This window comes from Actinoplanes sp. NPDC049802 (genome assembly GCF_040656595.1).
Lineage (GTDB): Bacteria > Actinomycetota > Actinomycetes > Mycobacteriales > Micromonosporaceae > Actinoplanes.
Genome location: NZ_JBFAMR010000007.1, coordinates 134317 through 190528, shown reverse-complemented (window position 1 = coordinate 190528; position 56212 = coordinate 134317). Strand labels below are relative to the sequence as shown.

Annotated in this window: 54 protein-coding genes and 2 riboswitches (2 of these 56 running past the window's edge); of the genes, 24 read left to right on the top strand and 30 right to left on the bottom strand. The window is 70.8% G+C overall.

Annotation, left to right across the window (positions count from 1 at the left end):
- The 3 genes from AB0I88_RS07815 to AB0I88_RS07805 all read right to left on the bottom strand — a co-directional run.
- Positions 1 to 217, bottom strand: the 5' end (the start) of a protein-coding gene (locus tag AB0I88_RS07815) for a cyclase family protein (protein ID WP_361019888.1). Its footprint begins 692 nt before the window's first position; 217 of the gene's 909 nt are visible here — the first part of the coding sequence; its start codon is at positions 215 to 217; its stop codon lies off the left edge, out of view.
- 8 nt (positions 218 to 225) lie between these two features.
- The gene (locus AB0I88_RS07810) at positions 226 to 813 is read right to left on the bottom strand and encodes a TMEM165/GDT1 family protein (RefSeq protein WP_361019954.1); all 588 of its coding nucleotides are present in this window, start codon (positions 811 to 813) and stop codon (positions 226 to 228) included.
- A gap of 244 nt (positions 814 to 1057) precedes the next feature.
- Entirely contained in the window at positions 1058 to 2635 is a 1578-nt protein-coding gene (locus AB0I88_RS07805; RefSeq protein WP_361019885.1) for an alpha/beta hydrolase, read from the bottom strand.
- A gap of 211 nt (positions 2636 to 2846) precedes the next feature.
- Here AB0I88_RS07805 and AB0I88_RS07800 point away from each other — a divergent pair, with 211 nt between their 5' ends.
- The gene (locus tag AB0I88_RS07800; RefSeq protein ID WP_361019882.1) at positions 2847 to 3347 is read left to right on the top strand and encodes a hypothetical protein; all 501 of its coding nucleotides are present in this window, start codon (positions 2847 to 2849) and stop codon (positions 3345 to 3347) included.
- Here AB0I88_RS07800 and AB0I88_RS07795 read toward each other — a convergent pair.
- Complete coding sequence (locus AB0I88_RS07795) at positions 3319 to 4896, bottom strand: APC family permease (protein ID WP_361019952.1); 1578 nt, start codon at positions 4894 to 4896, stop codon at positions 3319 to 3321. The genes AB0I88_RS07800 and AB0I88_RS07795 overlap by 29 nt on opposite strands.
- A gap of 145 nt (positions 4897 to 5041) precedes the next feature.
- Between AB0I88_RS07795 and AB0I88_RS07790 the strand changes: the two genes are divergently transcribed.
- The 11 genes from AB0I88_RS07790 to AB0I88_RS07740 all read left to right on the top strand — a co-directional run bounded on the left by AB0I88_RS07790 (position 5042) and on the right by AB0I88_RS07740 (position 17227).
- Complete coding sequence (locus AB0I88_RS07790; RefSeq protein WP_361019879.1) at positions 5042 to 7294, top strand: EAL domain-containing protein; 2253 nt, start codon at positions 5042 to 5044, stop codon at positions 7292 to 7294.
- Positions 7295 to 7466: 172 nt separating this feature from the next.
- Entirely contained in the window at positions 7467 to 8528 is a 1062-nt protein-coding gene (locus AB0I88_RS07785; protein ID WP_361019876.1) for a glycosyltransferase, read from the top strand.
- A 4-nt stretch (positions 8529 to 8532) separates the two neighbouring features.
- Positions 8533 to 8982, top strand: coding sequence for a GNAT family N-acetyltransferase (locus tag AB0I88_RS07780; protein WP_361019873.1), 450 nt, complete (start codon positions 8533 to 8535; stop codon positions 8980 to 8982).
- Positions 8979 to 9995 (top strand): pseudaminic acid synthase, encoded by a 1017-nt coding sequence (gene pseI / locus AB0I88_RS07775; RefSeq protein ID WP_361019871.1) that lies wholly within the window; start codon positions 8979 to 8981, stop codon positions 9993 to 9995. Before AB0I88_RS07780 ends, pseI begins: the two co-directional genes overlap by 4 nt.
- Before the next feature lies 1 nt (position 9996).
- Complete coding sequence (locus AB0I88_RS07770; protein WP_361019868.1) at positions 9997 to 11553, top strand: hypothetical protein; 1557 nt, start codon at positions 9997 to 9999, stop codon at positions 11551 to 11553.
- Positions 11550 to 12503, top strand: coding sequence for a hypothetical protein (locus AB0I88_RS07765; protein ID WP_361019865.1), 954 nt, complete (start codon positions 11550 to 11552; stop codon positions 12501 to 12503). The genes AB0I88_RS07770 and AB0I88_RS07765 overlap by 4 nt, the downstream gene beginning before the upstream one ends.
- Positions 12500 to 13486, top strand: coding sequence for a hypothetical protein (locus AB0I88_RS07760; protein WP_361019862.1), 987 nt, complete (start codon positions 12500 to 12502; stop codon positions 13484 to 13486). Before AB0I88_RS07765 ends, AB0I88_RS07760 begins: the two co-directional genes overlap by 4 nt.
- A gap of 78 nt (positions 13487 to 13564) precedes the next feature.
- A complete protein-coding gene (locus tag AB0I88_RS07755) occupies positions 13565 to 15145 on the top strand; it encodes a sulfatase (RefSeq protein WP_361019859.1) in 1581 nt (526 codons plus the stop codon).
- Between the two features lie 145 nt (positions 15146 to 15290).
- Positions 15291 to 16370: a hypothetical protein gene (locus AB0I88_RS07750; RefSeq protein ID WP_361019856.1), complete on the top strand. Its 1080-nt coding sequence runs from the start codon at positions 15291 to 15293 to the stop codon at positions 16368 to 16370.
- A gap of 156 nt (positions 16371 to 16526) precedes the next feature.
- Complete coding sequence (locus AB0I88_RS07745; RefSeq protein WP_361019852.1) at positions 16527 to 16871, top strand: CrcB family protein; 345 nt, start codon at positions 16527 to 16529, stop codon at positions 16869 to 16871.
- Positions 16868 to 17227, top strand: coding sequence for a CrcB family protein (locus AB0I88_RS07740; protein ID WP_361019849.1), 360 nt, complete (start codon positions 16868 to 16870; stop codon positions 17225 to 17227). The genes AB0I88_RS07745 and AB0I88_RS07740 overlap by 4 nt, the downstream gene beginning before the upstream one ends.
- Here the strand turns inward: AB0I88_RS07740 and AB0I88_RS07735 are convergent.
- From AB0I88_RS07735 to AB0I88_RS07695, 9 genes are all read right to left on the bottom strand, one after another.
- Positions 17220 to 19418 carry an MMPL family transporter gene (locus tag AB0I88_RS07735; protein WP_361019846.1) on the bottom strand — a complete coding sequence of 733 codons (2199 nt, stop codon included), beginning with the start codon at positions 19416 to 19418 and terminating at the stop codon, positions 17220 to 17222. The two genes, AB0I88_RS07740 and AB0I88_RS07735, sit on opposite strands and share 8 nt — an antisense overlap.
- Before the next feature lie 71 nt (positions 19419 to 19489).
- Positions 19490 to 20134, bottom strand: a complete 645-nt coding sequence (locus AB0I88_RS07730) for a response regulator transcription factor (RefSeq protein ID WP_361019844.1) — start codon at positions 20132 to 20134, stop codon at positions 19490 to 19492.
- A gap of 12 nt (positions 20135 to 20146) precedes the next feature.
- Positions 20147 to 21451 (bottom strand): sensor histidine kinase, encoded by a 1305-nt coding sequence (locus tag AB0I88_RS07725; protein ID WP_361019842.1) that lies wholly within the window; start codon positions 21449 to 21451, stop codon positions 20147 to 20149.
- A gap of 76 nt (positions 21452 to 21527) precedes the next feature.
- The gene (locus AB0I88_RS07720) at positions 21528 to 23090 is read right to left on the bottom strand and encodes a M1 family metallopeptidase (protein WP_361019839.1); all 1563 of its coding nucleotides are present in this window, start codon (positions 23088 to 23090) and stop codon (positions 21528 to 21530) included.
- Between the two features lie 42 nt (positions 23091 to 23132).
- Positions 23133 to 24314 carry an acyl-CoA reductase gene (locus AB0I88_RS07715; RefSeq protein ID WP_361019836.1) on the bottom strand — a complete coding sequence of 394 codons (1182 nt, stop codon included), beginning with the start codon at positions 24312 to 24314 and terminating at the stop codon, positions 23133 to 23135.
- Positions 24311 to 25348, bottom strand: a complete 1038-nt coding sequence (locus tag AB0I88_RS07710) for an acyl-protein synthetase (RefSeq protein WP_361019833.1) — start codon at positions 25346 to 25348, stop codon at positions 24311 to 24313. The genes AB0I88_RS07715 and AB0I88_RS07710 overlap by 4 nt, the downstream gene beginning before the upstream one ends.
- Positions 25345 to 26565, bottom strand: a complete 1221-nt coding sequence (locus AB0I88_RS07705; RefSeq protein ID WP_361019830.1) for an AMP-binding protein — start codon at positions 26563 to 26565, stop codon at positions 25345 to 25347. The genes AB0I88_RS07710 and AB0I88_RS07705 overlap by 4 nt, the downstream gene beginning before the upstream one ends.
- Positions 26562 to 27293: an SDR family NAD(P)-dependent oxidoreductase gene (locus AB0I88_RS07700; protein ID WP_361019827.1), complete on the bottom strand. Its 732-nt coding sequence runs from the start codon at positions 27291 to 27293 to the stop codon at positions 26562 to 26564. The genes AB0I88_RS07705 and AB0I88_RS07700 overlap by 4 nt, the downstream gene beginning before the upstream one ends.
- On the bottom strand, positions 27290 to 27532 hold the full coding sequence (locus tag AB0I88_RS07695; RefSeq protein WP_360985289.1) for an acyl carrier protein: 243 nt from the start codon (positions 27530 to 27532) through the stop codon (positions 27290 to 27292). Before AB0I88_RS07695 ends, AB0I88_RS07700 begins: the two co-directional genes overlap by 4 nt.
- A gap of 187 nt (positions 27533 to 27719) precedes the next feature.
- On the opposite strand from AB0I88_RS07695, the gene pseB reads away from it, so the two are divergent.
- Genes pseB through AB0I88_RS07665 form a run of 6 tightly spaced genes read left to right on the top strand, consistent with a single transcriptional unit; the run spans position 27720 to position 33859 of the window.
- Complete coding sequence (pseB, locus tag AB0I88_RS07690) at positions 27720 to 28700, top strand: UDP-N-acetylglucosamine 4,6-dehydratase (inverting) (RefSeq protein ID WP_361019825.1); 981 nt, start codon at positions 27720 to 27722, stop codon at positions 28698 to 28700.
- Complete coding sequence (locus AB0I88_RS07685; protein WP_361019822.1) at positions 28700 to 29824, top strand: DegT/DnrJ/EryC1/StrS family aminotransferase; 1125 nt, start codon at positions 28700 to 28702, stop codon at positions 29822 to 29824. Before pseB ends, AB0I88_RS07685 begins: the two co-directional genes overlap by 1 nt.
- Before the next feature lie 3 nt (positions 29825 to 29827).
- Complete coding sequence (locus AB0I88_RS07680; RefSeq protein WP_361019819.1) at positions 29828 to 30637, top strand: hypothetical protein; 810 nt, start codon at positions 29828 to 29830, stop codon at positions 30635 to 30637.
- Between the two features lie 5 nt (positions 30638 to 30642).
- Positions 30643 to 32133, top strand: coding sequence for a hypothetical protein (locus tag AB0I88_RS07675; protein ID WP_361019950.1), 1491 nt, complete (start codon positions 30643 to 30645; stop codon positions 32131 to 32133).
- Positions 32130 to 32855, top strand: a complete 726-nt coding sequence (locus AB0I88_RS07670) for a glycosyltransferase family protein (RefSeq protein WP_361019816.1) — start codon at positions 32130 to 32132, stop codon at positions 32853 to 32855. The genes AB0I88_RS07675 and AB0I88_RS07670 overlap by 4 nt, the downstream gene beginning before the upstream one ends.
- Positions 32855 to 33859: a spore coat protein gene (locus tag AB0I88_RS07665; RefSeq protein WP_361019813.1), complete on the top strand. Its 1005-nt coding sequence runs from the start codon at positions 32855 to 32857 to the stop codon at positions 33857 to 33859. Before AB0I88_RS07670 ends, AB0I88_RS07665 begins: the two co-directional genes overlap by 1 nt.
- Here the strand turns inward: AB0I88_RS07665 and AB0I88_RS07660 are convergent.
- Positions 33837 to 34850 (bottom strand): NADPH:quinone reductase, encoded by a 1014-nt coding sequence (locus tag AB0I88_RS07660; protein ID WP_361019810.1) that lies wholly within the window; start codon positions 34848 to 34850, stop codon positions 33837 to 33839. The genes AB0I88_RS07665 and AB0I88_RS07660 overlap by 23 nt on opposite strands.
- An 85-nt stretch (positions 34851 to 34935) precedes the next feature.
- On the opposite strand from AB0I88_RS07660, the gene AB0I88_RS07655 reads away from it, so the two are divergent.
- Positions 34936 to 35421 carry a response regulator transcription factor gene (locus AB0I88_RS07655; protein WP_361019807.1) on the top strand — a complete coding sequence of 162 codons (486 nt, stop codon included), beginning with the start codon at positions 34936 to 34938 and terminating at the stop codon, positions 35419 to 35421.
- Here AB0I88_RS07655 and AB0I88_RS07650 read toward each other — a convergent pair.
- From AB0I88_RS07650 to AB0I88_RS07635, 4 genes are all read right to left on the bottom strand, one after another.
- On the bottom strand, positions 35418 to 36440 hold the full coding sequence (locus tag AB0I88_RS07650) for a S66 peptidase family protein (protein ID WP_361019804.1): 1023 nt from the start codon (positions 36438 to 36440) through the stop codon (positions 35418 to 35420). The two genes, AB0I88_RS07655 and AB0I88_RS07650, sit on opposite strands and share 4 nt — an antisense overlap.
- A 40-nt stretch (positions 36441 to 36480) precedes the next feature.
- Complete coding sequence (locus tag AB0I88_RS07645; protein ID WP_361019801.1) at positions 36481 to 37203, bottom strand: zf-HC2 domain-containing protein; 723 nt, start codon at positions 37201 to 37203, stop codon at positions 36481 to 36483.
- Between the two features lie 64 nt (positions 37204 to 37267).
- Positions 37268 to 37789, bottom strand: coding sequence for a sigma-70 family RNA polymerase sigma factor (locus AB0I88_RS07640; RefSeq protein ID WP_043522849.1), 522 nt, complete (start codon positions 37787 to 37789; stop codon positions 37268 to 37270).
- A gap of 147 nt (positions 37790 to 37936) precedes the next feature.
- Positions 37937 to 39025 (bottom strand): neprosin family prolyl endopeptidase, encoded by a 1089-nt coding sequence (locus AB0I88_RS07635; RefSeq protein WP_361019797.1) that lies wholly within the window; start codon positions 39023 to 39025, stop codon positions 37937 to 37939.
- Between the two features lie 333 nt (positions 39026 to 39358).
- On the opposite strand from AB0I88_RS07635, the gene AB0I88_RS07630 reads away from it, so the two are divergent.
- The gene (locus tag AB0I88_RS07630) at positions 39359 to 39835 is read left to right on the top strand and encodes a cysteine dioxygenase family protein (RefSeq protein WP_361019794.1); all 477 of its coding nucleotides are present in this window, start codon (positions 39359 to 39361) and stop codon (positions 39833 to 39835) included.
- A 6-nt stretch (positions 39836 to 39841) separates the two neighbouring features.
- On the opposite strand, the gene AB0I88_RS07625 is transcribed toward AB0I88_RS07630, so the two are convergent.
- From AB0I88_RS07625 to AB0I88_RS07605, 5 genes are all read right to left on the bottom strand, one after another.
- A complete protein-coding gene (locus AB0I88_RS07625; RefSeq protein WP_361019791.1) occupies positions 39842 to 40402 on the bottom strand; it encodes a hypothetical protein in 561 nt (186 codons plus the stop codon).
- A gap of 26 nt (positions 40403 to 40428) precedes the next feature.
- Positions 40429 to 41526 (bottom strand): AAA family ATPase, encoded by a 1098-nt coding sequence (locus AB0I88_RS07620; protein WP_361019788.1) that lies wholly within the window; start codon positions 41524 to 41526, stop codon positions 40429 to 40431.
- The gene (pnuC, locus tag AB0I88_RS07615; RefSeq protein WP_361019785.1) at positions 41523 to 42149 is read right to left on the bottom strand and encodes a nicotinamide riboside transporter PnuC; all 627 of its coding nucleotides are present in this window, start codon (positions 42147 to 42149) and stop codon (positions 41523 to 41525) included. Before pnuC ends, AB0I88_RS07620 begins: the two co-directional genes overlap by 4 nt.
- A gap of 41 nt (positions 42150 to 42190) precedes the next feature.
- Positions 42191 to 42553 carry an Atu4866 domain-containing protein gene (locus tag AB0I88_RS07610; RefSeq protein ID WP_361019782.1) on the bottom strand — a complete coding sequence of 121 codons (363 nt, stop codon included), beginning with the start codon at positions 42551 to 42553 and terminating at the stop codon, positions 42191 to 42193.
- Positions 42554 to 42671: 118 nt separating this feature from the next.
- Positions 42672 to 43271 (bottom strand): TetR/AcrR family transcriptional regulator, encoded by a 600-nt coding sequence (locus AB0I88_RS07605; protein WP_361019779.1) that lies wholly within the window; start codon positions 43269 to 43271, stop codon positions 42672 to 42674.
- Between the two features lie 187 nt (positions 43272 to 43458).
- On the opposite strand from AB0I88_RS07605, the gene AB0I88_RS07600 reads away from it, so the two are divergent.
- Entirely contained in the window at positions 43459 to 44358 is a 900-nt protein-coding gene (locus AB0I88_RS07600; RefSeq protein WP_361019776.1) for an ABC transporter permease, read from the top strand.
- Positions 44351 to 45121: an ABC transporter ATP-binding protein gene (locus tag AB0I88_RS07595; RefSeq protein ID WP_361019773.1), complete on the top strand. Its 771-nt coding sequence runs from the start codon at positions 44351 to 44353 to the stop codon at positions 45119 to 45121. The genes AB0I88_RS07600 and AB0I88_RS07595 overlap by 8 nt, the downstream gene beginning before the upstream one ends.
- Before the next feature lie 21 nt (positions 45122 to 45142).
- On the opposite strand, the gene AB0I88_RS07590 is transcribed toward AB0I88_RS07595, so the two are convergent.
- Complete coding sequence (locus tag AB0I88_RS07590; protein WP_361019770.1) at positions 45143 to 46174, bottom strand: hypothetical protein; 1032 nt, start codon at positions 46172 to 46174, stop codon at positions 45143 to 45145.
- A riboswitch (cyclic di-AMP (ydaO/yuaA leader) is annotated at positions 46173 to 46310 on the bottom strand. It overlaps the preceding gene by 2 nt.
- A 207-nt stretch (positions 46311 to 46517) precedes the next feature.
- Positions 46518 to 46650: riboswitch (cyclic di-AMP (ydaO/yuaA leader) on the top strand.
- Between the two features lie 4 nt (positions 46651 to 46654).
- On the opposite strand from AB0I88_RS07590, the gene AB0I88_RS07585 reads away from it, so the two are divergent.
- The gene (locus tag AB0I88_RS07585) at positions 46655 to 47671 is read left to right on the top strand and encodes a hypothetical protein (RefSeq protein ID WP_361019768.1); all 1017 of its coding nucleotides are present in this window, start codon (positions 46655 to 46657) and stop codon (positions 47669 to 47671) included.
- 55 nt (positions 47672 to 47726) lie between these two features.
- Here the strand turns inward: AB0I88_RS07585 and AB0I88_RS07580 are convergent, their stop codons facing one another.
- The 5 genes from AB0I88_RS07580 to AB0I88_RS07560 all read right to left on the bottom strand — a co-directional run bounded on the left by AB0I88_RS07580 (position 47727) and on the right by AB0I88_RS07560 (position 55032).
- A complete protein-coding gene (locus AB0I88_RS07580) occupies positions 47727 to 50090 on the bottom strand; it encodes a glycoside hydrolase family 65 protein (protein ID WP_361019765.1) in 2364 nt (787 codons plus the stop codon).
- 34 nt (positions 50091 to 50124) lie between these two features.
- Positions 50125 to 50865, bottom strand: coding sequence for a beta-phosphoglucomutase family hydrolase (locus tag AB0I88_RS07575; protein WP_361019762.1), 741 nt, complete (start codon positions 50863 to 50865; stop codon positions 50125 to 50127).
- 91 nt (positions 50866 to 50956) lie between these two features.
- On the bottom strand, positions 50957 to 51439 hold the full coding sequence (locus AB0I88_RS07570; protein ID WP_361019759.1) for an ATP-binding protein: 483 nt from the start codon (positions 51437 to 51439) through the stop codon (positions 50957 to 50959).
- Between the two features lie 81 nt (positions 51440 to 51520).
- Positions 51521 to 52801 (bottom strand): ABC transporter ATP-binding protein, encoded by a 1281-nt coding sequence (locus tag AB0I88_RS07565; protein WP_361019756.1) that lies wholly within the window; start codon positions 52799 to 52801, stop codon positions 51521 to 51523.
- Between the two features lie 371 nt (positions 52802 to 53172).
- Complete coding sequence (locus AB0I88_RS07560) at positions 53173 to 55032, bottom strand: DUF5941 domain-containing protein (RefSeq protein WP_361019753.1); 1860 nt, start codon at positions 55030 to 55032, stop codon at positions 53173 to 53175.
- Positions 55033 to 55279: 247 nt separating this feature from the next.
- Here AB0I88_RS07560 and AB0I88_RS07555 point away from each other — a divergent pair, with 247 nt between their 5' ends.
- The gene (locus tag AB0I88_RS07555; protein WP_361019749.1) at positions 55280 to 55477 is read left to right on the top strand and encodes a PspC domain-containing protein; all 198 of its coding nucleotides are present in this window, start codon (positions 55280 to 55282) and stop codon (positions 55475 to 55477) included.
- A gap of 319 nt (positions 55478 to 55796) precedes the next feature.
- Here the strand turns inward: AB0I88_RS07555 and AB0I88_RS07550 are convergent, their stop codons facing one another.
- Positions 55797 to 56212, bottom strand: partial view of a DUF4230 domain-containing protein gene (locus tag AB0I88_RS07550; protein WP_361019746.1) — the 3' portion only. The gene runs 307 nt beyond the window's last position; only the last 416 of its 723 coding nucleotides appear in the window; its start codon lies off the right edge, out of view; it ends in the stop codon at positions 55797 to 55799.

Below are 56212 nucleotides of genomic sequence, written 5' to 3'. Positions count from 1 at the left end.
GCCGGCCGGCCGGCGGATGCGGTTCCGAGATGATCCGGATGTCGCGGACCTCGGCCCGCTCCACCCGCTGCGGGGCGAGCGCGGCCACCAGCAGCGCGGTGACCTCCTCCTCGGTGACGTCGGCATGCGGAATGTCCAGACGGAACCCGCGCGCCCGCAACTCGCCCCCGCCCTCGAGGGCGACCTCGGCGTCGAACTCGGCCCGGTAATCCAGCACGGCTCCCCCTATCGCAACTCGATCACGCCTTCGGTGATCAACCAGATGCCGAAGATAGCGAAGAGTGCGGCGGCTCCATACTTGATGACCTTTTCGGGTAGATGCCGCCCGAGGTAACGGCCGACCAGAATGGCCAGGGCGTCGGCCGCGACCATGCCGATCGTGGAGCCGATCCAGGTGCCGGCCCAGCCGTGCTGGGTGGCCAGCGTGATGGTCGCCAGCATGGTCTTGTCTCCCAGCTCGGCCAGGAAGAACGCGCCGCCGACGGCCAGGATCGCCGATCCGGTGGAGCGTTCGGCCTTGCTCTTCTCCTCGTCGGTGAGCGAGTCGCCGCGCAGGGTCCAGGCGCCGAAGGCGAGGAACGCGAGACCGGCGACCAGCGAGATCCAGCCGGTCGGGAGGGCGGCGCCGAGCCCGTAGCCGATGCCGACCGAGACGAGGTGCACCACGGCGGTCGCCACGGTGATGCCGATCAGCACCGGAACGGTCTTGTAGCGGGTGGCGAACGTCATCGCCATGAGCTGTGACTTGTCGCCGAGCTCGGCGACGAAGATGACCGCGAAGCTGATGCCCAGCGCGGCGAGGAAGGCTTCCAACTTCTCACTCCCGGTTGACACGACCGGGTTCTGGGCGCAGGGCGACCTCGACCCGGCCGTAATGAAAACGGCCTGGTCGAAGGTCTCGCTCGCCTCGTCGGAGGCCGCGCGGCCGGAGCCGGGGTGAACCGGGCTCAGTATGTCGACCGCGACATTGGGAGCTACTCCCCTTCGCGCGGTCGAGCATAGCCCATGTGCTGGTCAGCGGCCCGGTGTGAAACAACACTGGGCCGCTGACCAGGGCTCAGCGCCCGGCGATGATCCGCTGCAACCGCAGGCGCTCGTTCACCGTGCCGGCGCTCTTGCCGGCGGCCGCCAGCGGGGTCGGCTTCGCGATCGGCTCGCACTGCTTGTCGGCGCGGTTCGCCTTGACCCGGCCGGGCAGCGCGCCGGTGGCCAGGTAGTCGGCGATGGTGTTGTCCACGCAGGCGTTGCCGAACAGCGACCCGGCGTGGGTGGTGCCCTCGACACCCTCGATCAGGACCGACCGGGGGAAGAGGTCGCGGGCGCGCAGTGCCCCGGAGAACGGCGTGGCCGCGTCCAGGCTCTCGCTGATCAACAGAACCGGGGGAGCCTTGGCGCCGTCCACCTCGGCCGGGCGGCCGGAGTCACCGGCCCAGTGCCGGCAGGGCGCGTTGTACCAGGCGTTGCCCCAGGTCTCGAACGGCGCCTTCTTGTACGTCTTCCAGTTGTCCCGGGCCCACTTCTTCCAGCCCGACGGCCAGGGTGCGTCGGTGCACTGCACGGCCAGGTAGACGGCGTACCCGTTGTCGGCCGCGGTGGTCTGCGGGTGCTCCTCGTCGTAGAGCCGCTTCAGCCCGGCCGGGTCCTTCTTGGTGACCCAGTCGGAGAAGGCGCGGGCGACGTCCTGCCAGCCGAAGACGTAGTAGCCGGCCTGGAGGAAGACGTCGGTCAGCTCGGCCGGGCCGATCACGCCGGCCGGTTCGGCCGTCAGCGCGGCGAGCTGCTGGTAGTAGAGCTTCTCCACGGCGGCGGCGGTCCGGCCCAGGTGGTAGACCGAGTCGTACTTGGCGAGCCAGGCGAAGTACACCTTGATCGCTTTGTCGAAGGCGATGTCCTGGTCGAGGTTGGACCGGTACCAGACCCGGGTGGGGTCGACCACGCCGTCCAGGACCATCCGGTGCACCCGCTCCGGGTTCTTGGTGGCGTAGATCTGGCCCAGGTAGCTGCCGTACGAGAAGCCGTAGAAGCTGATCTTCTCGACCGCGAGGGCCTGGCGGATGCTGTCGATGTCGCGGACGGTGTCCTCGGTCGACATGTGGTCCAGCAGGGCGCCCCCGGCCTTGGCGCAGGCGGCGGCGTAGCCGGTGGTACGGGCGTGCCAGGCCTTCTCCACCTCCGCAGTGGTGGGCACGTAGGCCGGCCGGTTGTAGCCGGAGTACTTGCTGTCGCACGTCAGGGCCGGTTTGCTGGCGCCCACACCGCGCGGGTCGAAGCCGATCCAGTCGTACCGCGTGCCGACCTGTCTCGGCACGTGCTGGCCGAGGGCCGCCATGCCCCGGCCGGCGCCGCCCGGGCCGCCCGGGTTGACCAGGATGACCCCCTGGCGCTGTTGTTCGGGCGCGGTGGCCCTGATCCGTGAGACGGCGATCTGGATCTTCGTGCCGTCCGGTTTCGCGTAGTCCAGCGGCACGGAGAGATATCCGCATTCGGCGCCTTGCGCCTTCAGCGTCGCCTCGGTGCAGGCGCTCCATGTGATCGGCGCCGGCGCGACGCGTGCCGTCTCGGCCCGTACCGCTGTGACCGTGGCGCCGACCGCACCGAGCGCGACCACGGTGGCGGTCGCCCAGAATCTTCTCATACCAGCCCCTTGTGTCCGATTCACCCCAATGCTGCTGGGCGGTCGGCCGCCTATCACCCGTCCACGCCGAAGCGCCACCTCATAAGGTGCTTTTTGTGGTGAAGGGGGCGATCCATTCCGCCGGATATGCCGTCGTAGATGTGCAAACAACTCGGACGCGCCACCCCGGAATCCCTCCCGAAGGCCGCCCAGTTTGCGACTATTGCGAACCATGGACGAGTTCTGGCTCCACCCACGGTTGGGGACGGCGACTCGGGACGGACAGGCGCCGCGGTTCTATCTGCTGGCGCTGCAGCATGCCGTACAGACCCTGGACGCGGACCCGCGCTGGCAGCACTGGTGGCACCGGTCCGGCTTCCTCGACTGTGAGCTCGGCATCGTCACCGAGGGCCGGCTCGACCACCTGCGCCCGAGCGCCGACATCCGTCGCGTCGACAACCGGCTGCGCGCCAACTTCACCTGCGCACTGCCACCCGCCGGAACCGCCCGCGACGAGCTGGTCCAGCGGGCGGCCACCGAGGTGCGCACCATGTTCGAGCTGATCCGGGAGGCGCTGGCCCTGCCGGACCTGCCGCCGCCGCCCGCCCCGTCGGCCCCGCCCGAGGACGCCGGCGACGTGCCGGTCACCGCCAAGGGCCTGCCGTCCATCCCGCGGGAACTCGAGCCGCAGGGATACCTGACACTCACCCAGGTCCAGGACTTCTTCGGCTAGGGACCCGCTCGGGCCGGTGCGCGCCGGGGCCACGCTGCCGGGGGATCGTCGGCGCCTCCGGCTCGGCGTGCGCGGTGTCCGGGGCGGGCGGTGTGATCACCACGGCCGCGCCGGCCAGACCGATCCCGGCGTACCGCACCGGGCGTAGCGCGCGCAACAGCAGGGCGTGACCGACGCCCAGCAGCACACCACTCAGCAGACCGCCCGGAACGGCCCACACCAGCGGATGCCCGGCCGGCATGTCGAGCAGGGCCGGCAGGTCCCGCAACGCCAGGAAGGCGAGGCTGGCCAGGAACACCGTGGACGACACCGGCGCGACGAACCGGCCCCAGACCCCCTCGGCGCCGGGGATCCGGTTCAGGTGCAGCAACGCGGCCACCGCCACGAGCAGCAGCACCAGCAGGATGCTCAGGGCGCCGCCGACGATCAGCCAGCGGGCGGCACGCGGGCCCGGATCGGCGCCCGCCAGAAAGGCGCCGGCCAGCGTCGAACCCGCGATCAGCGACTGGGTCACCGAGGCGGCGCGCGGCGCGGCCGTCCGGCGACCGGCACCTGCCAGTACGGCGGGAAGCACCCGTTCCCGGCCCAGCGCGAACAGGTAGCGGGCGATCACCTGGTGCAGCGCCAGGGCGGCCACCAGCACGCCGGTCAGCAGCATGACGCGGCCCAGGGTGACGGCCCACGGGGCCAGCCGGTCGGCGGCCAGGTCGAAGAGCAGGTCGGCGCCGCGGGCCTCGGCCACCACGGCGATCCGGTCCGGCCCGGCGGCGACGAGCACGGTCCAGGAGAGACCGCCGAGCAGCAGGACGATCAGCAGCACGGCGAGGTACCCCCCGGTCCCGGCGCTGCGACGGGGCTGGAAACCCTCCTCGGCGTAGGCCGCGGTGGACTCGAAGCCCACGAAGGTCAGCGCCACGACGGCCAGCAGCAGGCCGAGCGCCGGACGGTCGAGCGCCGCCCAGTCGGTGATCCGGATCGAGCCGGCGGTGACCCGGTCGCCGAACGGCTGGAGCACGTTGGCCGCGCCGATCCCGGCGAGCACGGCCACCTGGGCGACCGCGAACAGGCCGATCAGTCCGGCCGCGACCTCGATCCGCATGGTGCCGCAGAGCGCGACCACCGCCCAGCAGGCCGCCGCCACCGCCCACCACGGCGCGGCGATCCCGAGGAAGCTCCGCAGCAGTGGGGCGGCGGTCACCCCGGCCAGCGCGTAGAGACCGAACTGGACCGCGTGGTAACCGGCGATCGCGAGCCAGGCGGCGGCCAGCCCGGCGGGGCGGCCGAGGCCGCGGGCCACCTGGGTGTACGCCGCCCCGGCGCTCGGGAACCGCCGGATCATCGCGGACTGGCCGCCGCAGAACAGCAGGAGCAGGAACCCGGCCGCGGCGAACGACCAGGGCACGAGCGTCCCGGCGCCGTCGGCGAGGACGGCCGGGACCACGGTGACGAGGGTGACGATCGGGGCGGTCGCGGCGAGCCCGAGAAGGGCGATCGATACGGCACCGACCCGGCCCGGGGCCAATCCCGGCGAAAGATCCTCCTCGGACATCTCCACGGATCTATTCAGTCGCACCCCACCGGCTTTGACAACCGTACGTATCGGCGCACTGACCGTTCGTGACCAGGTTGGCACGAACCCTGAACGGCATGCGCGTTTTCCTCAACTGCAACCGAGCCCGGCCGACTGCATCCATGTGCTCGCCACCCAGCAACTGACGGAGTTCCTGGCCGTCGTAGCCGACCGGCCCGACGAGGCCGCCGCGCAGCGTGCCGCTGTCGAATGCGCGCAGCGAGCGCTCGGCGCGGACCTCGCCGTGCTGACGGTCGCCTCCCGGGTGGCCGCCGCCGTGGGCGTGCCGGCCGAGGAGATCCCGGTGTACGCGCTGACCGCCGGCTATCTGGTCGGTCGCCGGTCCACGCTGCGGGCCGGCGACGTCAGCTACGACCTGGCGGTGGCCCCGCTGGGCGGCTCGTCCCCCGGGATGCTGGTGATCGGCCGACGCTCCGGCGAGTTCACCGACGAGGAGATCTGCCTGCTCCGCGGCATGGCCCGGGTTCTGGAGCTGAGCCTGCAGGCGCTGCACCTGGTCGAGGCGGAGCGCCGGCAGGCCGAGGAGAACAGCCGCCTCATCGACTCGCTGCAACGGCGGCAGCGACTGTTCGACGAGCTCAGCGCGGTGCAGCGGGCGATCGCCCAGCGCGAGCCGCTGAGCCGGATCCTGGGCCGGATCACCGAGGCCGCCGCCGAACTGCTCGGCGTCGACATCGCCGGGCTCACCGTGCTGGAGAGCGACGACCCGGGCCGGATGAGCCTGATCTCCGGGACCGGCATCCCCGACGAGGCGGTGTCGCGCATGCAACGCATCCCGATCGCCTCGCTCGGTGTCGTCGGCCTGGCGATCATGGGGGACGAGCTCGTCGCGGTGGACGACTACGCGGCCTCGCCGATCGCCGTGCCGGAGCTGGTGCGCTCGCAGATCAAGAGCGTGATGGCGGTGCCGGTGCACGAGAACGGCGTCGTGGTGGGCGCCATGTTCGCCGGTTCGCACGCCGAGCCGCGGGAGTGGGACGAGGCCGCTCAGGAGGTGCTGTCCGCGTTCGCCGAACACGCCAGCCTGGCCGTCACCGACGCCCGGGCGCTGCACGAGATGAACGCCTCGTTCCATGACGCGCTGACCGGTCTGGCCAGCCGTTCGCTGTTCGTCACCCGGCTGGAGAACACGCTCGGCGCGGACCGTGCCGGCGGGATCGCCGCGCTGCTGATCGGCCTGGACCGGTTCAAGGTCATAAATGACGCTCTCGGGCACCAGGCCGGTGACCGGTTGCTGGCCCTGGTCGCCGACCGGCTGCGCGACTGTCTGCGCACCGACGACACGGCGGCCCGGCTGGGCGCCGACGAGTTCGCGGTACTCCTGCCGGACTGCGGCACCGTGGACGCCGCCGTGCCGGTGGCCCGGCGGATCGTCACGGCGATGCGCGAGCCGTTCGACCTGGACGGCCGGGAGACGTTCGTGACGTGCAGCATCGGGGTCGCCTTCGGTGAGACCGGCACGGACGACGCCCAGGAGCTGATGGTCCGCGGCGACCTGGCCCTGTTCGAGGCGAAGAAGAACGGCAAGGACCAGTACGCGATCTTCGAACCGGCCATGCGGGAGTCCTTCCAGCGGCACCTGGAGATGGAGGCCGACCTGCGCCGGGCCGTGCTGCGGCACGAGTTCCAGCTGCGGTTCCAGCCGATCGTGCGGCTGCGGACCGGCGAGATCTCCGGCCTGGAGGCGCTGGTCCGCTGGCTGCACCCGGAGCGCGGGATGATCCCGCCGCTGGACTTCATCCCGCTGGCCGAGGAGACCGGGATGATCGTCCCGATCGGCGAGTGGGTGTTGCGCGAGGCGTGCCGGCAGGCGGCCCGGTGGAACGCGCAACGCGAGCCGGGCTCCACGCCGCTCACGGTGAGCGTGAACCTGTCGGCCGTGCAACTGGAACGGGCCGACCTGCCCGGCCTGGTGGAGTCGGCGCTGGCCGACAGCGGGCTGCTCGCCGGCAGCCTGATCATCGAGCTGACCGAGTCGCTGCTGGTGGATCATCGCCCGGAGACTCTGCAACGGCTCCAGACGATCAAAGCCCTCGGGGTACGCCTGGCGATCGACGACTTCGGCACCGGTTACTCGTCGCTCGCCTACCTGCGGCGCTTCCCGGTCGACATCATCAAGATCGACAAGTCGTTCGTGGACGACGTCGGCGACGTGCCGGCCGCGGCGGCGCTCACCCACGGCATCATCCAGCTGGGCCAGGCGCTCCAGCTGTCCACGGTCGCCGAGGGCATCGAGGACGCCGGCCAGCTCAGCGAACTGACGGACGGCAACTGTGAACTCGGCCAGGGCTACTACTTCGCCGAACCGCTGACCACCGACGCCATGCAGGAGCTGCTGTTCCCGTCGCCGGCCTGACCCGCACGCTCAGCCCGGCGGGCGCGCCGCCGGGCGTGCCTGGGCAGTGGCTCGCGGGTCCTCCACGGCGGGTACACGTCCGGCGTACTGGTAAAGGTTTGTTGGCTGGTTTGTAGCGACCGGCCAACCGGTGTTCCCCTGCGCGTCAACTTCGGGGCAGACGGTTGTCGGCATGGATGTTCTGCTGACCGTCGTAGTGCCGGTCTACGCGGTCGAGGGCTACCTCTACCAGTGTCTCGAATCCATCCGCGCCGGCCTGACCGCGGAGGAGAACGCAGCCGTCGAGGTGATCGCCGTGGACGACGCCTCGCCGGACGCCTGCGGCGCGATGCTGGACGGCTACGCCGCCCGGCACGGTGACCTGCGGGTGATCCACCTGCCCGGCAACGTCGGGCTGGGCCTGGCGCGCAACGCCGGGCTGGCCGAGGCACGCGGCGAGTACGTGTGGTTCGTGGACAGCGACGACTGGCTGCCGGCCGGTTCGGTCCGCGCCGTGCTGGAGCGCCTGCGCGAGACCGAGCCGGACGTGCTGCTCCTCGACCACCTGCGGGTGCACGAGAACGGCCGGTTGCAGACCGACGCCAGCTCGCCGCTGCTGGCCGGGCCGGTGGACCTGGAGCGCCTGCTCGGCGTGCAGCACACCGCCTGGAACCGGGTCCTGCGCCGGGAGTTCCTGGCCAAGCACGAGCTGCGTTTCCCGGCCGGATGGTACGAGGACGTCCCGTTCAGCAATCCGGTCCTGATCGCCGCCGAGCGCCTCGACGTGCTGAACCGGGTCTGCTACCACTATCGGGTCGGGCGGTTCGGCGCGATCACGGCGACCCGCAGCGACCGGCACTTCGAGGCCTTCGAGCAGTGGGACCGGCTGCACGCCTGGCTCGCCGAGACGGGTGCGGCGCCCGCGCTGAGAGTCCGCCTGTTCAGCCTGATGATCAGCCACCTGCTGGTGGTCGCCGGGAACGAGAGCCGGGTGCACCCGTCGCGCCGTCGCGCCTACTTCCGGCGGATCGCGGCGCTGTACCGGCGGCACCGCCCGGCCGGCTACCTGCCGCCGGCCGGTACCCCGGGCCTCAAGCACCGGCTCGTCGCGGCGAACAGCTACACCATGTACGCCGCCCTGCGCACCGGCTACCGGGTGGCCGGCCTGCGCCGCCGGTCCACCGAACGGACACCTGCGGTTTCCCAGGATCTCCCCGCACCGCCACGACCGGTCCAGACCACGTCCCTACGTTGACGGCGTGCTACGACCCGCCCGTGAGACCGACCGCGACCTGGTCCTGCCCTGGCGCAACCACCCATCGGTACGCGCGGTCAGCCTGACCACGCACGAGATCCAGCCCGCCGAGCACGCCGCCTGGTGGGCGAGACGCGGCGGTGACGTCCTGATCTACGAGGAGGACGGCGTACCGGCCGGAGTGGTGATCTTCGACGGCTCCACCTGGTCGTTCTACCTCGACGTCGCGGGGCTCGGCCCGCGCCTCCTGCCCGCCTGGATGCGGCTGGAGAAAGAGGCCGTCGAGTACGCCTTCGGCACCCTCGGCCTCGACACCCTCGGTGGCGAGACGCTCGCCGACAACAAGCAGGTCCTCGCACTGCACCGCAGATTCGGCTTCCGCGAGACGCGCAGATACGAACGGCTGGTCGACGGCGTGCCGAAGACGGTCGTCTGGACGGAGAGAACGAGATGAGCAACCGAAAGCCGTACATCGTCGCGGAGATGTCGGGCAACCACAACGGCTCCCTGGACCGCGCGCTCGCGCTGGTGGACGCCGCGGCCGACGCGGGCGCCGACGCCATAAAGATCCAGACGTACACCGCGGACACCATGACCGTGGACGTCAAGCACCCGCGATTCCAGATCTCCGCGGGTCACGACCTGTGGGGCGGCGACTACCTGTACCAGCTCTTCGAACGGGCGCACACACCGTGGGACTGGCACGCGCCGATCTTCGAGCGGGCCCGGGAGCGGGGCATCACGGCGTTCTCCAGCCCGTTCGACCGGACCGCGGTCGAGCTGCTGGAGAAGCTGGACGCGCCGATGTACAAGATCGCGTCCTCGGAGATCACCGACCTGCCGCTGATCCGGCTGGCCGCCTCGACCGGCAAGCCGATCATCATCTCCACCGGCATGGCGACGCTGCGCGAGATCACCGCCGCGGTGGAGGCCGCCCAGGGCGCCGGCGCCACCGACGTCACCGTGCTGAGCTGCACCGCCTCCTACCCGGCACCGCCCGAGGAGACCAACCTGCGGCGCATCCCGGTGCTCGCCGAGGCGCTGCGGCTGCCGATCGGGCTGAGCGACCACACCATGGGCATCGGGGTGCCGATCGCCGCGGTGGCGTACGGCGCCGTGCTGATCGAGAAGCACTTCACCCTGGACCGGGCCGACGGCGGCGTCGACTCGGCGTTCTCCCTCGACCGGGCCGAGCTGCGGCTGCTGGTCACCGAGTCGGAGCGGGCCTGGCGGGCGCTCGGCACCACCGCCATCGGCCCGACCGAGGCGGAGAAGGAGAGCCTGCGGTTCCGGCGCTCCCTCTACGTGGTCACCGACGTGCGCGCGGGCGACCCGGTGACCGAGGAGAACGTACGCTCCATCCGCCCCACCGGCGGCCTGGAACCGGAACTGATCGGCACCGTGCTGGGCCGTGTGTTCCGTTCCGACACCGCCAAGGGAACACCGCTCACCTGGGATCTGATCTGACGTGTGGCTCAAAGCTGACAAGCAGGAATGGAAGCAGTTCCGCACCGCGGCCGAGGTGTTCTGGCAGAAGAACCTGCCGCCGGCCGACGACGACGCCGTGATCCTGGTGGAGGCCTTCCACCAGGACGTCCGGGTCACCCTGCGCAACCTCGCGGTGGCCAACGCGATCCGCCGGATCCGCCCGGCCCGGCTGGTCGTCTTCACCGGTGTGGAGGAGGCGTGGCGCCGGACCCTGTGGAAGGGCTTCGACGTCTCGCTGGTGCGGGAGCTGGCCACCGCGTACGGCGCCGCGGAGACGATCGACGTCTGGGACATCGTGCGCAAGTCGGACCGCAAGCCGTCGTTCGACGTCTCCGCGTACGTCGCCGCTACCGACGCCCGGCTGGCGAAACTGCCGGCGCTTCCGGAGCGGCCGGCCGCGGAACGGCAGCGGTACGGCGACGGCCTGGCCGCGTTCTACGAGGACCAGTTCCGCCGCAACGTGGTGGCGCTCGTCACCAGCCACGTCGACTACGACCAGTGGGGCCTGGCCGTGGAGGTGGCGCGGCGGCGGAGCGTGCCGGTGATCCACACCCAGCAGACCGGCTGTCTCAAGGCGTACGCCCTGTTCCCCGAGCACGACACCGGCGCCGGCACGTTCCGTGAGGAGCTCACCCGGCAGATCGGCGACATGTTCGAGAGCCGCGTCTGGCCGCGCCGCGACAAGCTGCGCCCGGTGACCGAGCTGATCGCGTGGCGCGCCAAGGTGAACCTGGGCCGGCCGAGCTGGTGGCGGGGTGGGACGACCGCCTCCGTGGACCTGAACAATCCGGCCGAGCGGGCGGTGCTGCGCACCCACGCCGCGGCCCGGTTCGGCCTCGACCCCGAGCGGCCGATCGTGGCGGTCTTCAATCACGCCGTCTCCGACGCGCTCGGCACCAACCGGGAACTCTTCCCGACCCTGGCGGACTGGTTCGCCGGCACGGCGGCCTGGGCCGCCGAACACGACAGCGCCCAGTGGCTGTTCCTGGACCATCCGAGCCAGGCGCTCTACGACTCGACCGGCTTCTTCGGCTCGGTGGCGAAGCGGCACCACGGCGCGCGGCACCTGATCTTCCAGCCCAGCACCGCGCTCAGCAAGAACGCTCTGTGGAGCCTCACCGACCTGGGTGTGACGGTTCGCGGCAGCGTCAGCAACGAACTGCCGGCGTACGGCATCCCGGTGATCCAGGCGGGCTGGTCGGAGTGGAGCTCGTGCGGTCTCTCCACCGTCGTCGACTCCACCGAGGGGTACTTCAAGACGCTCGACGAGAGCATCAAGGCGATTCAGGACGGCGTCACTCTCATCACCGAGGAACAGGTGCAGCGGGCCCGGCTGTGGCTGTGGCTCTACCGCAGCGGCTCGGACGTGGTCACCCCACAGGTGCCACAGTGGGAGGTGTGGCCGGCGAACACCCTGCTCAAAACGATGCGTGCCACGTTCCGGCACATCGAGAGCGACGCCGACCCGCTGTTCGAGACGGTCGAGCGGATGTGGACCCGGCGCGAGCCGATGCTCACCCGGACCGATCTGTCATGAGCGTCGGCACCTGGTTCCGCACCGACTACGACGAGCCCGCGCTTCCCGCCGGCCTGCCCCTGACGCTGTCCAGCGGCATGAACCCGGCGGTGACGATCCTCGACCAGATGGTCCGCGGCAACGGCATCGTCGGCCGGGTCGTCGGCGACTTCGGCGCGATCGCACTCAAGATCCACGGCGGTGGGGGCCCGGTACGCGTCGCCGTCTCGATCGGCCTCGACGACGTCGCCACCCGCTGGTGGGCCGACCGGGTCCGCCCCTCCCGGCTCGCCGCGGAACTGCCCCGGCTGGTGGCGGTGCGGGCCCAGGGCCGCATCCACGGCGGCGCGGTGCTGGCCCGGCGGCAGGGCTGGCGCGGCGCGGCGAGTGCCGAGGCGACGCTCTCCTTCGACCTGACCGCCGGCGAGATGCGCGACGACGGCCTGCTCCTGGTCGAGATCGCGGAGACGGCACATCCGTCGTGGGCCGCCGGGCGCCTCTGTGCCCGCTCCGCGATCGGCCTGCGGATCAACCGCATCGAGGTACGCGAACAGACCGCCCCCACCCGCACCACCGGCCCGTCCGGGGCCACCGGGTGCGACTTCACGGTCATCCAGCCGGGGGCGCCGACGGCGTACCGGATCGTCACGGCGGCCGTGCCGTCGGCGCCACCGCTACCGCTCTCGCCGCGCAACCGGGTGACCCGGCAGAAACCGGCCCGGGCCGTCTTCAAGGTCGCCCGGGCCGCCCGGCGCGCGGCCGTGCGCGCCCTGCCCTCCCACCCGGGCGCCGTCGAGGAGGTGGTCGCCGCCGACCTGATCACCGGCGAGCCGGTGCCGGTGGAGACGACCCGGCACGACGACGAGACGCGGGTGCGCCTCACCGGGCCGGTGACCCGTCCGGTACTGCTCGGGTCCGCGAAGCCGCAGCCCACCCTCTCCTGGCGTCTCACACCGGTGGAACCGGCATGACACATCGACCGCTCCTCGGCGACGACGCCGTGGACAACCACCGGGTGCTGCAGGATCTGCTCGACAGCCGGCCGGGCGGCAAACTGGAGCTGCCACCCGGGCGGCATGTGCTCGCCGACGGTCTGCGGGTTCCGGAGGGATGGACGATCCGTGGCGTCTCGCCGGACGGCACGTCGCTGGTCGCCCTGGAACGGACCGGCCACCCGGTGCTGCACGTGCTCGGCTCCGGCGTCTCGATCAGCGACCTGGCACTGTGCCCGGCGCCGTCGGATCCGGGCGAGCACGGCGGCGACCGGGGCACCGGCCTCACCATCGGCGAGTACCTCTACCGGGACGCCCCCTCCTGGGTCGAGAGCGTCGACGTACGGCGGGTGCGCGTGGACCACGGTGAACTGCGTACCGCGAACGGGATCGCGGTGATGGGCGCGGTCCGGGACACGACCCTGCACGACGTCACCGTCACGGGCGGATACACCGGCGTGGCGGTGCACTGGGGCGCGGCCGGCACGGACGTCTCGTCGATCACCGGCCCCACCTTCCACCCGAACCGGCTCACCGTCACCGACCTGCGGGTACGCGACGCGATCGAGGGCTTCTACCTGAGTTCGGTGCACGACGTACGCCTGCTCGGCGCGTGTCTGCGCGACGTGGAGATGGGTTTCCGGCTGTTGCCCGGGGACAACACCGACCGGTTCGTGTCGTCGCCGGACATCGGCGCCCGGATCGAGATCGCGGACGTGTGCGTCCGATGGCACGGCCCGCTCTACGCGGTACGCGTCGCCGGCTGGGGGCGCAGCGAGGTGGACGGGGTGGTGAGTGTGCTGGCCTACCGGGACGCGGTGATCCGGGACTGCCGGCTCACCGGCGCCGGGTCCGCGGACACCTGGTCGCCGGTGCTCTTCGAACGGGCGAGCGGCGTCGAGTTGCGCGACGTCCGGCTCACCACCGGCGCGGCCGATCACTGCCGGCTCAGCGGCTTCTGAAACCGCGTCCGGCCGACACCGGGAGGTCATCTTCTGGACGCCGTGGGGACGACTGCGCCGACTACCGTCCGGCGGTCTATGCCCACTCTCCCTCGACACCTCGCCCACGCGGCCGTTCTCGCCGCTCTGCTGGTCGCGACCGGTTGCACCGCCCCGGAGCCGCCCGGGCCCACGGCCGCCTCACCTGCCGGGTCCGTCGCGCCGGCGCCCTCGCACGTGCCGTCGCCGGAGTCGGCTCCGGTGGCGCGGCCGAACATCGTCTTCCTCCTCACCGACGACCTGTCCGGCAACCTGGTGCCGTACATGCCGAACGTCCTCGCGCTCCAGAAGGACGGCACCACGTTCTCGAACTACACGGTCACCGATTCGCTCTGCTGCCCGTCCCGGGCCTCGATCCTCACCGGCCGGTACCCGCACAACACCGGCATCGTGAAGAACAACGGCTCGGACGGCGGCTTCCGGCTCTTCCAGCGCCGCGGCGAGGAGAAGTCGACCTTCGCCACCGACCTGAGCAAGGCCGGCTACCGGACCGCGTTCTACGGCAAGTACCTCAACGAGTACTGGCCGGGCGTCACGGTCGGCGGCTCGAAGAAGCCGCATGTGCCGCCGGGCTGGACGGAGTGGGCCGCGGGCGGCGACGCGTACGACGGCTTCGACTACGCGCTGAACGAGAACGGCACGGTCCGCAGGTACGGCAGCCGTCCCCAGGACTACCTCACGGATGTGCTCTCCGCGAAGGCACGGGACTTCATCACCGGATCGGCCGCCGCGAAACAGCCGTTCATGGTGGAGATCTCGACCTACATGCCGCATCTGCCGTACGTGCCGGCGCCACGGGACGTGGGGTCGTTCCCCGGGTTGAAGGCGCCGCGCACCGCCGCCTACGGCCGGGTCCCCACGAACGCCCCGCCGTGGCTGGCGCCGCATTCGGCGCTCACCGCGGCGCAGATCGAGCACATGGACCAGGGCTTCCGCCGCCGGGTGCAGTCGGTCCAGGCCGTCGACCGGATGCTCGGTGACTTGCGGAACACCCTCACCGAGGCCGGCGTCGCGGATGACACCGTCGTCGTCTTCAGCTCCGACAACGGTTACCACATGGGCGAATATCGCCTGAATCCCGGCAAGATGACGGCCTTCGAGACCGACATCACGGTCCCACTGGTCGCGGCCGGACCCGGCGTGAAGGTGGGGCACGTCGTCAGCGCGCCGGCCGAGAACATCGATCTGCGCCCGACCTTCGCCGACCTGGCCGGCGTCACGGCTCCGCCCGAGGTGGACGGCCGCAGCCTCAAGCCCCTGCTCGCCGGAACCACACCGGCCGGCTGGCGGACAGCGGCCCTGATCGAGCACAGCGATCCGGCCACCGACCCGGCCGACCCGGACTACAACCGCGAGTCCGAGAACATCCCGCCGTCCTACGACGCGCTGCGAACCGCCACGTTCACCTACGTCGAGTACGTCGACGGCAGCCGCGAGTACTACGACCGTCGCTCGGACCCGGACCAGTTGCTGAACCTGGCCGGCGGCCTCGACCCCGAACATCTCGCCGTGCTGCACGGGGCCCTGCGGGCTCTGGCGACCTGCGCCGGGGCCGATCCGTGCGCCGAGGCCGGCCGGATCATCGAAGCGGCTCCGCCGCCACCGGGCCGGTCACCGTGAGACCGACGGCGCGGTATTCGAATTCTCGCCGTGTTCGCACGAAATTAAACTACTGATCAAATACGTGCGTTGATCCGTACCGTCCGTGTGCCACGCTGGTTCCCCACATCGGTTCGGCGAGGGCCGGCGCAGGGGAAAGACGGAAATGAGCAGACGAGTATTCCTTCATGTCGGCGCACCGAAGACCGGCAGCACATTCGTACAGAATGTGCTGTGGGACAACAGGGAATCACTCAAGCGCGCCGGATTCCTGCTGCCCGCCGGCCGCAAGGAGCAGGACGACGCGATGGCCGACCTGCGCCAGGCGCCGTGGCGCGACCCGGACGGCCGGTGCACCTGGGACCAGCTGGTGGAGCCCCTCCACCGGTGGGCGGGCGACGTGATCATCACGAACGAGGGGCTGGGCGGGGCCACCGCCGAGCAGGCCGCCCGCGCGGTGGCGAGCCTGCGTCCCGCCGAGGTGCACATCATCGTGGTGGGCCGTGACCTGTGGCGGACCCTGCCGTCGATGTGGCAGGAGAGCATCCGTTCCCGCAGCCTCTGGAGCTTCGAGGAGTTCCTGCGCGCCATCGAGGAGGGCCGGCACGACGCCTTCTGGAACCACACCGCGAACCGGATGCTGCTGCGCTGGGGCGACCTGGTGCCGCCGGAGCGCCGGCACCTGATCACGATGCCGCCACCCGGCTCGCCGGAGCTGCTGCTCTGGGAACGGTTCGCCGGTGTCGTCGGCATTCCGGACGGGCTCTGCGAGATCGGCGAACAGTCCGCGAACCCGTCCCTCGGCGCCGCCGAGATCGAGCTGCTCCGCCGCGTCAACCGCGCTCTCGGCGACCGGCACCCACACCGGATGCCGTACCGGAGAGTGGTTCAGCGGCACCTGATCAATCCGGTGCTGAAAAGCTCGAAGAACGATTTGAGATTCACCATCGGCATGAATCGCGCGAAATGGATCTCGGACCTCACCGAGGAGCGGATCAAGGAACTCCAGGAATACCCGTGCCATATCGTCGGCGACCTCGGCGAGTTGCGTCCGGCCGACATGACCGAGGGCGTCTCCTTCGACCAGATCACCGAGAAACAGATGATGGACCTCGCCGTGGAGACCATCATCCAACTGCTCGGGTACGCCGACGAACTGCACCGGCAGGCCGAGTTGAGCCGTGGCGACATGCTGGCCCGGATCAAGAAGCGGGTCCGGCGGCGCCTGCCCATCGGCCGGGTGTGATCAATGCTCCCGAGCCCGCCCGCCGCCTTCCCAAGATCTTGATCTACAGTGGATCGACGGGCGCGCTCGCCTGCGAGCAGTGCCCGTAACCGGCCGGGGTGGACGCCGCCACGTCCCCCCGGCCACCACCCGCCGTGTCGGCTAACGTCGCTGATCATGGACCTCGACGTCGACCGCGCCGCACTGGCCACCGTCTCCGCCGGAGGCGCGCTCGGCGCCCTGGCCCGCTACGGCATCGCCACCGCCTGGCCGACCGCCCCGCACGGTTTCCCCTGGTCCACCTGGCTGGTCAACGTGACCGGCTGCTTCCTGATCGGTGTTCTCTACACCCGGGTCCAGCGGCGCCTGCCCCGGCTGTTCCTCGGCGCCGGTCTCCTCGGCGGGTACACCACCTTCTCCACGGCGATCGTCGAGGTGTCCCACGCGGGCCTGGCCTATCTGGCGGCCACCGTCGCCGGCGCGGTCGCCGCGGTCGCCGCCGGAAGCGCCCTGGCGCGATGACGGTCCTGCTGGTGGCTCTCGGCGCCGCGGTCGGCGCTCCGCTGCGCTACCTGACCGACCGGGTGATGCGGGCCCGGTTCGGGGACGCCCTGCCCTGGGGCACCCTCACCGTCAACGTCGCCGGTTCGTTCCTGCTCGGGCTGCTGCTCGGGCTGCCACTGCCGGCCGGCACGGTCGCGCTGCTCGGCACCGGGTTCTGCGGGGCACTCACCACCTGCTCGACCTTCAGCTGGGAGATCCTGTCCCTGACCCGGCGCTCCGAGATCGCCGCGGCGGCCGGGTACGCGCTGCTCAGCATCACGGCCGGAACGGGCGCCGCCGGGATCGGCGGCGCCCTCGCTCAGGCGGTCAGCTGACCGGGACGAGCTCCCGCTCGACGCGGGGCTCGTCCGGCTCCGCGGGCGGCTCGTGGGCCACCTCCGGCAGCCAGCCCAGCCAGCTCGGCAGCCACCAGTTCGACCGGCCGAGCAGTGTCATCACCGAGGGCAGCAGCACCGCCCGGATGATCGTGGCGTCCAGCAGGACCGCGGCGGCCAGGCCGACGCCCAGCTCCTTGGTGGCGGTCAGCGGCAGGGTGGCGAAGAGGGCGAACACCGCGACCATCACCACGGCCGCGCTGGTGATCACACCGGCGGTCCGGCCGATGCCCTCGCGGACCGCCTCCCGCGTCGACAGGCCGCGGTCGTGGCCCTCGCGGATCCGGCTGACCACGAAGACGTGGTAGTCCATCGACAACCCGAACAGGATCACGAAGAGGAACATCGGGATCCAGTTGGTGATACCGCCGCCGGAGACGAAGCCGAGCTGCTCCTCGAAGTGCCCGTACTGGAAGACGTAGACGAGCATGCCGTAGGCGGCCGCGACCGACAGCAGGTTGAGCAGCAATCCGGTGACCGCGACCACCACCGACCGGAACGACACCAGCAGCAGGATGAACGCCAGCCCCAGAACGAACGCGAACACCAGCGGCAGCGTCTTGTCCAACTGTTCGTTGTAGTCGACGCCGCCGGCGGTGGAGCCGGTGACGAGCGCCGTGGCGCCGTCGATCCGGCCGAAGGTGTCCGGCACGACCCGGTCGCGCAGCAGGTTCAGCGCGTCGACGGCGACGCTGTCGCTCTCCTTGCCGGCCAGGCCGACCGAGACGACCGCGACGGTCCCGGCCGGGTTGACCTCGACACCGACCGGCTCGACCAGTTTGCCGTCGCTGGCCTGGATCGCCGCCTTGAGCCCGGCCAGCGCCTTCTCGAACTCGGGGGTCTCGACCGAGTCGTCCTCGACCACGATCTGCGCCGGGGTGGTCTTGCTGGGGAACGCCTGACCGATGGCGAGGAACGTCTGCACGACCGGGGCGTCCGGCGAGATGTCCTGAATGGCCTGGCCCCGGGTCTTCAGGTCGAGAGCGGGGTAGGCCAGCGCACCGAGCGCGGCGACGGCGACGATCGCGGAGACCAGCGGCTTCGCGAGAACGACCTTGAGCAGTCCGTTCCAGATGCGGCCGTCGCTGCTCCGGCGGTACAGGCCGGGGATCTTGATGGCGTCGACCCGGTCGCCCAGGGCGGACAGCAGGGCGGGCAGCACGGTCAGCGAACCGAGCACGGCCGTGGCCACCACCAGGATCGTGCCGGTGGCGAAGCTGACGAAGACGACGTCCTGGGTGAAGAACATGCCGGCCATGGCGATCATGACGGTCAGACCGGAGACCCAGATCGAGCGGCCCGACGTCTGTGCCGCGATCATCAGTGCCCGGTGCGGATCGGCTCCCCGGCGGCGCTCGTCGCGTTCCCGGCGGATGTAGAACAGGCAGTAGTCGACGCCGACGGCCAGGCCGATCAGGAGCATGACGTGCGTCGTCTCGTCGACGGCGGGGGCGTACCGGCTCGCCGCGGCCATCAGGCCGATCGCGGCGACCACCGACATGATCGCCAGCAGCACCGGGAGGAACGAGGCGACCACCGCGCCGAAGGCCACCAGCAGGATGCCCAGCGTGACCGGGATGGAGAGCATCCCCAGACGGTTCAGGCCGCCCTCCAGCTCCTCGCTGACCAGCTGGTCGGCGCTCGCCGAGCCGGCCTCGGCGATGTAGAGGCCGGGATGGTCGCTCTGCACCCGCGCCACCGCGTCCAGAGCGGGATCGACACGCTCCGCGGCGGTCTCCGGATCACCGGCGATGGTGAAGGTGACGAGCGTCGACCGGCCGTCCGCCGACTGGATCGGCTCCTGCACCTCGGAGACGCCGGTGGTCGAACCAAGAATCCGGGTGATCTCGGCGGTGGCCGCCGTCCGGTTCGACTCGGCCCGGTTCTGGATCAGCACCATCTCACCGGCCGGCTGCTCCGGGAACCCGGCGGCCGCGACGATCCGGTCGGCGTCACCGGAGTCCCCGTGCCCGGCGGTGCCCTCGTCCGCCTGACTGGTGCCGATCATGGCGCTGAGAACGACGGTCGCGGCCACGAAGGCGATCCAGCCGAATATCGCGAGCGCCCGATGGCGGGCGCTCCAGATCGCGGCACGAGCCGCGATGCCCTTGACGTTTTCCCTGTTCTCCATGGGGAAAACGCTATGGAATCCGAGGTGGCCGAACGATCAGGCGAGCACCCGGATCCGGGGTAGGGCTAGCCCTACGCCTGGAGGTAGGCCAGCACCGCCAGGACCCTCCGGTGCTGCTCCTCGTCCTGGTGCAGGCCGAGCTTCGTGAAGATGTTGCGGACGTGCTTCTCCACCGCGCCGTCGGTGACCACCATCTTGCGGGCGATCGCGGCGTTCGACAGCCCCTCGGCCATCAGGCCCAGCACCTCCCGCTCGCGTGGGGTGAGGCTGCGCATCGGGTCGTCGCGCCGGCGCCGCACCAGGAGCTGGCCCACCACCTCCGGGTCCAGGACCGTGCCGCCGTCGGCCACCCGACCCAGCGCGTCCAGGAAGTCGCCCACCAGGGCGACCCGGTCCTTCAGCAGATAACCGACCGCGCCACGGCGGTCGGCCAGAAGATCGTCGGCGTACGAGACCTCGACGTACTGCGAGAGGACCAGGATCGGGCTGCCCGGCACCGCGGTCCGGGCCTCGACGGCGGCGCGCAGCCCCTCGTCGGTGTGCGACGGCGGCATCCGGACGTCCACGATGGAGACGTCCGGACGATGCTGCTTGATCGACTCGACGAGGGAAGGCCCGTCGCCGACGGCCGAGACGACGGTGTGACCGTTCTCCTCGACCAGGCGGATCAGGCCTTCCCTCAACAGCACGGCATCGTCGGCAATCACCACTCGCATGCCGCCATGCTGTCAGATCGGCAGGGCCGCCGTGAGCCGTGTGCCCTCGCCTTCCGGGCTGTCCACCGAGAGCACTCCCCCGGCGGCCCGGACCCGGTCGTCCAGCCCGGCCAGGCCGTGACCCTTGGCCAGGCTCGCCCCGCCCACCCCGTCGTCGCTGATCGTGACGATCAGGCCGGTGGCGATCCGCTGGACGCTGACCTGCACCTCGTTGGCGTGGCTGTGTTTGGCGACGTTGGTGAGCGCCTCGGCCACCACGAAGTAGGCGGTCGACTCGACGGCCGGGTCGAGCCGGTCGATCGGCGGCGCGTCCAGATCCACCGGCACGGTGCACCGGCCGGCCAGCGCGGTCAGCGCCGCCCGCAGGCCGCGGTCCACCAGGATCGGCGGGGCGATGCCACGGGACAGGGCGCGCAGCTCGTCCAGCGTCTCGCGGGTCTGGCTCAGGGCCTCGGCCACGATGGCGCGGGCCCGCTCCGGGTCGTCGGCGAACTGCTGCTCGGCACGGCCCAGGTCCATGGCGAGACGGACCAGTCGCTGCTGCGGGCCGTCGTGGATGTCGCGCTCCAGTCTGCGCAGGGCCACCGCCTCGGCGGAGACGGCCGCCGCCTTCTGCCGCTGGGCCAGGTCGCGGGCCTCCTCGGCGGCGGTCACCTGCTCGCGCAGCTCGTGCACGCCGTTCAGCAGGCCCTTCGCGAAGTACGCCTCCATCAGCGCACATCCGCGGACCACCCAGTACAGGGTGCCGGCGAAGAAGACGCCCAGGGCCAGGTAGAACATCGACCGGTTGAGGTACGTGTCGGCCAGGCCCAGGATCTCCGGCAGGTCCTGGTTGTCCGGGCCGGACGGGAGCGTCCAGCCGTACAGCGGCCAGGTGAGGCCGCCGATCGCCCCGGCCCACCAGGTGAGGGTGAAGGAGAACGCCAGGGTGCTGGGGATGAAACGGAAGATCGCGTGCAGCAGGTCCAGCCACGACTGCCCGTCGGACAGCGAGACGAGCATCCGCCGCAGCCCGCCCTGGTCGCGGCCGCTGCGGTAGACCGGGTGCGGCACCTTCCGGTTCAGCACCGCCCCGATCCTGGCCCGCTCCACCACGGCGAAACCACGGCACAACATGAGCGTGGCGACCAGGATCGGGAGACCCACCCAGATGATCACGGTGCCGGCGCCGACGCCGAATCCGGCGAGGCCGACGACCACGGTCATCAGCCCGATCGGGAAGCCGATCAGCACGTACTGGGTGTCGATGCCCAGCTGGCGCAGGTAACGCCGGGATGGGCTGAGGGTGGGCGCCGCACCGGCGTATGTCGTCGTCATGCCGTAAACGCTAGGCATCGGCGCCCTCCCGTGCGATCCCGCAGACCGCCGCTCAGAAGGTAGGGATAACCCGACCTCAGTGGTGGTCGGCCATGTGTTCGCGCAGCGGCACGATGAACGTGTCAGCCGCGGCCGCGGTCGACGCCGCCGAGGCCGACGCGACCTTCCAGCTGCTGTGACCGGGCATGGCCGGGGTCTTCTTGCCGTACAGCCACTTGGTCAGGAACGGCTTGAGGTTCTTGCCGGACACCTTCGAGGCGAGGGCGATGAAGTCCTGGGTCGAGGCCGACTTGCCGCGGTACTTGCGGACCCACTCGCGCTCCAGCTTGGCGAACTTCTTGGCGCCGATCTTCTGCTTGAGGGCGTAGAGGACGAGCGCGCCACCGGCGTACACGTTCGGGTTGAAGACGTCCCACACCGACTTCGAGCCCTTCGGGCGGGCCACCGGGCCGTACTCGGCGCGCAGCATGTCACCGGCCTGGTAGACGGACTTGAAGTAGGCGTCCAGGCTGGTGAAGCCGGTGTACTTCTTCAAGGCCTTGGTGTCGGCCGCGTAGAGCAGCTCGTACCAGGTGGCGTGGCCCTCGTTCTGCCACACGTCGCTCCAGGACTTCGGCGACACGCTGTTGCCGAACCACTGGTGCGCCAGCTCGTGCACCATGATCGGGTTCAGGACGTACGCCGGAGCACCGAACAGGCTGGTGTCGTAGAGCGACAGGGTCTGGGTCTCCAGCGCGAAACCGAGGTTCGCCTCGATGACCAGCGAACCGTAGTTCTCGAACGGGTACTTGCCGACCCGCTTCGTCATCCAGGTCATCTGGGCGCGCTCGACCTTGGCCTTGGCGAGCAGCTTGCCGGCCAGCCGGTGGGGGACGACGTCGCGGATCTGCACCCCGTCGACGGCCTTGCGGTTGTAGACCACGAAGTCACCGGCGACCACCTGGGCGAGCTCGGTGGCCATCGGCTTGGCCTCGCGGTAGACCGAGGTGGTGTAGCCGCCCGCGGTGGACGTCTTCAGGTGCTTGCCGCTGGCCACGCCCTTCCAGCCGGACGGGACGGTCACCGCGATGGTGTAGGTCGCCTTGTCCCGCGGGTGGTCGTTGCTCGGGAAGAGGTTGTGCGACGCGTCCGGCTGGCCGGCGAGCACCGTGCCGTCCTTGGTCGCGATGAAGCCCTCCGGCTCGCCGCTGGTGGCCGAGACCGGGGTGGCGGTGAAGTCGTTGACGGTGACCAGGAAGCCCTTGCCCTTCGGCAGGTACGCCGACGGCGTGATCACCAGTTCCTCGCCGGACCGGCTGAACGTGGCGGCCTTGCCGTTCACGAACACCGAGCCGACGCTGTTGCCGGCGAAGTCGAGGTTGAACCGGGAGAGGCTCTGCGTCGCCACCGCGTTGATCGTGACGCTGCCGTTGATGGTCTGCGCCGGGCTCTTCGCCGGGTGTTTGAGCCGCAGGTTGTAGTTCGTGACGTCGTAGCCACCGTTGCCGAGCAGCGGATAGAGCCGGTCACCGAGGCCCGCCGAGCCGGGGGTGGCGCTCGCGGCCGCGGACGCGGGCGTGACACTCCCGGCGATGCCGACCAGCACGGCCGTGCTCGCGGCCAGCACCCCCGTCAGCCGGCTTTTGATAATCTTGGACATGGACGGGACGGTACGCCCCCGGCGCAACGTCGATCAATGGCCTTACGGCTGGATCACAGTGAGCCGAGTGAATTCTTTGGGCAGGTCGTAACCGTCCCAGACGGCGCCGAAGGTGAGCGCCGAGCCGAACGGGACGATCCGGTCCACACCGCGCCCGCCCAGCTCGGCCGCGAAGGCGTGCAACTCGGCCGGGGTGAACCCGAAGTGGCTGACCGTCTGGTCCTGCCGGTTCATCGCCGGCACCAGGTCGAGCAGCGAATCCACCCGGGCGAACGGGAACGCGCCCGCGCCGATCCACCGCCGGGGCGCCCGCTCGGCGCCGGCCAGGGTCACCGCGGTCACCCGGTTGTCCGGGAAGTCCAGTGCCGTGGCGGCGCCGGTGGCGGCCAGCCCGTACGCGTGGACCCGCTTCTCCACCGCCATCGCCGCGTCGACCGTCCAGCCGCGCCGCTGCACCACGTCGAGCAGCAGCTCCAGGAACTCGGCCCGGACGTCGGCCGGATCGCCCCCGCCGACCAGGAACACGGTCCGTGGCGACGAGCAGGCGGCCTGGTCGAACCAGTACGCGTCGTTGGCGAACCCGGTCACCGCGGCGCGCCGGGCGGCCGGGTCGGCGGCCCGCCAGCCGGGCACCGACAGCACCGCCCAGGACGTACGGTCCGGGAAGGTCAGATCGCGTGCCGCCGGCCGCAGCGGATGCTTGCGGATGGCGTCGACGGCGGCGTCCCCACCCCAGATGACCCGCAGGTCGCACCACCGGCTGAGGGCGGCCGTGACCGCGTCGTCGTAGCCGTAGGTGACCATCCGCTGGGTCCGCCTGATCACCGGGTCGCCGTCGACCGCGTCGAGCGCCTCCAGGACGGCCTCGGCCGCGCCCGCCGAACGCGACGAGATCCGGACCACGTTGTGGTTGCCGGCCAGCGCCGACAGCGCCCACGAGTAGACGAAGATGGTGTCCACGTTGGCCGGTGGCAGGTGGAAGACGTTGCCCCGGGGGAAGACCAGCGCGTCCGGGCGCCGCATGGCGGTGACCGCGCGGGAGAGTTCGGCGGGGCGCAGGAAGTAGCCGAGCGACCCGAGTTCCGGGAAGCGGCGGGCCACGGCGGGGGCGAGCAGCCGCCGGGCCAGCGCCCCGAGGAAGTCGACGACGCGCGGGTCACCGACGGCGAGCCGGTCGTCCGAGGGGGCGGTGAGGTCGCCCTCGGCTCCGAACCTGAACTTCATGATCCAGCGCTCCGATACGTGTCCGAGCAGCCCCGGGCCTCGGCGCGGGGCAGCCGGCCGAGCACCGAGAAGCGTTTGCCGGGCCAGGCGCCGTCGTCGATGCCGTGCACCACACCGAGGTCCTCGGTGAGCAGCACGTGCCCGGGGTACGAGGTGGGAAGGGTGCTCACGACCTCCAGGAGGCCCGGTTCGCCGGGCGGGAGCTCCGCCCAGGTCTGCGGGTCGCGAACCACGACGTCCGCGAAGTCGGGGCAGTACAGCGAACCACCGTCCGGGCCTTCAAGAAAGATCGTCCCGATCTGCTCGACCATGCCGTAGAAGTTGTGGATCCGGGTGAGTCCGACCCGGCCCAGCCTGTCGCGGAACTCCTCCGGCGAGACGGCCTGATCGATCAGCTTCTTCCATCCACCGGAGTGGATGAGTATACCGTTGCCGAGATCCAGGCCGTGCGCCAGTGCGATCTCGTAGAGGTGCAGCCAGACCAGGTAGGTGAACCCGAAGATCAGGAACGGCTGGTCACCGTGTTCGGCGAGGAACCCGCGCAGGCCGTCCAGGTCGACGGCGCCGTCGGCGTCGAGCGCCCAGACGTGGTCGCGGCCGAAGGTGGCCATGCCGAGCACGCCGGCGCCGCGGGCGCTGAACGATCGGCGGTCCTTCAGGATCGACTTGGTGTCGACGATGATCATCGGCAGGCGTTTCGGGCCGAGCACGGTCTGCAGGGTCGCGCCGAGCTGCCGGGTCTGGGTCGCTGCGGCAGCCTTGTCCAGGTAGATCCGGCTGACGTCGCCGGTGGTGCCGCTGGAGGTCAGCACCTTGAAGACCTCGTCGTCCGGGACGCTCTTCAACTCCAGCGTCTTGAAGAGCCGGACGGGCAGCCAGGGCAGGTCGGCCACGGACGCGGCCGACGTGAAACCACTGGCGGCGAGGATCCGGTCGTAGGGGGCGCAACGCTCACGATGGTGCGCGACCAGATCCTCCAGCGCGGGTAGCAGGACCTTCTCGCGCGCGGACTGGGACAGGGTGAAGACACTCACAACGACGCCTCCAGCGCCCGGTAGTCGGTCTTGCCGTTGGGCAGCAGCGGCAGCACGTCGATCGGGCGCACGTCGACTCCGGTGAAGTGGGCTCCCAGCCAATCGGCGATCTTGGTGCGCAGCGTCCGGGCCTCGTCGGCGGAGACGCCCACGGCGAAGACGTGCAGCCGGTCGTCGCCGGCCACGGCCGCGACCGGGAACTGCCGCTCCACGTCGTCCAGGTTGATCCGGACGCCGAAGACCTTGCCCATCCGTTTGAGCCGGCCGGTGATGTACAGGAAGCCCTCGTCGTCGAGCCGGCCCAGATCACCGGTACGCAGGACGCCGCCCTGGTCGTCGCCCCGGCCCAGGTCGGCGGCGCTCTCCGCGTACCCCATCATGACGTTGGGCCCGCGGTAGACGACCTCGCCGTCCTCGATGGTGAAGGCGCCGCCGGGCATCGCCCGGCCGACCGAGCCGAGCTTGCCGGCGAGACGGTCCGGCGGCAGGCAGGCCATCCGGGGCGCGGCCTCGGTCTGCCCGTACATCACGAAGAGACGGCCGCCGACGGCGTCCATCCGGGCCGCGAAATCGGAGACCAGATCGGTCCGCAACCGGCCGCCGGCCTGTGTGAGGGTACGCACGGACGGGTGTCTCGCCGGGTCGAAGCGCAGCCGTCGCAGCATCTCGTACTGGGACGGGACGAACGCCAGCGAGGTGACCCGGTGCTCGTCCACCGCGGTCCAGAAGTCCTTGCGCATGATGCCGGTGCGTTCCAGCACCACGGTCGCCCCGCGCAGCAGATGCGAGTGCAGCACCGACAGCCCGTACGAGTAGAACAGCGGCAACGTGGTGACGGCGACGTCGTCGGAGGTGACGCCGAGGCTGTCGGCGACCTGTTCGGCGTTGGCCAGCACCGCCGACCGGGAGAGCCGGACGAGTTTCGGGTCGCCGGTGGATCCGCTGGTGGTGAGCAGCAGCGCGAGGTCCGGGTGCACGTCGGTGGTGGTGTACCGCGCGCGCAGCAGGGCCGGGTCGATGTCCGGGTCGAGCGGGAGAACCGGTACGCCGTGCCGCAGCGCGGCGAGGTAGGTGGCCACCGCGGACACGGTCGCCGGCATCGGCAGCACGAGCGGGCCGGACGGCAGCGTCGCGGCCGCCGCGTCGATCATGGCCGGGGTCAGTGTCTCGCCGGTGGCCGCGTCGACGACCCGGGCGCGGGGGTGGAGCAGGTTCACCGTGTCAGACCTCCGTCGACCCCGATGACCTGGCCGGTGACGAACCGGGCCCGCTCGGAGAGCAGGAAGGCGATCACGTCGGCCACGTCCTCGGCGGTGCCGAGCCGGCCGAGGGGGGTGTCCGCGATCCGTTCGGCGCGGCCGGCCTCGTCCAGGGTGTCCAGCATGTCGGTGGCGATGAAGCCGGGCGCCACCGCGTTGACCCGGATGCCGCGCGGCCCGAGTTCCTTGGCGGCGGACCTGGTGAGCCCGGCGACGGCGGCCTTGGAGGCGGCGTAGACGGCCTGCCCGGCGACGCCGTGGGTGCCGGTGATCGAGGCGGTCAGCACCACGGCCGGGTGCTCGCCGCGGGCCAGCAGCCGGACCGCGTTCTGCAGGGTGTGTACGGCGCCGGCCGCGTTCACCGCGAAGAGCCGTTCGATCGTGTCGTCGGCGGTCATGCCGAGCATTCCGGCGGCGTGCGTTCCGGCGTTGACGACCAGGGCGTCCAGCCGCTTGAACGTCTCGAAGGCGAGCCGGGCCAGGGCCCTGCTGGTCGCCGGGTCGGCGATGTCACCGGCCGCGTGCACGACGGTGACCCCGAACCCGGCGGACAGTTCGGCCGCGGCCTTCTCCACGCCGGCCGCGCCGTGGCCGTGCAGGACCAGGCCGTACCCCTGTTCGGCGAGCCGGTGCGCGGTGGCCCGGCCGATCCCGCGGGACGCCCCGGTGACCAGGGCGGCTCTCACTTGACGTCCACCCCGTATTTACCGAGGATTCGCACGGCCTCGGCAAAGCTGGACATATTGATGACATCGTCGGTGTCGATCATTACCGAGAATTCATCTTCGATCGTCGCGACCAGCGACATGTGCGCCAGGGAATCCCACTTCTCGTTGTCCTGGTAGCGCAGGTCGTCCACGGGCGCGTCCGCCGGAAGATCGAGGGCGGTCCGAAACGCCTCACGTAGTCTCTGCAGCTCAGTCACGGTACAACTCCAAGGTGGGGATGTTCAGAGGAGACCAACCATCCGCAGTTTCCCGGTCGCTCCGACCAATCCCGGCTGAACTGGAAATGAACTGAGTTTGGCGTTTTCCCGCTCTCCTGGAAATGCGGTCCGAGCTGGTTATGCTTCCGCCTCGTACCGGCCTGTCGCTCATCCCCCGGAGAAAACCTTGTCTGAAATCGCCGGCTCCTCGATCCTTGTCACCGGCTCCACCGGTTCCTTCGGCAAGGAATTCCTCAGGTACGCGCTGACCCACCTCGACCCGCACCGGATCGTGGTGTTCTCCCGCGACGAACTGAAGCAGTACGAGGTCCGCCAGATGTTCGGCGACGACCCGCGGCTGCGCTTCTTCATCGGCGACATCCGGGACGAGAAGCGTCTCGCCCGGGCCATGCACGGGATCGACCACGTGGTACACGCGGCCGCCCTCAAGCAGGTCGACACCGCTGAGTACAACCCGTCGGAGTTCGTCGCCACGAACATCAACGGCACCCAGAACGTCATCGACGCGGCCATCAACGCCGAGGTCAAGAAGGTGGTGGCGCTCTCCACCGACAAGGCGTCCAGCCCGATCAACCTGTACGGCGCCACCAAGCTGGCCGCCGACAAGATCGTGATCGCCGGCAACCACTACGCCGCCACCCACCCGACCCGGCTGGCCGTGGTCCGCTACGGCAACGTGATGGGCAGCCGGGGCTCGGTGGTGCCGTTCTTCCGGAAGCTGGCCGCCGAGGGCAGGAGCCTGCCGATCACCGACAAGCGGATGACCCGGTTCTGGATCACCCTGGAGCAGGCGGTGCGGTTCGTCGTCGACTCGTTCGACGTGATGCAGGGCGGCGAACTGTACGTGCCGCGGATCCCGAGCATGCGGATCATGGACCTGGTCGAGGCGGTCGCCCCCGGCACGCCCACCCACGAGATGGGCATGCGGCCCGGCGAGAAGCTGCACGAGGAGATGATCGCCGCCGACGACAGCCGCCGCACACTGCGCTTCAAGGACCGGTACGTGGTGCAGCCGGTCGTCGCGAGCTGGGGCTACCAGACCCCGGAGGGCGGCGAGGAGGTGGCCGACGGCTTCAACTACCGCTCGGACAACAACGATCTCTGGCTCTCGGTCGACGAGATGCGCGACCTGCTCGCGGAGAAGTGATGCTGCCGTACGGACGACAGTCGATCGACGCCGCCGACGTGGCGGCGGTCGTCGCGGCGCTGGGCAGCGACTGGCTCACCACCGGGCCGCGGGTGGCCGCGTTCGAGGCGGAGCTCGCCGAGGTCGCCGGTGCCCCGTGCGTCACCGTGACCAACGGGACGACGGCGCTGCACGCGGCCTACGCGGCGACCGGGCTGACCGCCGGCGACGAGGTGATCACCACGCCGATGACGTTCGTGGCCACCGCGTCGAGCGCGGCCCTGCTCGGCGCGACGGTGGTCTTCGCCGACGTCGAGGAGGACACCGCGAACCTCGACCCGGTCGCCGTCGAGGCCGCGGTCACGTCGCGGACCAGGGTGATCTCGGCGGTCGACTACGCCGGTGTGCCGGCCGACTACGACCGGCTCCGCAAGATCACCGACAGCGCCGGGGCGTTCCTGCTCGGTGACGCGGCGCACTCGATCGGGTCGGCGTACCGGGGGCGGCCGGTCGGCACGCTCGCCGATCTGACCACGTTCTCGTTCTTCCCGACCAAGAACCTCACCACCGGTGAGGGCGGGGCGGTCGCCTCGACCCGTCCGGAACTGCTGGAGCGGGTGCGGGACTTCCGTACCGTCGGGTCGATCCGGGATCCGCGGCGGCTGCGCCGGCCCGACGAGGGCGGCTGGCACTACGAGGTGCACGAGTTCGGGCTCAACTACCGGCTGCCGGACGTGCTCTGTGCGCTCGGTTCGGCCCAGCTGCGCCGGCTCGCCGAGTTCAAGGCCCGCCGCGCGCGCCTCACGGCACGCTACGACGAGCTGCTCGCCGACGTCCCCGGCCTGCGTCTTCCGGCACGGCGAACCGAAGTGGACCCGATTCGACACCTTTATCCGGTACGCGTACTGGACGGCCGCAGGCGGGAAGTCTACGACCGGCTGCGCGCCGCCGGCATCGGAGTCCAGGTCAACTACATCCCGGTCTACTGGCACCCGGTGTTCGAGGACCTCGGCTACCGGCGGGGCATGTGCCCGGTGGCCGAGACCTTCTACGCCGAGGAACTGTCCCTGCCACTCTTCGCCGACCTCACCGACAGCGACCAGGACCGTGTGGTCGAGGCGCTGCGCGGCATCCTCGGGAGCTAGCGGGTGCACCACGGGAACCACTTCTACGGGCACGCCCAGGTGCTCGCCGCCTACTGCGGGCTGGACCCGGACGACCCGCCCCGGATCGACGGCTACCTCCAGCACGGCTGGAACGTGGTGGACGGGCTGGGGGCGGGTACGCCGTACGCGCCCGGCTCGGCGATCTTCGTGTGGTCCGAACGGACCCGCCGCCGGGCCTGGTCGATGGGCCGCCCGCTGGCCACCGTGATCGGCGCTCCGTTCCTCTATCTGCTCAGATCCGAACCGGACAGTCCGGCGGACGGTGAACGTGAGGGCACCATCTGGTACCCGTTCCACGGCTGGGAGGGCCAGCGGGTCACCGGCGACCACCTGCGGCTGATCGACGAGATCACCGCCACCGAACCCGGCCCGGTCACGTTCTGCCTGTACTGGCAGGAGTACTCCGACGACCGGATCCGGGCCGTCTACGAGCGCGCCGGCCGGGTCGTCTGCCACGGCTACCGCGGCTACATGCGGCACCGGACCGACGCCCGGTTCCTGCACAGACAACTCGCCGAGCTGCGCCGGCACCGCCGGGTGGCGTCGAACCGGCTCAGCACCGCGATCATGTACGGCACGGTGGCCGGTTGCGACCCCGCGGTCTACGGCGACCCGATGCACCTGACCGGCGAGGACACCGCGACCGCCGAACGGGTTCGCCGCGAGTGGCCGGAGCTGCACGGCGCCCACCCGGATCCGGGGCGGGCCCGGGCCACCGCGCTCGCCGAGCTCGGCGACGGTCACCTGGCCTCCCCGGCCGAGCTGCGCGCCGTCCTGGGCTGGCCGGCGTGATCACCATGATCGGCGGCGAGATGCCGGAGTACGCCGAGGAGCTCCCACCGGCCGGCGGCCCGCTCTACCGGACCCTGGCCGAGCGCCTGCCCACCGGTGTCCGGGTGCTGGTCGCCGGCCCGCACGAGGACGCGCTGGTCCGGGCGGTGGCCGACCGCCGCGAGGTCACCCTGCTGCTGCGCTCGGCACCGGACGCCGCCCGGGTGGACGCCCGCGACGTGCGGGTGCTCTGCGGCACACTGTCCAAAGTCACCGACACCGGCCGCTACGACGTGGTGGTCGCCCTGGACGGCACCGGGCGTCTCCACTCACCGGAAGGCTCCGCCCTGGACTGGGCGGAATCGGTCAGAGTGCTGAAGCGGGTGCTGCGTCCCGGCGGCACTCTGCTGCTCGCCGTGGAGAACGAGCTGGGCGTGCACCGCCTGGTCGACCCGGGCACGCCCACGGCGGCCCGCGGCGGCGGCGCCTGGAGCCCGCTCGGCGAGTTCGGCAGCGCACCCGGGCGACCGGACCGGCTCGCCGCCGTCCTCGGTGCCGAAGGACTGCCGGTCACCGGGCTGGCCGCCGTCTGGCCGCTGCCCGAGCACCCCACCCTGCTGGCCACCCCGGAGACCCTCCGGTACGGGCCACTCGACGCGCTGGCAGCCCTGGCGTCGGCGGCGGCCGCTCCGGCGTACCGGAAGAGGTCCGTGCTGAGCGATCCGCGCCGGCTGGCCGCCGCGGCCGTGCGCCGCGGTCTCGGCGCCGAGCTGGCTCCCGCGTGGCTGGCCGTCGCCCAGCTCGCCGCCCGCCCGGGCCAGGCCGCCCCGCTCGCGCCGGCACTGGCCGCCGGGCCGGGCGGGTCGATCAGCGAGGTGGTGGGCGGGCCGGACGGCGCCTGGCTGCGCCGGGTGCTGCACGGTCCGGAGGAACTGAACGGGCCGCTGCCGTCCGGACGGCTGCTGGAGGAGCGGCTGCTCACCGCCGCGCTGCGGCACGACCTGCCGGGCCTGCGCCGGCTGCTCACCGGCTGGATGGCCGAGCTGCCGACCGTGCCCGCCGGCAACGTGCTGGTCGACGGCGACCGGTACGCCCGGCTGGACCCGTCGGCGCCGGACTCCGAGGACGCGCTGGCCTGGTTCGCGTACACGCTGGCGACCGGCGGCTACCACCACCCGTGGCCGGCCGTCACCGACGTGGCGCGGCTCACCGACGTCCTCGCCGGTGCGGCCGGCCTGACCACCCGGCCGGCGCCACCGCCCGCCTCGTTCGACGAGTTCCCGGACGTCCGGCGGCAACACGAGGAGCAGCTCGATGCGGTACGCCGCAGGCTGGCCGACGCCGAGGACCGCATCCGGTTCTGCGAGGCGGAACTCGGCAAACGCGAGGCCGAACTGGGCCGCGCCAAGACGCAGATCGCCGCGTTCAGCGGCTCCCTGGGATATCGCGCCGCGAAGGCGGGCCTCGGCATCGCCCGGATGGCCCGCAACCGCATCCGAAGCAGAGGCAGGACATGACGACGCTCGGCATCATTCAGGCCCGGATGGGCTCCACCCGGCTGCCCGGCAAGGTGCTGCGCCGCCTCGGCGGCCGGACCGTCCTCGACCGGGTGGCCCGCGCCGCCCGGGAGAGCGGCGTCCTGGACGACCTCGTCGTGGCGACCACGGTCGAGCCGGACGACGACGCGGTCGCCGCCGAGTGCGCGGCGATCGGGGTGGACTGCTACCGCGGGCCGGTCGACGACGTGCTCACCCGGTTCCTCGGCGTGCTGGAGACCCGGTCGGCCGAGCACGTCATGCGTTTCACCGCGGACTGCCCGCTGCTCGACCCGCGGCTGGTCGCCCGGGCGTACCGGGTGTTCGAGACCTCCGGGGCGGACTACCTGACCACGTCGATCACCCGGACCCTGCCGCGCGGCCTGGACGTCGAGGTGATCCGGGCGGCGGTCCTCAAGGAGATCGACAAGCAGGCGTACGACCACCACCGCACCCACGTGACGTCGTACGTCTACACCCACCCCGCCGAGTTCGACGTGATCGGCCTGACCGTGCTGCCGGACCGGTCGCACCTGCGGCTCACCCTGGACACCGAGGACGACTGGCGGCTGATCGAGGCGGTTGTCGGCCACTTCGGCGCCGCCCCGATCTCGGTCGCCGCCGTCGCCGACTGGCTGACCACCCGCCCCGACCTGGCCGGGTTGAACGCCCACGTCCGCCAGAAGGAGCTCGAGCAATCGTGATGAGCATCGGGATCCGGTGTGACGCGGGGCCGCTCACCGGGGTGGGCCACCTCGTCCGGTGTGTGGCGCTCGCCGAGGAGCTGACCGCCCGCGGCGTGGACGTGCACTTCCTCAGCGACCTGGGCGGGGTGGACTGGGCCGAGGCGCAGCTCGACCGGCGCGGACTGCCCTGGCATCCGGCGCCCTACGACGAGGTGGGCCTGGTCGCGGCCGTCGAACGGCTGGGCCTGGACGCGCTGGTGGTCGACTCGTACACCCTGCCGCCGTCGCACAGCCGGGCGGTCCGGGCCACCGGGCGGACGGTGCTGGCCATCGTGGACGGTGATCCGCGCGGCCAGGAGGCGGACATCTACGTCGACCAGAACCTGGACGCCATCCTCGACGCCGGGGACGTCCGCCTGGCCGGGCTGGACTACGCGCTGCTGCGTGCCTCGGTGCGGCGGCTGCGGCCGGATTCCGCGCCTGTGCACTCGAATGCGCGTACGCCCAGGGTTGTCGCGTTCTTCGGCGGAACCGACGCCTACCGTGCCGCGCCGCAGGTGGCGCGGCTGCTCGCCTGGACCGCGGCGCCGTTCGACGCGACGGTGGTCGCCGCCGACGACGGCCTGCGCGCCGAACTGCTCGCGGTCCGGCCCGGCGAGGACCAGACCTTCCACGTCATCGAGCCGACCGACCGCCTGCCCGAGTTGCTCGCCGACGCCGACCTGGTGGTCAGCGCGAGCGGCACGTCGACCTGGGAGCTGCTCTGCCTGGGCCGGGCCGCGGCGCTGGTCTGGGTCGTCGACAACCAGATCCTCGGGTACGAACGGACCGTCGCCCGCGGTTACGCGGCCGGCCTGGGCCGCCTCGGCGAGCTGGGCGGGGAGGCCGTCACCACGTTGCGCCGGCTGCTGCTGAACCCGGCCGAACGGACCGCCCTGGCCGTGCGCGGATGGGCGGCGGTGGACGGCCGCGGTGTCGAGCGGGTGGCGGACAGCCTGCTCAGGGAGCGGTCACCTCGATGACGACCTTGCCGACGGCGTGGTTCTCGACGGCCTCGTGCGCATCGGCGACCCGATCCAGCGGGAACCGGATGATCGGCAGACCGGCGTCCTCGCCGACCCGGAAGGCGCCCGCGTTGGCAGCCTCGGCGACCGCGGCCACCGCGTTCGCCTTCTGCTCGGGTGACGTCGTGTAGGTGAGCACGAAGTCGAGGCTGACGTTCTTCAGCATGGCCTTGAAGCTGGGCACGCTGACCTTGCCGGCCACGTAGACGGCGATGTTGCCGCCCGGGGCGATCACGTCGAGGTCCAGATCGAGGTTGGCCGTGTTCACCTCGACGATCACGTGCGGACCGGCCGGGCTCAGCTCCCGGATCCGGGCCGCGACGTCCTCCTCGGTGTAGTCGATCACCGCGTCGGCGCCGGCGGCGAGCGCCAGGCCGGCCTTCTCCTTCGAACTGACCGTGGTCAGCACGGTGGCGCCGGCCCATTTCGCCAACTGGATGGCCGCGTTGCCGACCGCGCCGGCGCCGCCGGCGACCAGCACGGTCCGGCCGGCCAGCGCGCCGGGTCCCAGCCGGGCCGGGCCGTCGGCGGCCAGGGTGAGGCAGCGGTGCGCGGTGAGCGCCGGAATGCCCAGGTCGGCGCCGACCTCGAACGGGATGTCGTCGTTCATCCGGACCACCTGGCGCCGGGGCAGCACCACGTACTCCTGGGCGGTGCCGTTCGCCCGGCCGTATCCGGCGTCCCACACCCACACCCGGTCGCCCGGCTCGAAATCGCGGACGCCCTCGCCGAGCGCGTCGACGACACCGGCGCCGTCCTGGTTCGGCACCCGCGGTGGCGCCACCCCGTCCGGGACGCCACGGCCGGCCCGGGTGCCGGTGTCGGTGGGGTTCACCGCCGAGAGCACGATCCGGACGCGGACCTCCCCGGCGGCGGCCAGTGGCAGATCACGGTCGACGAGCCGGAGGGCGGAAGCGGGTCCTGGTTCGTGGAAGACGGCAGCGCGCATGTGTCCCACCCTATTTGGCACTCAGCCGTTCCTCTCGGTTGCCGAACAGGAGTAGCGGCAGCCCGACACGTCCCGGGAGGTTCCCGTGCCCACCGTTCTGATAGCCGACGACGAGGTCGACCACCGCGAATTGTTGACGTTAGCGCTGCACCGGCTGGGGTACGAGGTAGTCACCGTCGGCGACTCCACCGCGGCGCTGGCCCGCCTGGCCGAGGGCGGCATCGACGCGGCCCTGATCGATGTCCGGATGCCCGGGGTCTCCGGCATCGAGTTGTGCCGACTCATCCGCAACGCCCCGGAGACCGAATCCCTGCCGATCATGGTGGTCAGCGCCGACGTGCACCGCCATCAGATCATGACGGCTCTGCACGCCGGCGCCGACGACTTCCTGGCCAAACCGTTCAGCCGGGCCCAGTTGACGGCCCGGTTGGAGGCGCTGATGCGGACCCGGCCCAGCGCCGCGGCCCGGTCGGCGGCGGCGGCCCGGGCGGCCATGATCGCCGCACGTCAGGCCATGACACCGGCGACCGCGCCGGCGGACCGGACGGAGGCCGTCCGGCACACCGCCTAGTAGTGGGCGATGATCCGGCGGTTCGGGCCGTCCACCGTGACGCGCCCGCCGTACGGCAGCACCCACTGTGGTGCGGTGTGCCCGAAGTCCACACCGAAGACGACCATGGCCTCCGGGTGGTACGCGCCGAGCGCCTTGAGCACCGCCTCACGCTGCTCGGCGCGGTACTTCTCGCGCTCCGCCGGCGGCCGTGGCGCCGAGAAGACGCTGGCCTTCGCGGTCGCCACCAGCACGGCCGGGAACTGTTCCAGCAGGCCGCGCTCGCCGGCGTTGCGGAGCATCCGGAACACCTCCTCGCCGGAGGGCATCTCCTCGGACGTCTCCAGCAGCAGGATCGCTCCGGCGTACCGCTCGGGCGGGTGGATCCAGCGTCCGGCGGCGAGGTTCCAGTGCAGGATCTCCAGGCAGCCGCCCCACGTCGGCCCGCTCACCACCCGGTCCGCCCGGTGCCACTCGCGGCCGGGGCTCGGCGTCGCGGGTACCTGCTCGGTCAGTGAACGCGGGTCCTCCCAGCTGATCTCCTCCTCCCGGATCTCGGCGAGCGGCTCGATCTCCAGATCCGTCTTCTCGAACAGGGCGGCCCGCAGCGAGGCCGCGTGCACCGGGTCGACTGCGCCGCCGACGCCGAGGTGCACCTGGGTCGAACCGCCGTGATAGGCCGGGATTCCGTGGAACCACAGCCAGTTCAGCAGGTTCGTGTTGTCCGAGAAGCCGAGGAACGGTTTCGGATCGGCCTGGAAGACGGCCGGGTCGAGATGCCGCAGCACGGTGATCTGGTCGTCGCCGCCGACGGTGGCCATGACGGCCCGGATCGACGGGTCGGCCCACGCCGCGGTCAGGTCGGCGGCCCGCTCCTCCGGGGAGGCGCCGAACCGGCGGGTGGTCGGGTATTCGACCGGCTCCAGGCCGAACTCGTCACGTAGCCGGCGCATGGCCTGCTCGTGGATCGCCGGGAAGAGAGCCGGCGCGGCGAACGAGGGCGAGACGACGGCGACGCGGTCGCCGGGGCGGAGTTTCATGACTCTCATTCAACCCACCCCGGCAACCGGTTTCGCTGTGTCACGCCACGGTCGCCGTGCCCAGTACCTTCCCGTCCCGGTCGGTGATCAGGATGGCGTCCACCTCGGCCGCCTTCACCGAGCTCGCCCCGGTCAGCTTGGCCTCGCCGTCCAGGGTGTCGCCCCAGGCGGCGGCCTGCTCGGTGCCGCCACTCCTGGTGCGCACCAGGCACAGGAACGGCCCGTTGCCGGACATCCGGCTCACATCGAGCGACACCTCGACACCCCACTTCTTCGGGGTGATCGCCGCCTTGCCGGTCAGCCCACTGCCGGGCGCAGGCTGGAACTGCGCGCTGATCAGCTGCACGCTGGGCAGCGCCTCCGGTCCCGGCCCGCCGGCCTCTCCGGTGTTGGTCATGATCCCGTAGCCGATCGCGGCGGCCGCGATCAGCGTGACCGAGGCGGCGGCCAGCCACCGCACCCGGTTCACCCGGGTCTCCTTGTACTTCTCCTGCCGCATCCGGCCGAGCAGGTTCTCGATGTTCTGCGGGCTCGGCCGCGCGGCCGGGGAGACCGCGAGCGCCGCGCCGCCACCCAGGTGCCGCGCGTCCGGCAGACTCTGCAGCATTTCCGGTACGGGCGACAGGCGGTCGAGTTCGGCCCGGCACTCCGCGCAGTCGTGCAGATGTTCGTCGAGCCGGTCGGTGTCCGCCTCGTCGAGACCGCCCAGGAGATATCCGCCCAGCAGACGATGCAGAGCGCCGTGCTCGTCCAAGTCGCTCATGACGTCCCTCCGCTTCGGTCCGGGAGGGCAGGAGTCTCCGCGTCGAGCCTGATCGTGAGCTCGCTCATCGCAACATCCCCATCTCCTCGAAGACGGTGCGCAGCGCGCGTACGGCGTAGTAGGCCCGGGATTTGACGGTGCCCTCCGGCACCGACAGTTTCCGTGCCGCGTCCGCCACGCTCTGCCCCTCGTAATACATCGCCTGAATGACCGCCCGGTGTTCCGGCGAAAGGCGTTCCAGAGCCTCCGCCACCAGCCAGCCTTCCACCATCTGATCGACATTGTCCGCCGACGGCACCGAGTTGACCGCGTTCTCGTCGGCGACCAGTTTCGGGCGGCGCTGTTCGGCCCGCCAGGCGTTGGTCACCACGTTGCGGGCGATGGTGAGCAGGTACGACCTGGTCCGTCCCGGTTCGGGGTCGAGGTGGTCGATGTGCTTCCAGGCTCGCAGCAGCGTCTCCTGAACCAGGTCCTCCGCCTTGTGCCGGTCCGACACGTAACGGGAGACAAAGTTGATCAAGACGGCATAGTGTTCGGTGTAGAGCGCGGTCATCAGTTGCTCGTCGGGGCTCACCCGTCGCTTCATCGGCGCCAGCTCTCCCCTCGGGTTCGGCCCGGCCACCTCGGTGTACATCGTGGCATGTGGACCGGTTCAAGGACCGCCCCGTAAACCTGAAAAACGTCGATGCCCGGCACCCTTTCGGGTACCGGGCATCGATCATGAAGATCCAGGTCAGCAGGCTCCGGGGCCGCCGTACCGGAACGTCCGGGCGCTCAACCTGGTGACCGCGTAGAGGTCGCTGGTGCTGCGGATGTGCATGTCCACGGTGGGCCCGTTCAGGTAGGTCAGACTGCCGACCCGGGCCGCCGTGGTGTCGTTGCCGGCCTTGCCGTTGCCCATCTGGGTGCACGGGGCGGCGGTGGCGGCGGCCACCTCGCCGAAGACCTGCACCAGCCCGGTCTTGGAGAAGTCCGCGTCGGGCCACAGCGTGGACGGGAAGTAGCCGACCCACTCGGTGTCGTAGGCGATCCACCAGGCCCCGTTGAAGTACTGGATGCCGAACCGTTTCGTGGTGTCCTGCGGCAGCGTGTCGCCGGGCCGGATGTTCTTGCTGTACGGGACGAAGCCGCAGCCGTTGTAGCAGGTCGACTGCCGGTTCACCCAGTGGTAGACGAACAGGTGCGGGTCGTCGTCGCCGTTGACCACCCGGTCCACGTTCCACCCGACCTCGACGATCTGGGCGCCGTCGGCGGACTGCACGGCCAGTTCGGCGAGCGTGTGGTAGTCGGAGCGGCCCAGCACCGGCTTGCTGATCGTCAGGTTCGCGTACGCCCCGTCGGAGACCGCGGCCTGGGATCCGACGTTGTAGAGAAAGTGGACGGTCGGCTTGCCCGCGGTGGCGGTCGGCGTGGGGCTCGGCGGCTCCGGCGGGACCACGTCGGTCCGCTCGGTCCTCAGCACTCCGGCGCGCGAGGAGCGGCCCTTCGGCGCGTACTCCTCCTCGGCCTCCTCACCGGTCACGTCGGGGGCGGCCGCGTCCAGGCCGGCGGCCTTGAGGGAGCGGCTGCTGGCGCCGTCACGCCCGGTCTGCAGCTTCTTGGGCCGCTGCCCCCACGGCAGGTTGGTGGGCGGGGCCTGCTCGGCCGGGGGGCCGGCCTGCGCCGCGCCGTCCGCCGGTCCCGGGTCGGCCGGCGCCACCGCGGGGACCGTGCTCTCCGGGATCTGCTCCGCACCCGCGTTGATGGTCGAGGCGACTCCGATGGAGCCGATCACGGCTGCGGTTAGGCCGGCGGCGAGCAGTCCGCGGCGTGACTTGGACACGTGTCCGTCCTCGGTGTCGGGGCATCGGAGGCTTGTACGACGGCCTCCGGCAACCGGTTCTCGGCGGCGCTGGTCACCATATAGCCATCTCGATTGGGCAGGGACCGTCTGAGCAGCGGATTTCGCCGGAATGGCCGATAGGGGTAGGCCGATCTGGTGACAGACCGGCCGAAAACTTGGACGCAGCGTGGCCAGATGGTTGCCGACAGCAGCTTTTCGCACCACGGCTCGAAAGAGGCAAAGCTGACCAAGCCTCTTTCGGGTCGGAGACCTCCGGCGGATCCGCCGCAATCCGGTGACGATCATGTGGTAAACCTATTAGATCTATAGGTTATGTATGCCTACCGGGAGGCTGCCGTGTCCGACCATCTCGCCATCGCGCAGTGGTACTCCGCCACCGCGCACGACTGGGCCGTGGCGCCCCGTTTCAATCCGCTGGACCGCTGGTACCACCGGCTCGCGGTGGCCGGCGACCACGAGGTCTGGCTGCTCACCTGGCTGCCCGGACAGGGCACCGAGATCCACGACCACGGCGGCTCGGCCGGCGCGTTCCTCGTGCACGGCGGCGACCTCACCGAGGACACCGTGTCGACCACCGGCGGCAGGCCGCGGATCGTCTCCCGGGAGCTGGGCGAGGGTGCGGGCCGCCGGTTCGGCGGCCACCACATCCACCGGATCATCAACAACGGCATCACGCCGGCGGTCAGCGTGCACGTCTACGGCCCGGCGCTGACCAGCATGACGAAGTACCGGCTCGGCCCGTCCGGCCTGGAGGTCCTGACCGTGGAGCGGGCCGGCGCTCAGTGGTGACCGTCGCTACTCGGGGTAGACCACGCCGGACCGGCCGCTGTACAGATTGCGGGCGCCGTCCAGCCGGCGGCCGGTGTCCGGCGCGTCCAGCCAGACGATGTAGGCCGCGCCCGGGGTCAGCCCGGTGAGCGTGGTGCTCATCGTGCACCCCTTGCCCGGGCCCACCTCCTGCCACTCCGGCTCCGGCTGCGGGCCGGTCACCAGCGCCTGCGGCACCGCCGCCACCCGGTAGCCCGAGCCGAACTGGGTGGGCCAGTCGACCGTCAGGGAACCGGGGCCCGGGGTCACCTCGACCGGGATCAGCGCCGGGTCGGTCCGCTGCCAGAGCTTCGTACAGCTCGGGTCGGGTGCGGGAGCGGAGAGCGAGACCTCCGGCGTCGCGGTGGCCTTGCCCTTCTTGACCGCCGGGGACGGGGTCGCCTCGCCCTCCTCCACGCGCAGCCACGGCTTGCCCTCCTGTGCGGCGGTCCCGGTCGCCGCGGTCTTCTCGCCGAGGCCGAGCGCGGCGCAGCCGCCGAGCGCCAGCGAGGTCGCCGCCAGCGCGATCGCGATCCTGGTGTGCCGCACGGGGCCGTCCTTCCGGTCGAGGTCCCCTACTGATCGGCGGCGGCCACCGAGGTTTTAGGGCGGATCGGCTCGGTGAACCGCCAGCCCCGGGCGAGCAGCCCGTCGACGGCCCGGATCGCGGTGCGCAGGCGATGCCCGTACGGCCCGGTGAGCTCCACCCAGGGTGTGCCGCCGGCGGCCAGTCCGGCCCGGAACCGCCCGGTCATCCACTGCCGCAGATGCTCGCCGTCGCGCAGCCCGTCGTCGTCGAACGGCACGCCCGCGCAGTCGGTCAGCAGGTACAGGTCGGGTGCCCGGACCAGTTCCCGCACCGCGGCCGAGGCGCTGCCCAGGTAGCGTTCCTCCCAGATCGTGGTGGCGAACGCGTCCGTGTCGCCGAAGACCACCGGCGAGCCGGCGCGGGCTGCCGCGTCCTCGGCGGCACTCTGCTCGGTGGCGACCGTCACGAAGTCCGCCCGGTCCCAGGTCACGTCGAAGACGGTGGCCTCCGGCCGGTCCGCCCGCAGCGCGGCGAGCTTGCGCTCGGTGAGCTCGCGGCCGAACTCGGGGACCCAGCGGGTGCCCGCCCAGACGCCGCCGCGGGTGCGGTAGTGCCGGGCCAGGGCGCGGGCCATGGTGGTGGTGCCGGTCGACTCGGCGCCCACCACGATCACCCGCCGGGCCAGGCCGCCCCGGGCCCCGGCCCGCAGCCGGTCCCAGTGCGCCACCGGATCGGCGCGGACCGCCGTGCCGGAGACCGGCACCCGGAGCCGGTCCGGGTCGACCAGCACCGCCTCGGCGTGGAAGCGCCGGGCCAGCTCGGCCCCGTACGCCTCCGACGAGAACACCGCGTCCACCCGGTCCGCCCCGGCCGCCGCCCGGAAGACCGCCATGTGCAGCTCCCACACCGCCGGGTCGGCGTAGTCGACCGGGTGGTCGTCGTGGACGCCGGCGAACCGTACGGCCGGCCCGTGCTCCGCCCGCAGCCAGGCGACCCGGTCGTCCAGCGGGATGCTCTCCCCCGAGGACGGCGCCACCACCACGGTGACCCGCTCGCAGGCGGCCGCCGCGGCGTCGATGAGCGCGTGGTGGCCCTCGTGCGGCGGGTAGAACTTCCCGACGATCAGCCCGTGCCGGTACCTCATGCCGGGACCGGTCCCGTCCGTACCCGCAGCGCCGCCCGCCACGAGCGCAGCCCGAACACGCAGAGGATCAGGAAGGCCACGTACAGGATCGCGGTGAGCCACAGGTCCTTGTAGCCGTAGAGCGGGATGTAGATCAGGTCGGCGACGATCCAGATCCACCAGCTCTCCACCAGCTTGCGGGTCTGGCCGTAGGTGGCGAGCAGCGACAGTGCCGTGGTGAGCGCGTCGGCCAGCGGGACCGTGGAGCCGGTGAGCCGGTCCAGGAAGAGCCAGAGGGCGGCGGTGAGCAGCGTCCCGGCCACGGCCAGCCCGATCCACTCGGAACGGGTGGTGGAGCGGACCTCCAGGGCGGTCCGGTCCTGGCCGCCGTAGAGCCAGGCCCACCAGCCGTAGAAGCCGAGGACCACGTAGACGATCTGCAGGCCGGCGTCGGCGTACAGGCCCGCCGACCAGAAGACGACCATCAGCAGCAGGACGTTGAGGATGCCGAGCGGCCAGTTGAGGATGTGCCGCCGGACCAGCAGGCCGACATTCACCAGCCCGGTCAGGAAACCGAGCACCTCGGCCCAGGACGTCGGGACGCCGAACGCCACCAGCGCCGGGCTGTTCAACCATTCGATCATGGCGAACAGCATCACTCCCGGGCAGCCGGAAGGGAAACCGGTCAGCCGGCCGGGCGCAGGCGGTGGCCGGCCATCTCCAGCTCGCCCTCGTACACGGTGACCGCCGTCTGCAGCCCGGTGTCGTCCCGGAGCAGCAACGACTCGCCGTCGATCCGGTAGGTGCCGCGGACCGGCCGGCGCCGGCCGGTCACCTCACCGGCGTACGTGCCGTCGGCGCGCAGGCGCAACCGGACCCCGCCGTCGGTGCTGCGCCAGGCGCCCGCCACTGAGGCGCTGGTCACCACCGGGCGCCGGGGCACACCGGATCTGGCTTGCGGGTTCGCCGAGCCGCCCATCGCGATGGCGAGCAGCGAGACGGCGTCGAGGACGGTGAAGTCGACGGGTGCGTCACAGGGAGAGGTCATGTCGCCGGCTCCGGAGGGGTCTGGTCGGGGTCAGCCTCTCCGGTCGGCACTCACGGCCCGCGTCGCTGGGTTCGCTGAGTTGCGATGGGGAGCGATCCGGTGTGCGCCCGGTTGCCGGTCAGCCGGTGGCGCGCAGCGCGGCGGTCACCGCCGTCGTGAACTTCTCCAGGTAGTCCTCGCCGATCGGCTGCCGGGCCACGGCCAGCCGCCAGTAGAGCGGCCCCAGGATCATGTCCACCGCCATCTCCGGGTCGGTGCCCTCGGGCAGCTCGCCGCGGGTCACCGCCTGCCCGATCAGTTTCTCGCCGACGGCCTGCTGGTGGGTCCGGAGGGCCCGTTGCAGGGTCTCGGCGATCTGCGGGTTGCGGGCCGCCTCGGCCATCAGGTCGGGGATGATCTGGGACGCGATCCGGTGCTGGAGCGCCGTGCTCACGATCATCAGGAGGAGCTGGAGGTCTCCGGAGAAACTTCCGGTGTCGGGAAGTGGAACCTTCCGCTCCGCGACATCCGAGACTATCTCCATTACCATCTCGAGTTTGTTGCTCCATCGACGGTAGATCGCCGTCTTGCCGACTCCGGCACGGCGGGCCACCGCTTCGATGGAGAGACGGCCGTAACCGACCTCTGCCAGCTCACTCATGACGGCCTTACGGATCGCCACGGTGATGTCGCCTCGGAGCACCGCCGCTCCGGCTGGTGCGCGCTTGTTTGTCGCCACACGGTCACTATAACGCTACGACGTAACGGTTGCGTTCCGCCGATTGGTCAGCTACCGTCACAGCCACGTCGATACGAACCCGTTCCATCGGCTGCCGCGGGCGCCTGTCATGCTGCATGCTGTGACCTCGCACCAGGCATCGGATCCCGCTACGCCGTACGGGCCGACCAGATCGGAGCACCACCCCATGCCAGAGACGGCGGTCGCCGAGACCGACGCCGGCCTCTCCCTCAAGGAGCTGGCCCGGCGCAACGGACTGAGCGCGTCCGGTCGGCTTCCGAGCCTTCCGGAGTACACCCGGCAGCTATGGGCGTACCGGCACTTCATCCGGGCGCACTCCAGCGCGAAGATGACTTCCGCACTGGGCAATACCAAGCTCGGCGCGGTGTGGCAGGTTCTCACCCCGGTCATCAACGCGGCGGTCTACTACGTCATCTTCGGCGTGATCCTCCAGGCTCACGGCGACATGGACAACTTCATCGCGTACCTCTGCGTCGGGGTTTTCACCTTCCAGTTCACCCAGTCGGTGGTGCAGAGCGGGACGAACGCGATCACCAGCAACCTGGGCCTGATCCGCGCGCTGCACTTCCCCCGCGCGAGCCTGCCGCTCTCGGCCGCCCTGGTGGAGATCCGGAACTTCATGGTCGCCCTGGTCGTCCTGTCCGGCATCGTCCTGGTCACCCGTGAGCCGATCACCGCAGAGTGGCTGATCGTGCCGGTGGTGCTGGTGCTCCATTCGTTCTTCAACGTCGGCCTGGGCCTCTTCATGGCCCGCTACGGCTCCAAGGTGCGCGACGTCAAGCAGCTGATCCCGTTCATCATGCGGTTCTGGCTGTACGGCTCGGCCGTGCTCTACCCGGTCACCAGGTTCGAGAATGCCGGCCTGTCCGGCTGGCAGCTGCAGGTGGTCGAGGCCAATCCGCTGCTGGTCTACATCGAACTGATGCGCCACGCGCTCCTCGAGGGTGCCCCGCGGGCCAACACGCCCACCGTACTGTGGATCGAGGCCGTGGCCTGGAGCCTGGCCGTCGGCATCGGCGGTTTCGTCTATTTCTGGCGCGGAGAGAAGGGCTACGGCCGTGGCTGACAACGAGCGCATCCCCACCGTCATCGCCGACCAGGCCCACATCATCTACCGCGTCCACCAGGCGGGCGGGGGGAGTTCCAGCCCGCTGGCCAGCTTCAAGCGCCTGGCCACCCGGACCAAGAGCGCGAACATCCGTGAGGTGCACGCGGTCAAGGGCGTCAGCTTCGTCGCCTACAAGGGCGAGGCGATCGGCCTGATCGGCACCAACGGCTCGGGCAAGTCGACCCTGCTGCGCGCGGTGGCCGGCCTGCTCCCGGTCTCCCGGGGCGCGATCTACGCGGCCGGCCAGCCGTCCCTGCTGGGTGTGAACGCGGCCCTGATGAACGATCTGCCCGGTGACCGCAACGTCGAGCTGGGCTGCCTCGCGATGGGCATGTCGCCGGCCGAGGTGAAGGCGAAGAAGAACGGCATCATCGAGTTCTCCGGCATCAACGACAAGGGCGACTTCTCGTCGTTGCCGATGCGGACGTACTCCTCGGGCATGTCGGCCCGGCTGCGTTTCTCGATCGCGGCGGCCAAGCAGCACGACGTGCTCCTGATCGACGAGGCGCTGGCCACCGGTGACGCCAAGTTCCGCAAGCGCAGCGAGGCCCGGGTCCGGGAGCTGCGTGCGCAGGCCGGCACGGTGTTCCTGGTGAGCCACAGCGAGCAGTCGATCCGGGACACCTGCGAGCGCTGCATCTGGCTGGAGGCCGGCGAGATCCGCGCCGACGGGCCGACCAACGAGGTGATGAAGGAGTACGAGGCCTTCGCCCGCAGGTAGGCCCCGCACTCCCCCGGTGGTTCAGTTGACCGACAGATGCACGTGGTTGGTGTGGTCGCTGGACGGGTCGCCACCCGCCCCGCTGTACGACTTCCAGCCACTGCTCGGCAACCAGATCCGGCGATACCAGATCACGTACAACACGTCCAGGTCGTCCGCGTTGTTGATGAAGTAGTTCGCCAGGTTGTCGCCGTACGTCTTGTCGCCGCCGGTGGCGTCCCCGCCGAAGGTGCCCTTCGCCGAGGAGAAGTCACAGGCCCGGCCCTTGGGGTGCTCGCCGCTGTTCTGCGTACGCCAGCACTTGGTGTACCGGGTGAAGCCGTCCGCCCGGGCCTGCTTGTAGGCGTGCAGCAGGGTCGCGGTGACGCAGCCGCCGGTGCCGGTCGGGTCGTCCAGGTTGCAGCTCGATCCGCTGGGCCCGGGGTCCGCGTCGGCGCTGCTGCCGCCGTCAGAGGAGGACGACGCGGCCGCGCCCTGGTTCGCCGCCTTGAGCGCGGCCTCGGCCTGGGCCTTCTGCTTCGCCATCACGGTGACCTGCTTCTGCTGGTCCTTGATGGCGATGTCGAGGGCGTCCTTGGCCTTCTGCTGGTTCTCCCGGGTGGTCTTCAGGTTCTCGATCGCCCGGTTCTGGTCGGCCGCCACGATGGCCAGCGTCTCGGCCCGGCCCAGGAAGCCGTCGGCCGAGTCGGCCCCGAGCACGGCGGTCATCGGCCCGGCCCGGCCCGAGGTGTACGCCTGCGTGGCGATCAGGTCGAGCTTGTCCTGCTGCGGACCGAGCTCGGCGTCCAGCCGTTTGAGTTCAGCGGTCAGCTTGACCTGCTGTTCCTTGGAGGCCTTCAGCTTCTTCTTGGCCTCCACGAAACCGCTGGAGGCCTTCTCGAGTCGTTCGATGAGGGACTTGGAGCCGCCCTCACCGTCGTCCCCGGAGTCTCCGGGGGCGGCGAACGGCCGGGGGGCCGCGGTGGCCGGCGATGCGACGGCCAGTCCGCACGCGGTGACGAGCAGCGCCAGCAACGCCGCTAATCGCCGCGCAGTGTTCTGCTGCACAGGCATTTCCTTCCGTCGGCCGCCGGCCGGGTTAGCTGACGGGTTCGGGACGAAGGAAATCCCTACCGCTAGTAGCGGATTCACCCCGAGGAGAATATGGTTCCCCGGCTCGCCATTGACGGCGATTAGGCGGCGGCCCCCGCACGGGAACCGAACCGACCATACCCACTCGATCGACAGATCGACAGTTCTCGTACGCCCCGCAATTACGCCACCACGCCAGGTGATTGCAATTACGGAATGTGTTTGACCGGTAACGCTTTTAGCGGTTCCTGAGGTCTGATCCGGAGCGATATCTCGGGTAAACTTGCCGCCGGTCCTGCCAGGACGGCACCGCCCCCGAGTTGCCGGCAGGCCGCCGCCCAATCGTCGCGAGACGAGCCGGGGAACCAGGTCACTGGGGTGTATCCGCATTTGCGGTAGGGATCGCTTCCGTCCCGAACCCGTCAGCTAACTCGGTCGGCGGTGACACGGAAGGAACTGTTGATGGCAGTAAGTCCCCGCCGGTGGCTGATACTTGCCCTGGCGCCGCTGGTCAGCGCCCTGATGTTCATGGCGCCCGCGACTCCGGCCGCGGCCGAGCCAGGCGGCTCCTCGTCCTCCGCCCAGGAGGAGGAAGAGGACGCAACTCTCAACGACGTGATCGAGTCGACCAACCGGCGCTACGCCTCCGCCAAGTCCGCCGTGGCGCAGTCCACCAAGGCACAGGCCAAGCTGGCCACTCAGATCAAGGCGGCGGAGAAGCGGCGGGATCAGCTGATCCCCGAGGTGGACCAGATCGCCAAACAGCAGTACATGACCGGAAACCTGAGCGCGATGGGCTTCCTGCTCAGGTCGAGCGACTCCGGTGACTTCCTGAGCAAGGCGGTCTCCCTCGAGGAGATCAACAGGCTGCACGACGCCAAGCTGCGCGAGCTGAACGCGGCGATCGCCGAGATCTCCGACAGCAAGGCGAAACTGGACGCCGAGGTCAAGGCCCAGCAGCAGAACGCCGCCGTGATGAAGAAGCAGAAGGACGCCGCCGACAAGGCGTTCCGGCTGGTCGGCGGCAAGTCCGTGACCAAGGGCTTCGTGGTGGCCGACTCTCCGGAGGCCGCCCCCGCCCCACGGAACTCGTCCGGCGGTTTCTCCCCCGAGGGCTGCACCGAGGACGACCCGACCACCGGCGGCTGTGTGACCAAGCGCACGCTGCACATGTACAAGCAGACCAAGAAGGCCGGCTTCAACATGTTCGTCGGCTGCTACCGCTCCGGCGGGCCGTACGAACACCCCAAGGGCCGGGCATGTGACTGGTCGCTGCAGAAGAGCGGATTCTCGGTCTACGACACCGACAGGGAATTCAAGTACGGCAACGACCTGATGGCGTTCCTGGTCCGTAACGCCGACGAGCTCGGCATCTACTACGTGATCTGGAACAAGATGATCTGGTTCCCGGCCTCGGGCTGGAAGGAATACCACGGGGTCAGTGCCCACACCGACCACGTACACGTCTCGATGCTCTGACCGACGTCACGAAAACGGCCCCCAACCCGATCGGGTTGGGGGCCGTTTTCGCTGATCAGTGCACCGATCGGCGGACCGGGGCGCGACCGTGCGGCTGGGCCGGCGCCGGGCCGGGCGGCACCGCGGCCGGGATCGGCATGGTCACCGGCCGCACCTGGGTCACCTCGGTCTCCTTGCCGTGGTGGACCAGGGTGAGCCGCGCCTGACCGCCGCCGTTGCGCAGCGAGTAGGTGACCTCGTCGGAGGTCACGTTCACCCGCAGCCGCAGGCCCCGCCAGAGCAGCGAGAACTCCAGGTTGTTGATCCGGCTGGGCAGCCGCGGCGCGAAGCTCAGCTGGCCGTTGAAGTCACGCATGCCACCGAGGCCGGCGACCAGCGCGATCCAGGACCCGGCCAGCGACGCCACGTGCACGCCGTCCCGCGCGTTGCGGTGCAGGTCGTGCAGGTCCATCAGGGCGGCCTCGCCCAGGTAGTCGTGGGCCAGTTCGAGGTGCCCGGTCTCGGCCGCCATGACGGCCTGGATGCAGGCCGACAGCGACGAGTCCCGCACCGTACGCGCGTCGTAGTAGGCGAAGTTGCGCGCCTTCTCCTCCGGTGTGAACGCGTCGCCCCGGATGTACATCGCCATCACCAGGTCGGCCTGCTTGACCACCTGCTTGCGGTACAGGTCGAAGTACGGGTAGTTGAGCAGCAGCGGGTAGCCCTCCGGCGGGGTGCCCTCGAAGTCCCACTCCTGCAGCCGCGTGAAGCCCTCGCACTGCTGGTGGACGCCCAGCTCCTTGTCGTACGGAACGTGCACGGCCGCCGCCGCGTCCCGCCAGGAGGCCGCCTCCTCGTCGTCCACCCCGAAACGCCGGGCCAGGTCCGGGTGCCGCTTGCAGGCGTCGACGGCGGCCATCAGGTTCTGCTGCGCCATCAGGTTGGTGTAGATGTTGTCGTTCACCACGGCGGTGTACTCGTCCGGCCCGGTGACGCCGTCGATGTGGAACCGCCCGTGCCGGTCGTGGTGCCCCAGCGACCGCCACAGCCGCGCGGTCTCCACCAGCAGCTCCAGGCCGACCTCACGCTCGAAGTCGAAGTCACCGGTGGCCTGCACGTACCGGCGGACCGCGTCGGCGATGTCGGCGGCGATGTGGAAGCCCGCGGTGCCGGCCGGCCAGTAGCCCGAGCACTCCTGGCCGCGGATCGTACGCCACGGGAAGGCCGCGCCCGAAAGGCCCAGGGTCTGCGCCCGCTCCCGGGCCAGGTCCAGCGTCGAGTGCCGCCAGCGCAGCACGTCGGCCGCGGCGGACGGCTGGGTGTACGTCAGCGCCGGCAACACGAACGTCTCGGAGTCCCAGAAGGTGTGGCCGTCGTAGCCGGGTCCGGTCAGGCCCTTGGAGCCGATCGGCCGCTGCTCCGCCCGGGCACCGGCCTGCAACGTGTGGAAGAGGCCGAACCGGACCGCCTGCTGCACCTCCGGGTCGCCCTCGACCTTGACGTCCGAGTGGTCCCAGAACGCGTCCAGATAGTCCTGCTGCTGCTGCACCAGGCCCTCCCAGCCGTCCAGCCGGGCACTGGCCAGAGCGGCGCCCACCTGGTCGCGCAGAGCGGGCAGCGAGCGCATGCTGGACCACCCGTAGGCGGCCAGTTTGACCACCCGCAGCTTCTGCCCCGGCTCCAGGCGGCAGGCGACCGTGGTGCGCAGCCAGTCCGGGTGCCCCTCGGTGGTGATGGCGTGCCGGCCCGGCGTCTCCACCAGGTGCTCCATGGCCGCGGCCATCCGCAGGTCACTGGCTTTGGTGCGGTGGATCAGGATGCCGCCGGTGGGCTGCTCCATCATCTCCTCGGCCTGCAACGGCCGGTCCAGCACCGCGGCGACCCGCGGGTCCTTGCTCATCGGCGGCAACTGCTCGTTCGCCACCAGCTCGGACTGCAGGATCAGCCGGGCCGAGTGCTCCAGGGGCTCGACCTCGTAGAGGAACGCCACCACGGCACGCTGGGTGAAGGACACCAGCCGGACGGTCCGCACCCGGATGCCCTGTCCCGACGGGGACACCCACTCGACGACCCGCTCCAGGAGACCGGCCCGCAGGTCGAGGCAACGTTCGTGGGAGCGCAGCTCGCCGTACCTGACGTCGAACGGCTCGTCGTTGACGAGCAGGCGCATCAGCTTGGCGTTGGTGACGTTGACCATGGTCTGGCCGGACTCGGGGAAGCCGTAGCCCCCCTCGGCGTGCGGCAGCGGCCGCAGCTCGTAGAACGAGTTCAGGTAGCTGCCCGGCAGGCCGTGCGGCTCGCCCTCGTCCAGGTTTCCGCGTATCCCGATGTGGCCGTTCGAGAGAGCGAACACCGACTCGGACTGGGCCAGCAGGTCCAGATCGAGGCGGGTCTCCCGGATGTGCCAAGGGTCGACGGGATAGGCCCGTTCACGGATCACGGTCGTGCCTCTCGTAACTGATGAAGCGAGGTCTTTATTGAGGGAGGAGCTCGGACAGGTCGGTGACCACCACGTCGGCGCCGTGTTCCCGCAGCGCCTCCGCCTGGCCCACCCGGTCCACGCCGATCACGATGCCGAACCGCCCGGCCCGGCCGGCGGCGACGCCCGCCTGGGCGTCCTCGAACACGGCGCACTCCGCCGGGTCGAGGCCGAGAAGCTTGGCGCCGTGCAGGAAGGTATCCGGCGCGGGTTTGCCGGGCAGACCCAGCTCACGTGCCACGACGCCGTCCACCCGGGCCTCCAGGAGGTCGGCGATCCCGGCCGCCTCCAGGACGTCCTTGCAGTTGGCGCTCGCCGACACGACCGCACGGCGTAGACCGGCGGCCTTGGCGGCCTTCAGATACTCCACCGATCCGGGGTAGACCTGGACGGCGCCTTCCTTGATCTTCTGTAGCACGAGCACGTTCTTGCGATTGCCGATGCCGTTGACGGTCTCCCGATCGGGGGTGTCGTCCGGCTCCCCCTCGGGCAGCGTGATGCCCCGGGAGGCCAGGAACGTACGGACACCGTCGGCACGCTGGCGGCCGTCGACATAGCGGTGGTAGTCGACGCCGGAATCGAAGGGCACGAAGGGCTGATCATGCTTCTCGGCCCACGATTCCAGGAGGGTGTCGAACGTTTGTTTCCACGCGGCGCTGTGCACGAGTGCGGTCTGCGTCAGCACGCCGTCGAGATCGAAAAGGCAGGCGGTCACCTGTGAAGGAAGTCCGAGCACCGGCCCAATGTAGCCGGAGGCGATCCACGGGGAGAGCGGAAGGGCGGCTTCACATTTCCATGATGGTTCACAAAGCGTTCAACCTGCTGTTTCACCGGGAATCCGGCAAGACATCCAATCCGATGCGCAATCCGATCGAGGTACCGATCGGACCGGTGGCCGTGGTGACCTCATCACAGAGTCGATGTGCCAGCCACAGACCGCGACCGCCGACCTCGAACGCCTCCGGTGTGCGGACGTCGTCCAGATAGGCGCTCGGGATGCCGGGACCGGAGTCGGTCACCACGCACCACACCGAACCGCCGTCGATGCGCAGCACGACACGGCCCTGCCCACCCGCGTGCAACACCACGTTGGTGATCACTTCGTTGACCGCCAGCACGAAGCCGTCCAGACGATCGCCGGCGAGACCGCACGCCTTCACCAGCCGGGTGATCTCGTGCCGCAGGATCGCGATGTCGTCCCGGCCGAAGGCCCGGTCCAGCAGCACCGGCCACGCCGGCGAAGGGACGGCGTCCACCCTCGGCTCCCCGTCGAGAGCCGAACGCACGCCCTGGCCGATCCTGTCCTCCACCGTGCTGCAGCCTACGCGCTGTGGCCGACCGGTGGCGGGAGGCATCCGCGAACCCGCCCGGAAGTGGCGTCCCCCGCGTGGTCAGCGCCAGCCCACATCGATTCGATCACCTCGCTGGTCGAAGAAGTGCACGGCCTCCATGCGGACCGACACGGCCAGCGGGTGCCCGGAACCGATCGCCGGGTACGGCGCCAGGCGCACCGCCAGCTCGGCCGGCTTGCGGTGGTGCTTGCCCAGCTCGTTCAGCACGCCGACACGGCCCTGCGGGGTCACCGGCTCCGGCGCCTGACCGGCCAGCCGCTGCAGCACCTTCCGGAGGCTCCCACCGCCCGGCCGGGCCTCGGTCACCGGGCCGCTCATCTCGTCCACCACGATCGCCGTGGCGCCGATGTCGAGGTACGCCAGCGACTCGTGCCCATGGTGCTCCAGGTACCGGATCCGCCCCTGGAACACGTGCCCCTGGGTGTCCGGCGTGACCGGGGTGAGCGCCTCGGCCCGGATGCCGACCACGATCCGCTCACCGTGGTAGTGGGCCACCGCCCGCGCCCGCGGGTCGCTCCACGGCATGTAGAGGGTCTGCTCGCCGAAGCTCAGCGCGATGTAGCGGTCCAGGTGCACGTAGACCGCCGCCTCGAGCATGTTCATCTTCGGCGAGCCGAGGAAGGCCGCGACGTACAGCGTGGCCGGGCGCCGGTACACCTCGGTCGGCGTGCCCACGTCCTGCAGCACGCCCTTGCGCATGATCGCGACCCGGTCGGCCATGGTCAGCGCCTCGGCCTGGTCGTGCGTCACGTACATGGTCGTCACACCCAGCTCACGGGTCATGCTGGTGATCTCGGCGCGCAGCTCGGCACGCAGCCCGCTGTCGAGGTTGGACAGCGGCTCGTCCATCAGGAAGATGCCCGGCCGGCGCACCATCGCACGACCCATCGCCACCCGCTGCCGCTGACCGCCGGAGAGCTGACTCGGCCGCCGGCCCAGAACCTCACCGATGCCGAGCGCGCCGGCGATCGTGTCGACCCGGTCCTGCCGTGGCGCCGGTTCGACACCGGACAGCTTCAACGGGAAGCCGATGTTCTCCGAGACGGTCATGTGCGGATAGAGCGCGAAATCCTGAAACACCATCGCGATGCTCCGGTCCCGCGGCGGCAGCTCCAGGACCGGCTCGCCGTTCAACAGGATGTCCCCCTCGGTGGGGTCCTCGAGTCCCGCGATCATCCGCAGCACCGTCGACTTCCCGCAGCCGGAGGGGCCTAGCAGGACCATGAACTCGCCGTCCTGCACCTCCAGACTGACGTTGTCGACGGCGTACGTGCCGTCTGGCCAGATCTTGGTGACCGCTTTCAGCGCGACGGTGGACACCGTCAACCTCCCGCTTTCGACTGTGATCCCGATCCCACGACGGTCGGCGATCGGGTACTGACTCTGCGAGTGGCTTCGATAGTCCGCCATCGGGCGAAAGTGCCATTTGCGCATTGTGATCAATCGATTACTGAGATCGCATCTTTACCGGCGCTCATGTGCACGTGCACAGAAACGACCCTTTTCATCGGTACGCTCTGCAAACCTCACAAAAGCACCATCACCGTCCCGCCAAGCCGCGCGAGGCGCTGCCACTCAAGCCCGCGCCGCGCCCACCGGGCAGAGATCGTTGGTCCGGCCGACCTCAGGGCTGCCTCAAGAGCCCTGAGACAGCCCCCACGGCCGGCCGGGAAGATCCACCCACAGTGCGGTCAGCGGGAGGCTTTCCAGTCCCTGAGCGCCGTCATCGTGAACGAACTGAGCACCACCACGGTCAGCAGGACCACGGCGAGGGTGGCGTGTCCCAGGAGCGCCACGATCACCAGAAGCAGGACCCGGCCGTCCCAGCCGAGGACGGCGCCGCCCGTGGCCGTGGCGGGGGCGCCCTTCTCCATCCGGGCGGTCAGGTCGTAGTGACGCATCGCCAGGGCGAACAGCAGCAGGAAGACCACGGCGGGCGGGACCGCGCCGTACAGGCCGACCGCGGCCACGGTCAGGTACTCGGCGGCGCGCAGCGCGGCCGGCACCAGCCAGTCCAGCGAGCCGCCGTGCCGTACCCGAGCCGGGAAGCCGCCGGCCAGCACCGGGATCACCACGAGAGCGAGCAGCCACGGGTCGTGGCCCGGCCCGCCGGCCCCGATCGCGGCGACCGCCGCCATCGCGTAGACGGCGAAGAGCGCGGCGAACGGCAGCGGCCGGCCGGCGCCCACCCGGCTCAGCACGGACCGCACCAGCGGGCCGTCGTCACGGTGCCGCATGGTGTCGACCGTGTGCAGCACCCCGACCCGCATGGACAGCGCCCGCAGCGACCGCAGCGCCAGCGTGTACATCGCCGCCAGCAGACCGAGAACGACCATCGCGGCGAGCGTCACCCGGCCGTTGGTGAAGGCGGCCAGCACGGCGATCAGCGCCCACCGCTCGCCGATCGGGAAGACCACGATCCGCTTGGCCCAGTAGATCAGCGACCCGCGCTGGCTCTGCGCCTTCACCGAGGCCGCGGTGAGCCGGGCCCCGACCCCACCGGACGCGGCCGGCGCGGGACGGGCGGCGGCCTCGTCGTGCAGAGCGCCGTACCAGGTGTCGGTCATGTGCCGGGCGGTCTGGAGGATGATCGCGGCGATCGCGAGAGGCCACGCGTAGGGCAGGCCGGCACGTTCGGCGCCGGCCGCCAGACCGGCGTAGACCGCGTACTCCTTGGCCCGGTCGGCCATCGTGTCCAGCCAGCCGCCGAAGGCGTCGAACTGTCGCGTGTACCGGGCCAGCTGCCCGTCCACGCAGTCGAGCACGAACCCGAGATAGAGCAGCACCCCGCCGAACACCATGGCGACCCGGGAGGCCTGCCAGAACAGCAGAGCCGCGGCGACCGCGAAGAGCACCGACAGACCGGTCACCGCGGTCGGTGTCAGCCGGAGCCGGGCGGCGGCCCGGGTGACCAGCGGAGACCAACTGCTCACCGCGTACGTCGTGAAGAAGTCGTCCTGTTCCTTGACGGCGAGCCGGAGGCGCGCCCCGTCCTCGTCCACCGCGGCGATCGCGTCCCGAGCCCCGGCGAGTTCCACGCCGGTGGTGACCTGCTCGGCGTGCAACAGGCGCACCCGGGTGGCGACCGGCACGAACCCGTCGGCGAGCATCTCGGCGAGCACGTCGGGGTGGTCGGCGGCCTTCTCCAGCAGCGGCAGCTCGGCCGGGGCGATGCACATGGCGCCCAGGTAGCGCACGGTTCCGCCGTCGGGCGGGGCGGCGATGACGCGGCCCCGGTCCTCCTTGAGGCCGCCGGCCGGGTCGGGGGCGACCAGCACGGTGCTGCGCCCGGCCGGTTCGGTGGCCAGCATCCACAGCAGGCTGCCGTGCGCGACCAGGTTGTCGGCGCAGATCAGCAGGGGGACGCCGGCGTCACGGGCCTGCCGGGCCAGTTCGCGTAAGCGGGTCACCTCGTCGGCCCCCGGGGCCAGACGGTGGATCGCCGTGATCCCGGCCGCCCGAAGCGCCCCGGTCAGGTCGCCGGCGAGCCGATCGGCGTCACTGTCCGGTATCGCGGGGCCGGTCCGAGCGGTCAGAACGGCCAGCGTCACCGGACCACCACCGTTTGCCTCCTCAACGCAACGGCTCTGGCCCCACCGGGCACGCCGGGTGTGACCCCGGGCCTCACCAGGGCCGAAACGCGGTCCAGGTTAACAGCGGGCGTCTCGCGGGTACGGGTCACCCTTACGGGAGCCGAATCGCTCGCATCCACCCGTGGAACGAGGGACGGCCCGGCTTCCGTACCTACCGTCGAAGTGGCCACGGCAGGAAGCCGGGGCCACCGAAGGAGTGGATGAAGTGACCAGCCCCCTCAGGACCCGCTCGTTCTCCCGCCCTCGTCACAACCGCCGGATCGCCGGTGTCTGCGCCGGCCTGGCCCGGCGTTTCGGGATGCGGCCCGGCACCGTCCGGCTGCTGTTCGTCGTGTCCTGCCTGCTGCCGGGCCCGCAGTTCCTGGCCTACCTGGTCCTCTGGGCACTGATGCCCAGCGAGTGACCCACCCGCCCGGCCGCGTCGCGGCCGGGCACGCAAGATCGGCCGGGCACGCGATCCGGCCAGGCAAGATCGGCCGGGCACGCGGTCGGCCAGGCACGCGGTCGGCCGGGCACGCAAGGACGGCCGACCGTCAGGGCGCCCGGCGCGGCCGGGCACGCAGCACACCCCCGAAGACATCAGGCACCCGCCCGGGACCACTCCCGGAAGCGGGTAGGCGACACCGGCGGCTCGGCTCCCCCCGATCAGCCGGCCGGTGATCGCCGCCGGTGGCGGTCGTTCTCCGGGCGATGAGGCCCGGAGAACGGCCGCCCACCGTGGGTCATGGGTTGGCGAAGGTCACCGTGACCGTCGAATACCCCAGCCGGGCGAAGAGGCTCTCCAGCATGCGCTGGGTGTTCTCCCGGGCCCGCTCGTCGAGCCCGCTCGCCTTGGCCGCCTCGGTGATCCGCTGCTGGGCGAGCTGATAGACCTGCTGCTGCTTGCCGGGGTCGTCACGGAAGGCGTCGCCGATCCGGTTGAAGAGGCCGCGCTCCTCCGCCACCACGTAACTGCGCTCCATGTCGAGGGCGGCCGTGGACTGCTGGGGGGCGGGCAGCGTCAGCTCGATCGTCTTCTTCTCCTCGTCCACCTTCAGCGCGTCACCGGCCAGGCCGCCGAAGTCGACATAGGCCTCGACGGTGCCGGAGCCGACGAACAGGGTGCGCCGGTTGATCAGGAAGTCGGGGATGTTGTCCT

Excerpts from the sequence above, each read along its gene's own strand:
- AB0I88_RS07610 (WP_361019782.1), bottom strand. The coding sequence starts at position 42,553 with ATGACCTCTCCCTGTGACGCACCCGTCGACTTCACCGTCCTCGACGCC.
- AB0I88_RS07755 (WP_361019859.1), top strand. The coding sequence starts at position 13,565 with ATGCCCACTCTCCCTCGACACCTCGCCCACGCGGCCGTTCTCGCCGCT.
- AB0I88_RS07640 (WP_043522849.1), bottom strand. The coding sequence starts at position 37,789 with ATGAAGCGACGGGTGAGCCCCGACGAGCAACTGATGACCGCGCTCTAC.
- AB0I88_RS07800 (WP_361019882.1), top strand. The coding sequence starts at position 2,847 with ATGGACGAGTTCTGGCTCCACCCACGGTTGGGGACGGCGACTCGGGAC.
- AB0I88_RS07730 (WP_361019844.1), bottom strand. The coding sequence starts at position 20,134 with ATGCGAGTGGTGATTGCCGACGATGCCGTGCTGTTGAGGGAAGGCCTG.
- AB0I88_RS07760 (WP_361019862.1), top strand. The coding sequence starts at position 12,500 with ATGACACATCGACCGCTCCTCGGCGACGACGCCGTGGACAACCACCGG.
- AB0I88_RS07600 (WP_361019776.1), top strand. The coding sequence starts at position 43,459 with ATGCCAGAGACGGCGGTCGCCGAGACCGACGCCGGCCTCTCCCTCAAG.
- AB0I88_RS07735 (WP_361019846.1), bottom strand. The coding sequence starts at position 19,418 with ATGGAGAACAGGGAAAACGTCAAGGGCATCGCGGCTCGTGCCGCGATC.
- AB0I88_RS07685 (WP_361019822.1), top strand. The coding sequence starts at position 28,700 with ATGCTGCCGTACGGACGACAGTCGATCGACGCCGCCGACGTGGCGGCG.
- AB0I88_RS07740 (WP_361019849.1), top strand. The coding sequence starts at position 16,868 with ATGACGGTCCTGCTGGTGGCTCTCGGCGCCGCGGTCGGCGCTCCGCTG.
- AB0I88_RS07660 (WP_361019810.1), bottom strand. The coding sequence starts at position 34,850 with ATGCGCGCTGCCGTCTTCCACGAACCAGGACCCGCTTCCGCCCTCCGG.
- AB0I88_RS07745 (WP_361019852.1), top strand. The coding sequence starts at position 16,527 with ATGGACCTCGACGTCGACCGCGCCGCACTGGCCACCGTCTCCGCCGGA.
- pnuC (WP_361019785.1), bottom strand. The coding sequence starts at position 42,149 with ATGATCGAATGGTTGAACAGCCCGGCGCTGGTGGCGTTCGGCGTCCCG.
- pseI (WP_361019871.1), top strand. The coding sequence starts at position 8,979 with ATGAGCAACCGAAAGCCGTACATCGTCGCGGAGATGTCGGGCAACCAC.
- AB0I88_RS07795 (WP_361019952.1), bottom strand. The coding sequence starts at position 4,896 with ATGTCCGAGGAGGATCTTTCGCCGGGATTGGCCCCGGGCCGGGTCGGT.
- AB0I88_RS07675 (WP_361019950.1), top strand. The coding sequence starts at position 30,643 with ATGATCGGCGGCGAGATGCCGGAGTACGCCGAGGAGCTCCCACCGGCC.
- AB0I88_RS07715 (WP_361019836.1), bottom strand. The coding sequence starts at position 24,314 with ATGAAGTTCAGGTTCGGAGCCGAGGGCGACCTCACCGCCCCCTCGGAC.
- AB0I88_RS07590 (WP_361019770.1), bottom strand. The coding sequence starts at position 46,174 with ATGCCTGTGCAGCAGAACACTGCGCGGCGATTAGCGGCGTTGCTGGCG.
- AB0I88_RS07765 (WP_361019865.1), top strand. The coding sequence starts at position 11,550 with ATGAGCGTCGGCACCTGGTTCCGCACCGACTACGACGAGCCCGCGCTT.
- AB0I88_RS07645 (WP_361019801.1), bottom strand. The coding sequence starts at position 37,203 with ATGAGCGACTTGGACGAGCACGGCGCTCTGCATCGTCTGCTGGGCGGA.
- AB0I88_RS07630 (WP_361019794.1), top strand. The coding sequence starts at position 39,359 with ATGTATGCCTACCGGGAGGCTGCCGTGTCCGACCATCTCGCCATCGCG.
- AB0I88_RS07650 (WP_361019804.1), bottom strand. The coding sequence starts at position 36,440 with ATGAAACTCCGCCCCGGCGACCGCGTCGCCGTCGTCTCGCCCTCGTTC.
- AB0I88_RS07585 (WP_361019768.1), top strand. The coding sequence starts at position 46,655 with ATGGCAGTAAGTCCCCGCCGGTGGCTGATACTTGCCCTGGCGCCGCTG.
- AB0I88_RS07805 (WP_361019885.1), bottom strand. The coding sequence starts at position 2,635 with ATGAGAAGATTCTGGGCGACCGCCACCGTGGTCGCGCTCGGTGCGGTC.
- AB0I88_RS07725 (WP_361019842.1), bottom strand. The coding sequence starts at position 21,451 with ATGACGACGACATACGCCGGTGCGGCGCCCACCCTCAGCCCATCCCGG.
- AB0I88_RS07665 (WP_361019813.1), top strand. The coding sequence starts at position 32,855 with ATGAGCATCGGGATCCGGTGTGACGCGGGGCCGCTCACCGGGGTGGGC.
- AB0I88_RS07750 (WP_361019856.1), top strand. The coding sequence starts at position 15,291 with ATGAGCAGACGAGTATTCCTTCATGTCGGCGCACCGAAGACCGGCAGC.
- AB0I88_RS07785 (WP_361019876.1), top strand. The coding sequence starts at position 7,467 with ATGGATGTTCTGCTGACCGTCGTAGTGCCGGTCTACGCGGTCGAGGGC.
- AB0I88_RS07720 (WP_361019839.1), bottom strand. The coding sequence starts at position 23,090 with ATGTCCAAGATTATCAAAAGCCGGCTGACGGGGGTGCTGGCCGCGAGC.
- AB0I88_RS07670 (WP_361019816.1), top strand. The coding sequence starts at position 32,130 with ATGACGACGCTCGGCATCATTCAGGCCCGGATGGGCTCCACCCGGCTG.
- AB0I88_RS07620 (WP_361019788.1), bottom strand. The coding sequence starts at position 41,526 with ATGAGGTACCGGCACGGGCTGATCGTCGGGAAGTTCTACCCGCCGCAC.